Genomic DNA, 56455 nt, shown 5'->3' on the forward strand with positions numbered 1-56455 from the left:
TGTGCTGCCCGCGGTCCTCGCCGCCAGCCGGGCCGGGGTAGGTTCGGCCGTCGTGCCGGTCGGCAACGTCGCCGAGGCACGGCTGATCCCCGACATCGCGGTCCGCGCGTCCGACAGCCTCGGTCGGCTCATCGGCTACCTCCACGGCTCAGAGCGCCTGCCCGACCCCGTCACACCATCGGCGCCGCCCGAGCCGGCCGCCCTCGACCTCGCCGACGTCCTCGGCCAGGAGCGCGGCCGGCGGGTCATCGAGCTGGCCGCCGCCGGCCGCCACCACATCGCCATGTTCGGGCCGCCCGGCGCGGGCAAGACGATGCTCGCCCAGCGCCTGCCGGGCATTCTGCCGCCACTCGGCGACCAGGAGGCCATCGAGGCGACGGCCCTGCACTCGGTCGCCGGGACGCTGCCGCAGAGCAGCCCGCTCGTCCGTCGCCCACCACTGCAGGCTCCGCACCACACGGCCTCGGTCGCGGCTCTCGTCGGCGGTGGCTCGGGCCTTGCCAGGCCGGGCGCGATCAGTCTGGCCCACCACGGCGTGCTGTTCCTCGACGAGTGCGCCGAGTTCGCCCCCCGTGCGCTCGACGCGCTCCGGCAGCCGCTCGAGGAGGGTGTGGTGCGCCTGCGCCGCGCCTACGGCGAAACGGTCTTTCCGGCCCGCACCCAGCTCGTCATGGCCGCCAACCCGTGTCCGTGCGCCCGCGAGCAGCAGTCGTGCCGGTGTCCGTCGCTTGTGCGCCGGCGTTATCTGGCGCGGCTCTCCGGCCCGCTGATGGACCGGGTCGACCTCCAGGTGGACCTTGATCCGGTCCGTTCCGCGGCGCTGTTCGGCACCGAGGACGTCGAGCCGTCGAAGGCGGTGGCGGCCCGCGTGCTGCAGGCCCGCGCGGCGGCGGCCGAGCGATGGACACCGCACGCCCGATCCAACGGCGAGGCGCCGAGCGCGCTGTTGCGCCACCGCCGGTTCCGCCTTCCGGCGCAGATCCTCCAGCCGCTGCGGCAGGCCATGGACCAGGGCCGCCTGTCGGCGCGCGGGTTCGACCGTGTGATCCGGGTGGCCTGGACCGCGGCGGACATCGACGGCCGGTCCACACCGGACGCCGGTGACGTCCGGGAGGCGCTGCAGGTGCGATCGCGGAGGATGCGATGAGCGACGACCGGCTCGCCCGCATGGCGCTCGGGTTCCTCGTCGAGCCGGGCAGCCGTGAGCTCGGTCTTCTCGTCCGTGAGGTCGGCGCCCCGGAGGCACTGTCCTGCGTGGTCGCCGGGCACGCCGTCACCCCCGCGCTGGCCGGGGCGGTTCGTGCCCGGCTGGAGGCGGCCGGTGTGCGGCGCACCGCGGAGGCGGCCGCCGATCTCGTGGAGCTGATGACCACCCGTGCCGACCAGCTCGGCGCCCGGATCGTCACGGCCGCCGACGACGAGTGGCCGATCGCACTCGACGACCTGGTTCTCGCCAGCCGGGAGGGCAGCATCCTGCGCCGCGACACCGACCCGCCGATGTGCCTGTGGGTCCGCGGTGCGCCCCGGCTGACCGACGCCCTGGAGCGTGCGGTGTCAATGGTCGGCGCCCGGGCGGTGACCGGCTATGGCGAGTTCGTCGCCTCGGAGTTCGCCTTCGGTCTGGCCGAGAAGGGGTGGACGGTCGTGTCCGGGGGAGCGCTCGGCGTCGACGTGACCGCCCACCGCGGCGCACTGGCCGCGGGCGGGCTCACGGTGGCGGTGCTCGCCTGCGGGATCGACCGCTACTATCCGGCAGCCAACGCGGGCGTGCTGGAGCGGATCGCCGACGAGGGCCTGGTGCTGACCGAGTGGCCGCCGGGCACCCACCCGCACAAGACCCGGTTCCTGACCCGCAACCGGGTCATCGCCGCCGCCACGCGGGGCACGGTGGTGGTTGAGGCCGGCTCGCGCAGCGGGGCGCGCAGCACGCTGAGCTATGCGCGGCTCCTGCACCGCTCCCCGATGGTCGTGCCCGGTCCGATCACATCGGCCATGTCGGTCGGCTGCCACATCGAGCTACGGGTCCAGGGCACGGTGCCGGTCACCCGCGTTGAGGAGATCATCGAGGAGATCGGCCGGGTCGGGGAGCTCGCCGACCCGATTCAGGGTGCCGACCGGCCCGAGGACGCCCTTGACGCGCTACAGGCCCGCATCCTCGACGCGGTGCGGCCAAGGCTGCCCCGGTCGGCCGAGGAGATCGCGGCGGTCGCCGGGGTGAGCGGCCGCGACGCCCGGCGCAACCTGCCTCTTCTCGAAGAACTCGGCTTCGTGGTGTCCACCGGGAGCGGCTACCGGTTGGCCCGCCGCTCGCCGGTGTCCAGGTCCCCGGAGGAAGAGTGAGATGCGCCGCTCACAGCCGCCGCAGGCGGGTGACGGCCTCGTCCAGGACCTCGTCGCGTTTGCAGAAGGCGAAGCGGACCAGTCGGCGGCCGGCGTCCACGTTGTCGTAGAACACCTGCGTGGGCACGGCCACGACACCGCAGCGCTCCGGCAGGGCGAGGCAGAATTCGACGCCGTCGGTCCCGCCCAGCGGCGTGATGTCGGCCGTGACGAAGTAGGTGCCCTCCGGCCGCAGCACCGCGAAGCCGGCCTCGGTCAGGCCCTCGCACAGGCGGTCGCGTTTGCATTGCAGGTCATCGCGGACCTGCTCGTAGTACGACGGCGGCGAGTTCAGCGCCACCGCCACGGCCGGCTGGAGCGGACCCGCGTTGACATAGGTGAGGAACTGCTTGACGCGGGTCACCGCCGACACCAGCGGACGGGGACCGCAGACCCAGCCGACCTTCCAGCCTGTGCAGGAGAAGGTTTTGCCCGCCGACGAGATCTGCACGGTCCGGTCCCGCATCCCGGGGAGGCCGGCCAGCGGCACATGCGCGGCCGCGGCGTCGGTGAAGACGAGGTGCTCGTAGACCTCGTCGGTGACGGCGTAGGCGCCGAACTCCGCACACAGGGCCGCGACCTGCGCGAGGTCCTCGGCGGTGAAGACCTTGCCGGTCGGGTTGTGCGGCGAGTTGAGCAGCACAAGGCGGGTGCGCGGGCCGAACGCCGCCCGCAGTTCGGCCGGATCGAAGGCGTAGCGACCGTCGACGACCCGCAGCGTCACCGGCCGGCGGACCGCTCCGGCGAGGGCGATCGAGGCCGCGTAGGAGTCGTAGTAAGGCTCGAAGCAGACGACCTCGTCGCCGGGCTCGCACAGGGCCAGGATGGTGGCGGCGATCGCCTCGGTCGCGCCGGCGGTCACCAGGATCTCGCCGTCGGGGTCGTAGTCGAGACCCCAGAAGGCCTTCTGGTGGGCGGACACGGCAGTGCGGAGTTCTGGAACGCCGGGCCCCGGCGGATACTGGTTGCGCCCTCCGCGAATGGCCGCCGCCGCGGCGTCGAGCATCGCCGTCGGGCCGTCGGTGTCGGGAAAGCCCTGGCCGAGGTTGACCGAGCCGGTGCGCACGGCAAGGGCCGACATCTCCGCGAAGATGGTGGTGCCGAACGGGCGCATGCGGGCGACGAGCGGATCACTCGGTACGTCAGTCACCCACCGAGTATGCGGGTGAGCCGCGGAAAATCGGATCCCGGCGGCCGGCTGCCGGGCAGCGACGCATATTACAGGGACCTTTTGCCGGATGGCGGGGATCTTGCCGAGGGCCTACCGTGACGGACCGTGGATGGACGCCGGAATTTCCCGTCGGACCCGGATGCCGAACCCCGCTGGTATCCGGACGACCGTGGGTATGACGACCGTGCCCGGGACGAACTGCCCCGTGACGACCGGGGGCGTGACGACCGTGGCTACGGCGACGACCGCGGCTACGGCGACGACCGGGGATACACGCCGACCCGGTATGCCGACGAACGCGATAGCTACCGAGTGCCCGAGCCGCGCGGCCTACGGGGATACAGCAACGACCCGTTGAACTACGGAGACAGCCCGAGCGGCCAGTTCGCCGGGCCGGCGGGCCGCCCGGAGCAGTACGGGGCAGACGGCGGCTACGGGGCAGACGGCGGCTACGGGGCAGACAGCGGCGAACTGTCGGTTGAGTCGGTGAGCCGGTCGCGGCGGTCGGAGGCCATCGACCGTAGTTCCCTGCACCGGCCGACCTCCGGTGGGCCGGCCGCGGTGACGCAGCCCACGGCACCCGCACCGTCGTCCGGGGCTCCGGTGCCGGCGGCTCCCATGTCCGCCGCTCCCATGTCCGCCGCTCCCATGTCGGGTGCTCCCATGTCGGGTGCTCCCATGTCGGGTGCGCCGATGTCCGGAGCGCCGATGTCGGCGCCGACGCAGGCCGTGCCGTCGCCGGGCATGCCGTACGACCAGGCGGCGGCCGGTGGGCCGAGCGCGTTCGCGGCGCCGACGACGTTGACCGCGGCCATTCCGCCACCGGTCGCGGAGCCCGGTGGCGCCGTGTACCGGAGCAAGCGGCACGGGCTCGCCATCGTCCTCGTGCTGCTGACGATCCTGTTCGAGGTGCCGGTCCTGCGGCTGTTCCTGACCGCGATGACCGCCGACAAGATCGAGGCGGCGGGGACGCTGGCCGGCATCTTCATGATTCTCGGCCTGCCGATGTTCGCCCTGGGTCTGTACGGCCTGATCGGCGGGGCCGCCGCCGCGGCCCCGGGCGGGCGGGCGTGGTTGCGGACGCCGCTCGCGTACCTGCCGGTGGCGCTCCTGCTGTTCGTCGCCGCCGCCCTGTCGTCCTGACCTCGCTGCCTCTGGCGTCGCCCGCTTCGTGAGCCATGTCGCGGGCGGCGCTGTCTCAGCGCGGTGGCCGTGCTGTCCCCGCGGACCCTCAACGGCGCCGACCCGGGACCGTTCTCGCCGTCCTCAGCGGCGCCCTTGCGATGTCACTCGCTGTGGTGATGATTCATCCTGACAAATGCGGTGAAACCGGACCACTCTTCGGCTCTGCCGGGGGGATTCCAGCCTTCCCTCCGACTGCGCGTACACTTTCCATCGGCGACCGCGCCTGCGCGGTCGACCTCGCGTGCCCTCCCGCAGTCCGCCGCAAATCCTTCGCGCCGGGCGAGTAAGGGCGGCGGCCGCCCTGGTCCCGATCAGCAGCAGTCTGCGTTCGGGTGAGACGGCCGACGACCGGGCGCCAGGACGGCGGACCGACCGGCCCGCCGTGACAACCAGGATCGAAGGGATCCGCCAACATGGCTGTGACCATGCGTCAGTTGCTGGAAAGCGGCGTGCACTTCGGGCACCAGACCCGCCGCTGGAACCCGAAGATGAAGCGCTTCATCTTCACCGAGCGCAACGGCATCTACATCATCGACCTGCGCCAGACGCTCGACTACATCGAGAAGGCCTACGACTACATCCGTAACACCGTCGCCGAAGGCGGCTCGGTGCTGTTCGTGGGCACGAAGAAGCAGGCGCAGGAGGCGATCGCCGAGCAGGCGACCCGTGTCGGCCAGCCGTATGTCAACCACCGCTGGCTGGGCGGCATGCTGACCAACTTCCAGACCGTCTACAAGCGGCTTCAGCGCATGAAGGAGCTCGAGTCGCTCGACCTCACCGGCACCGCGCAGGGGTACACGAAGAAGGAGACCCTGCAGCTATCGCGTGAGCAGACCAAGCTGAGCCGCACGCTCGGTGGTCTCCGTGACATGCAGAAGCTGCCGTCGGCGATCTGGGTCGTCGACACCAAGAAGGAGCACATCGCGGTCGACGAGGCCCGCAAGCTGGGCATCCCGGTGATCGCCGTGCTCGACACCAACTGCGACCCGGACGAGGTCGACTTCCCGATCCCCGGCAACGACGACGCCATCCGTTCCGCCGCGCTGCTGACCCGCGTGGTCGCCGACGCGGTGGCCGACGGCCTCATCGCCCGGTCCGGACGCGCCACCCGCGCCGACCAGAAGCCCGAGCCGGGCGTCGTGGCCGGCGACGAGCCGCTCGCCGAGTGGGAGCGTGAGCTGCTCGAGGGTGCCAAGCCCGCCGACGCCGCTCCCGCCGCCGCCGACACCACCCAGGCGTAACCCCGAAGAGCGAGAGAGAATCATGGCCAACTTCACCGCCGCGGATGTCAAGCGACTCCGCGAACTGACCGGCTCCGGCATGATGGACTGCAAGAAGGCGCTCGAGGAGGCCGAGGGCGACTTCGACAAGGCCGTCGAGCTGCTGCGCATCAAGGGTGCCAAGGATGTCGGCAAGCGTGCCGGGCGCACCACCGCCAACGGCCTCGTGGCGCACTACGGCTCGGGTTTCGTCGAGGTCAACTGCGAAACCGACTTCGTCGCCAAGAACGAGGCGTTCATCGAGCTGGGCCAGAAGCTCGCCAAGCACGTCGACGAGACCAAGCCCGCCGACGTGGAGACGCTGCTCGGCTCCGAGCTCGGCGACAGCACCGTCGCCGACCTGATCCAGACCGAGTCGGCGCGCATCGGTGAGAAGCTCGTGGTCAACCGCATCGCGGTGCTGGGCGAGCCCGTCGCCGTCTACATGCACCGCAAGAGCCCCGACCTCCCGCCGCAGGTCGGCGTCGCGGTCGAGTTCACCGGCAAGACCGACGAGGCTGCCGTCGCCGACGCGCGTGGCGTCGCGATGCAGATCGCCGCGATGCGCCCGAAGTACCTCACCCGCGACGACGTGCCGGCGGAGGTCGTCGCGTCGGAGCGCCGCATCGCCGAGGAGACCGCCCGCGAGGAGGGCAAGCCCGAGGCTGCCCTTCCCAAGATCGTCGAGGGTCGGGTCAACGGCTTCTTCAAGGACTTCGTCCTGATCGAGCAGCCGTCCGTGAGCGACAACAAGAAGACCGTCAAGCAGGTGCTGGCCGAGGCCGGCATCGAGGTGACGCGCTTCGTGCGCTTCGAGGTCGGCCAAGCCTGATCCGACGGAGCCGAGAACGGTAGCGATCGCGCGGAGGGGGTCACGGTGTCCACATTTGGAGGCCGCGACCCCCTCGTCGTACATGTCAGTAGTCCGACCGCTCGAAAGGTGCCCTAGATGACGAACACCGCCATGGAAGCGACACGGCAGGCCCTGGCGCCGACCCCGATCGGGACGCGGCGCGTCGTCCTGAAGCTCTCCGGCGAGGTGTTCGGCGGCGGCGCCGTCGGTGTCGATCCCAACGTGGTCCGGCACATGGCCCGCCAGATCGCCGCCGTGGTCCGCCGCGGTGTGCAGGTCGCCGTCGTCGTCGGCGGCGGCAACTTCTTCCGGGGCGCCGAGCTGTCCCGCGCGGGCATGGACCGTGCCCGCGCGGACTACATGGGCATGCTCGGCACCGTCATGAACTGCCTGGCGCTGCAGGACTTCCTGGAGAAGGAAGGCATCGACACGCGGGTGCAGAGCGCGATCAGCATGGCTCAGGTCGCCGAGCCGTACATCCCCCGCCGGGCGATCCGCCACCTGGAGAAGGGCCGTGTGGTCATCTTCGGCGCGGGCGCCGGCATGCCGTACTTCTCGACCGACACCGTGGCGGCCCAGCGGGCGCTGGAGATCCACGCCCACACGGTGCTGATGAGCAAGAACGGGGTCGACGGCGTGTACACCGCCGATCCCCGCACCGACCCGACCGCGCGGAAGCTCGACAGCCTGACCTTCGCCGAGGCGCTGATGCAGGGCCTGCGGGTGGTGGACCAGACGGCCTTCAGCCTCTGCCAGGAAAATGCGCTGCCGATGTTGGTCTTCGGCGCGGAGGGGGAGGACAACGTCGCTCGCGCGTTGATTGGTGAGAAGATCGGCACGCTCATCACCGCCGAGCCCATCCCGGACCGAGGAGGACAGACCACGTGATCGAAGAGACACTCTTCGAGGCCGAAGAGAAGATGGAGCGCGCGATCGAGCACGCCAAGGAGGAGTTCGCGGTCATCCGGACAGGCCGCGCCACCCCGGCGATGTTCGGCAAGGTGATGGTCGACTACTACGGCACGCCCACCCCGCTGCCGCAGATGTCCTCGATCGCGATCCCCGAGCCGCGCATGGCGCTCATCAAGCCCTACGACGCCTCGCAGATCGGGGCGATGGAGAAGGCGATCCGCGACTCCGACCTCGGAGTGAACCCCAACAACGAGGGCACCCAGATCCGTATCCTGTTGCCGCAGATGACCGAGGAGCGGCGCCGGGAGATGATCAAGGTTGCCCGCCACAAGGCCGAGGACTCGCGGGTGGCCATCCGCAACGTCCGGCGCAAGGCCAAGGAAGAGCTCGACCGCCTCGTCAAGGACGGCGAGGTCGGCGAGGACGAGGGCCGTCGGGCCGAGAAAGAGCTCGACGACCTGACGCACAAGTTCGTGGTGCAGGTCGACGAGTTGCTCAAGCACAAGGAAGCCGAGCTGCTCGAGGTCTGATGGCCCACCTCGACCGAGCACACCGGGCCCCCGGAGACCCGTCGACCCGGGCGCGGCAGGACGTTGCCGCGCCCGAGGTGTCCGCCGGCCTGGTGGAAAGAGCCGAAAACCCGATTCTGGAAGTGGTACCCGCTGTGCCGGCATCCGACGCTCAGCCGTCCCCGGAGCCGGCGAAGCGGAAGAGCCGGGCCGGCCGCAACCTGCCCGCCGCCATCGGGGTGGGGATCGGGCTCGGCGGGGCGCTCCTGGTCTCGCTGTTCCTCTTCGACATGTGGCTCTTTCTCGGGCTGGTCGTCGTCGCCGTGACGGTCGGCGCGTGGGAGATGGTCCGCGCCGTCAGTGTGCAGAAGGCCCGGCCGCCGCTGGTGCCGCTGCTCATCGGCGGGCCCGTGATGGTCGGCCTGGCCTGGTTCGGCGGCGCCGACGTCCTGCCCCTCGGGCTGCTGGGCACGCTGTTCCTGGTTCTCGTCTGGCGGTTCGCCGGCGGGGTGCAGCACTACCAGCGCGACGTCACCGCCGGTGCGTTGATCGCCGTGTACGTGCCGTTCCTGGGCTCGTTCGCCGCGCTCCTGGCGTATCCGGCCGCCGACGGCAGCGTCCGCGTGCTGGTCACGGTCCTCGCGGTGGTGCTGTCGGACACCGGCGGCTACGTCACTGGCGTGTTCCTCGGCAAGCACAAGATGGCGCCGTCCGTCAGCCCGGCCAAGTCGTGGGAGGGCTTCGGCGGCTCGGTCGTGTGGACCGCCGCCGGGAGTGCGGTGGCCCTGCCGCTGCTACTTTCCGGCGCGGTCTGGTGGCACGGTGCGGTCTTCGGCGCGGCGGTCTCGATCGCCTCGGTGCTGGGCGACCTTGGCGAGTCGATGATCAAGCGTGATCTCGGGGTCAAGGACATGAGCAATCTGCTGCCCGGGCACGGAGGACTCATGGACCGGCTCGACTCGATCCTGCTCGCCCTGCCGACCGCATACGCCGTTCTGGCGTTTCTGGTGCCCCCGTCGTAGCTCAGCGTGACGCTCTCGCGAGCGGTCTTGTAGAGCACGCGACTCGGCATGGGACACTGGATCCGCCATGACACAACTTCCCGTACTGAACCTCTCATCCACCGCGACCGGCACCACCAGTGACGGCCGGCGAGCTTCGTTGCCCCCGCGCCACCTGGCCGACCTTGATCTCGCCGGGCGCCGCGCTGCGGTGGCCGAGCTCGGTGAGCAGGCATTTCGAGCCGGGCAGGTGTCGGCGCACTACTTCGGGCGCCTGATCCGCGACCCCGCGGAGATGACCGACCTGCCGGCGCGCAGCCGCGCCACGATCGCCGAGGCGCTCCTGCCGCCGCTGCTGCACCCCGTGCGCGAGTTGGCGACCGACAACGGCACCACTCGGAAGACGTTATGGCGCCTTCACGACGGCTCGCTCGTTGAGAGCGTGCTGATGGGATATCAAGATCGTGTGACGGTGTGCGTGTCGAGCCAGGCGGGGTGCGGCATGGCGTGCCCGTTCTGCGCGACCGGCCAGGCCGGGCTGACCCGCAACCTGTCGACCGCGGAGATCGTGGACCAGGTCGTGTGGTTCGCCGGCCAGGCCGCCCGCGGCGCGCTGCCCGGCTGCCCCGACCGGCTGTCCCACGTGGTGTTCATGGGCATGGGCGAGCCGTTGGCCAACTACAACCGGGTGATCGCGGCCGTCCGCCGGTTGACGGCGCCCGCCCCCGAGGGCCTGGGCCTGTCGCAGCGGCACATCACGGTGTCCACCGTCGGGCTGGTCCCGGCCATCCGCCGGTTGACGCAGGAGGGGCTGTCGGTGACGCTTGCGCTGTCGCTGCACGCACCCGATGATGATCTGCGCGACACGCTCGTGCCGGTCAACCAACGTTGGAAGGTCGCCGAAGTGCTGGATGCCGCGTTCGAGTATGCGGCTCGCACCGGTCGGCGGGTGTCCATTGAATACGCAATGATCCGGGATGTGAACGACCATCCGTGGCGGGCGGATGTGCTTGGCCGGCTCTTGTCCGGCCGTCTCGCGCATGTCAATCTCATCCCGCTCAATCCGACACCGGGCAGCAAGTGGGACGCTAGTCCCAAGCCGGTTGAGCGTGAGTTCGTCCGACGCCTCCGGGCTGCCGGTGTCGCGACTACGGTCCGTGATACTCGCGGTCGGGAGATTGACGGAGCCTGCGGGCAGCTTGCCGCCTCTTCGGGTGGCAAGGTGGGAGAGCGTCAAGACGGCTTGCTAGCGCGGCGAGCGAACGAGGAGACACAGTGAGTCAGGGTCAGCGGTTCCGGCGCCGTGCGATGCGTCGGGGATACAAGGTCGACGAGGTCGACTCCTTCCTCGACCGGGTGGAAGCAACGCTCTCCGGAGACCCTATGGGCGCGCCGGTGAGCGCTCAGGAGGTCCACGACGTGGTCTTCCGAGTCCGCTTCGGCGGCTACGACGAGTGGCAGGTCGACCTGCACCTCGACCGTGTCGAGCGCCAGTTGGCCGAGCTCGAGGAGCGCGGCGGCGGTGGGTTCGGCCGGACCGTCGACTCCCGCGCCAGCGGTGAGCTGCGCATGGCTCCGGAGCGCATGCCGGAGCGTATGGCACCTGAGCGGATGCCCGAGCGCATGGCGCCGCCGCCCGTCGACCGCATGGGACCGCCTCCGGTCGACCGCATGGGACCGCCGCCCATGGACCGCATGGCTCCCGATCGAATGGGTCCCGGTCCCGACCGGATGGGTCCGCCACCGATGGAGCGCATGGCACCTCCCGCCGTCCCGGCGCCTCCGATGCCGACCCGGCCGGCCCCGGCACCGCCCGGCCCGCCGTCGCGCGACCCGGCGTACGGTCGCTATGACGAGCCCACCTACGGCGGCGCGTTCGACGACGACCGTGGCTATGACCCTGCGCCCCGCCAGCCGCGCGGTGACATGACCGCCGAGATCCGGATGGACCGCGACCGGCCCGAGCCGGTCACCTACGGTGGCGGCCCCGGCCCGGACCGCGACCCGTATGGCCCTGGTCCCGGCCCCGACCCGTATGGTGCCCCGGGTGGTGACCCGTATGGTGCGCCGGTCCAGCACCAGTCGTCCGAGGTGGCCCGCATCGACCAGCTCCGCCGGACGTTCCAGCTCCGCCGGTTCGGCAGCGGCTACGACCGGGCCCAGGTCGACCGGCTCTTCGAGGGCGTCATGGCGTCCCTCTCGGGTCGTGGTGGTCCGCTGACCGACGGTGATCTCGACCCGTCGCATTTCAACCTGGTCCCCGGCGGCTACTTCGAGGCCGAGGTCGACGCGGCCCTCAAGGAGGTTCGCGACATCGTGACGCGCCGCCGCTAAGGGTGGCTCGCGGCGCGCCCGACACCAACCGGGCGCGCTGGCTGCTGCCCGCTCGCGTCGCGTTCGATGGAGGCGAGCGGGACGTTGCTCTTCGGCTTGTCCTCAGGCGCGCGCCTGGTCCCGCTTGGCGCCGCTTCGCCGTGCCGGCCCGGAGCAGGCGCGGACGGAGGCGACGGTCGTGCGGTCCGACGGTGGTTCGGCTGCGAGAATCCGGGTCAGCGCAGGCCGTTGCGGCGCAGGACCCAGTCGCCGACCAGCGCCAGCAGCAGCACGGCAGCGCTGGCGGCCAGCCAGATGTCCTCGACGCGGCCATGGTGGTTGCCGATCAGCATGCTCAGCAGCAGCAGCACCGTGACGGCCGCACCGAAGCGGGCCGCGCGCGGGTGTCCCGGCTTGTGCTGGTCGGGGGAGGTCACTGGCTCGTGCTCGGCCACGGTGCGTCCTTTCACTGCTGATGGTCTTGCACAAGTCTGGCATGCGGCACTGGAACCGACGGCTCCGGGTCGGTCGGGTAGCGTCGGGATCGGCGTCACACGTACCAGATCAAGGAGGAACGCGGTGCGTATCACCGGGACCGGCCATGCGAGCCTGCGGATCGACACGGCCGCCGGCAGCATCCTGTGCGACCCGTGGGTCAACCCGGCGTATTTCGCGTCGTGGTTCCCGTTCCCGGACAATTCCCAGCTCGACTGGGAGGCGCTCGGCGATTGCGACTACCTGTACGTGTCGCATCTGCACCGGGACCATTTCGACGCCGAGCACCTCAAGCGGTTCGTCTCGAAGAACGCGACGGTGCTCCTGCCGGAGTTCCCGACGAGCGAGATGCGGGACGAGCTGACCGGGCTCGGTTTCACGAAGTTCCTCGAGACGAAGTCGGACGAGGTCCATGAGCTCGACGGCGGCCTGAAGATCATGATTCAGGCGCTGACCTCACCGACGGACGGGCCGATCGGCGACTCGTCGCTGTGGGTCGAATACGACGGGATTCGTATCCTCAACCAGAACGACGCCCGCCCGACGGATCTGACGACGTTCAACGCGCTCGGGCACGTGCATGCCCATCTGCTGCAGTTCTCCGGCGCGATCTGGTATCCGATGGTGTACGAGCTGCCCGAGGCCGCCAAGCGCGCTTTCGGCAAGCAGAAGCGCGATCGGCAGTTCGACCGCACGTTCCGGTACATCAACGATCTGAAGGCCTCCCACGTGGTGCCGATCGCCGGGCCGCCGTGCTTCCTCGACGACGAGCTCTGGCAGTTCAACGACATCTTCGGCGACGAAGGAAACATCTTCCCCGACCAGTGGGTGTTCCAGCAGGAGTACGCGAAGGTCGGCGGCACCAATTCGATCGTCCTGCTGCCAGGCTCGGTGCTGTCGCTTTCCGCCGACGCTGCCGAAACGACGCACCCGGTCGACAGCCTCGAGGACTTCTTCGCGCGCAAGCGGGAGCACCTCGAGGAGATGCGCGAGCGGAAGCGGCCGGTCATCGAGGCCGCCAAGGCGTCCTGGCGGCACCCCGAGATCGACGTGCTGAAGGAGATGAAGCGGCGGATCGAGCCGCTGCTCGACGAGTCGGTGTACCTCGCGAAGGGCGTCGGCGGCCCGGTGCGTTTCGATCTGGTCGGCTACGACGGCGCGTCCGTCGAGTCGATCGTCGTCGACTTCCCCGAAAAGCAGGTGCGGCATTACGCCGACGAGAAGGTGCGCTACCGGTTCCGCACCGAGCGGGCACTCATCGAGCACCTGCTCTTCGTCGAAGAGATCGACTGGGTCAACTCGCTGTTTCTTTCCTGCCGGTTCTCCGCGGCGCGGATCGGGCAGTACAACGAATTCGTCTACTCGTTCTTCAAGTGCCTGTCGGAAGAGCGCCTACAGTACGCCGAGGGCTGGTTCGACCAGCAGAAGCCCGACGCCGAGGACATCAAGCTCGGCGACTGGATCGTGCAGCGGCGCTGCCCGCACCTCAAGGCGGACCTGACCCGGTTCGGCATCGTCGACGGCAACACGCTGACCTGCCAACTCCACGGCTGGAAGTTCGACCTGCCGAGCGGGCGCTGCCTCACGAGCGTCGGCCACGAGCTTCGGTCACGCAGAGCGGGCGCGCCAGCACCCGACGGTGACACTGGTGCGGTGGCGGCGGAAAGTGTCGTAGGGCAGGGCTAGCGTCCCCGGCAACAGTGGGATGGGGGGCACTGATGCTCGACAAAGTCCGCAAGTTGCTGGCCAAGGCCGAAGACCCGGCGTGCACCCGGGAGGAGGCGGAGGCGCTCACCGCCAAGGCGGCTGAGCTGATCGCCAAATACGGCATCGACCAGGCGGTCCTGGCCGCGGCCGCGGCCGCCGGCCGGCCACAGGCGGTGGGCAGCCGCCAGGTCGAGCTCCAGGCGCCCTACCTGCGGGAAAAGGCGCACCTGCTGCACGTCGTGGCCGGGTCGCTGCGCTGCCGGTCGGTCCGGCTGGAGCGGCGCGGCCCCGACGGCCTGCGCATCTCGATGCACCTGTTCGGCTTCGAGGCCGACGTCGCCGGGGTCGAGTTGCTGTTCGCCTCCCTGCTGGTGCAGGCGGCCCGGGGGCTGCTCGCCGAGCAGGCGCCGCCGGGGCAGCAGGTCGCGGCGTGGCGCCGGTCGTGGCTGGTCGGGTTCGCCTCGGCGGTGGCGCACCGCTTCGCCGAGGCCGACCGGCGCAGCCGGGAGCGCGAGGAGGAGCGGGCACCGGGGGTGGCGCTGGTCCTCGCCGATCGGCAGCAGGCGGTCGACCGGGCCGTCGAGGAGCAATATCCGCTGCTCACCCGGGGTCGGGCACGGCGGCTCACCGGCGGGGGCTTCGCGGCAGGCAAGGAGGCGGGGCGGCGGGCCGACCTGGGCGGTGCGCGGGTGGCTTCGGCCGAGCGGCACGCCGTCAGCGGGGGGCGTTCTCGACCTGCTCCCGGGTGATCGCCTGCGGATCGGTGTCCGGGTCCTTGTCGAGTTGCTCGTCGACCGGCACCCACTGGTCGGGCACGACGGGACCGGGCACGCCGACCCGGCGGGCCTCTAGCTGGGCGCCGAAGGCGATGCCGAGGAAGATCGCGACCCCGGTTAGGTTGGCCCACAAGAGCAGCGCCATGATGCCGGTCAGCGCGCCGTAGGTGGCGCCGAAGGAGTCGCTCGTGCTGACGTAGATCGCCAGCAGCGCGCTGATCAACCACCACAGCGCGGTCGAGGTCGCGGCGCCGAAGAGCAGCCAGGAGAAGGCGGGCTGGCGACGGCGCGGGGCCCAGCGGAAGATCGCCGCGACGGCGCAGACCACGAGCGCGACGGAGATGGGCCAGCGCAGCACCTCCCAGACGACGTCGACCACGTCACCCCAGGGGTAGTGCGACCGCACCGAGGCGCCGAGGGCGTCGCCGGCGACCAGCATCAGGAAGCCGACGAGCGCGGGCAGCCCGGCCACGAGCGCCAGCACGGCCGCCCGGACGTATTTCACGTGCGCCGGGCGGTCGCGCTCGACTCCGTAGATGCGATTGGCGCCCCGCTCGATCTGGGCCATCGCCATGGTGAGCGCGACCAGCCCGGTGAGCAGACCGACAGTCAGGGCGAACTCGCCGATGTCCTCGGTCCGCTCGCTGTCGGCGAGCAGGCCCTGCACGAGCTGGTCGCTGGCGCCCGGCGTGAGCGCGAGGACGGTGTCGGCGACGACCTGGCCGCCCTGCTCCACGCCGAGCTCGCTGACGAGGCCGCTGAGCGCGATGAGAAACGGCACGATGGCCAGACACAGTTGCAGGCCGAGGGCACGGGCGTGGCTGAATCCGTCGCCGTAACGGAAGCGCAGAAACGCGTCGTGCAGCAGCCGCCAGCCGCCGTAGCGCTTCAGCGCCTGCCACGCGTCGTCCGCGGACAGGTCGTCGTGCGACATCAGCCTGGTCTCCGGCACCTGTCGGGTACTGCTCATACATGCTCGAATTCCCGTCGCGGTCATCCGGAAAACCCGCCTATGCTCGGTCCAGCAGCGGGGTGGCGAGTGACGACCGCCGATAGCCCCGCCGGTCTTGCCTCCCGTCATCGAGGCCGAGAGGCCGCGGCGGCCTGCCGCGGTGAAGGTGTGGTGGCACCGCGACCGGCCCCATCGCCCACACCTCCGGGGAGCGGATTCCTCAGGAGGTGCACATGCAACGCATACTGTCCGACCAACTCCCGGCCCACACGGGTGAGACCGTCCGGCTCGCCGGCTGGGTCCATCGCCGACGGGTCCTGTCCAAGGTCGCCTTTCTCGTGCTGCGCGACCGCCGCGGGCTCGCCCAGGTGGTGTGCCCGTCGGCCGAGCTGCCGGCGGAGGAGACGGTGGTCGAGGTGACCGGGCGGGTCACCGCCAACGCGGTCGCTCCCGGCGGGGTCGAGCTGGTGTCGCCGTCGATCACGGTGCTGTCGCAGGCCGAACCGCCGCCGGTGGAGCTGTTCCGGCCCGCGCTGGGCGCCTCGCTGCCCGCGCTGCTCGACCACGCGCCGGTCACGCGCCGGCACCCGTCCCGGCGCGAGCTCTTCGCGGCGTCGTCGGCGGCGGTGCGGGCGTTCCGGTCGACGCTCGACGAGTTCGGGTTCACGGAGGTCTTCACGCCGAAGATCGTCGGTACCGCGACCGAGTCCGGCGCCAACGTGTTCGCCGTCGACTACTTCGGCCGGCCCGCGTATCTGGCCCAGTCCCCGCAGTTCTACAAGCAGACGATGGTCGGCGTGTTCGAGCGGGTCTACGAGGTGGGGCCGGTGTTCCGGGCCGAGCCGCACGACACGTCGCGGCACCTGGCGGCGTATACGTCCCTCGACGCCGAGCTCGGGTTCATCGCCGACCATCGCGACGTGATGGAAGTACTGACGGCGGTGCTCCGGTCGATGGTGCGGGCCACCGGGGTCGAGGGTGTGCGGCTGCCCGGGACGGTGCCGGTGCTGCACTTCGGCGAGGCGCTGGAGGTCGCCGGTGCCGCGCCGGACGAGCCGGACCTGGCACCGGAGCACGAGCGTGCGCTCGGACTGTGGGCGCTGCGGGAGCACGGGTCCGACTTCATCTACGTGGAGGGGTACCCGATGGTGAAGCGGCCCTTCTACACGTATCCGGGGCGGTCGTTCGACCTGGTCTTCCGCGGGATGGAGCTGGTCACCGGCGGGCAGCGCCTGCACCGGTACGAGGACTACCTCGCCGCGCTGACCGCCCGCGGCGAGCAGCCGGAGGCGTATGCGTCGTACCTCGCGGCGTTCCGCCACGGGATGCCGCCGCACGGCGGGTTCGCGATCGGGCTGGAGCGGTTCCTGGCGCGGTTGACCGGCGCGGCGAACGTCCGCGAGACGACGCTCTTCCCACGTGACCTGCACCGGCTCGCGCCGTAAATCGATTGCCCGGCATGCAGTGAAGATCTATAATTGATACATGCGTACTAACGGGGATGGCGTCTGGGATGCACCGCGATGACGGATGGGCGCGAGGTGGCCGGCGGGCCGCCGCGCGCCGCATCGGCTCAGCTCGCGCCGCTGTTGATCACCAACTGTGGCAGCGAATGACGCCTTGATGGAAGCGGTCGTTCGGGTGGGCTAGGACGACCACTTCCGGCTTTCTGTCTACAAAGGATGGTTGTGGTACCGGGCCGGGTCGAGGCCGAGCGGCTCGGCGTCGAACCTCGGGCCCGCGTCGCTCAACGCGACGTCGAGGTGACGGCGGGCCTCGGGCGTCGCGACGATCGGATACGCGCCGACCGGCCGTGCTCCCTGTGCGCGGTTCGTCGACGAACCCGTGCGGTTGCTCGGCCGGCCGCGGATGGAGGTCGGTCTCGTCCGGCACCGGAAACGGCAGGTGCTGCCACAGTTCGACGCGCGGACGTGCGCTGCGCGCCCGACTGGGATTCGTCTGTGGACGCTGCCGCATGCGGCGGCTCGATGCCGGTCGCGAGGTGTCGCAAAGTGGACCTTGGTGGGTTCGGTGGCCACGGCCACGGAATCCACCAAGATCAACGTTCTGTGGGATTTGGTTGATCTCGGGCTCGGCTAAGGCGACAATTCGGGCGTGGTGTGTTGCCGCCGAGGTGTGCCGGCCGGCGCGGGTTCCGGCTCGATCCGCCGCCGTGCCGCTCGACCTCATGATCATGGAAGAGATCTGGCTGCCCCGATAGCCACATCTTTCCCATGATCTGTGAAGTCGCCCGGCCTGGAACGCCGCCCGGGTCCAGCGGCGACCACGAGCGACGGAGACCCGCTCGCATGACCGTGCGTCACCATCCCGTAGCGCAAACACGGGGTCGACGGACGACCGTGCGGCTCAACCGCAAGGTCGATTCGTCCGCGACCACGACCCGCACGCTGACGCTGACGCTCTTTGTCGTGCTGGTCGCGGTCACGCTCGGGATCACCGTCTGGGCCAGCCGTTCGAGGTGGGTTCGCCGTTCGTCCCGTCCGGCCTCGTCCCACCCCTGTGCTCACCTCCGTCGGTCGGCCGTCGCCGGCCGGTGGTGGGAGTATCCGGTGGTCGTGTGGGAAAGGTGTGGAGGTTCGGCGCCTGCGGCCGGAGGGCTTCGGGGTGCCTGAGACAATGGGGGACGTGATCCCCCGCGACATCGTCCTGCTCGGCTCGACCGGGTCGATCGGTACGCAGGCCATCGACATCGTCCGTCGGAATCCTGACCGCTTCAGGGTGGTCGCGATCGGTGCCGGTGGCGGCAACGTCGCGTTGCTCGCCCGGCAGGCCCTGCAACTCGGGGTCGACGTCGTCGGAGTGGCCCGCGCCAGTGTCGCTCAGGATCTCCAGCTCGCGTTCTACGCCGAGGCCAAGGCCAAGGGGTGGGCCACCGGAGACTTCCGGCTGCCCAAGATCCTCGCCGGGCCCAATGCCATGACCGAGCTCGCCGAGTGGCCGTGTGACACGGTGCTCAACGGGGTGGTCGGATCGCTCGGGCTGGCGCCGACGCTCGCCGCGCTGCGCGCCGGGCGGGTCCTCGCGCTGGCCAACAAGGAGTCGCTGGTCGCCGGCGGGCCGCTGGTCCGCGCGGTCGCGAAGCCGGGGCAGATCGTCCCCGTCGACAGTGAACACTCGGCGCTCGCGCAGGGGCTGCGGGGCGGAGCGCGCGGGGAGGTGCGGCGGCTGGTGCTGACCGCGTCCGGCGGGGCGTTCCGCGGGCGCACGCGCGACGAGCTCAGGGGCGTCACGCCGCGGGAGGCGCTCGCACACCCCACCTGGGACATGGGGCCGGTCGTCACGATCAACAGCGCGACGCTGGTCAACAAGGGGCTCGAGGTCATCGAGACGCACGAGCTGTTCGACATCCCGTACCGGGACATCCAGGTCATGGTGCACCCGCAGTCGGTGATCCACTCGCTGGTCGAGTTCGTCGACGGGTCCACGCTCGCACAGTGCGGCCCGCCCGACATGCGGCTGCCGATCGCGCTCGCGCTGGGATGGCCCGATCGGGTGCCGGACGCGGCACCCGGCGTCGACTGGACCAAGGCCCACACGTGGGAGCTGCGGCCGCTGGACGAGGAGGCGTTCCCGGCGGTGGCGCTGGCGAAGGCGGCCGGCGCGGCGGGACGGTGCCGTCCGGCGATCTACAACGCGGCCAACGAAGAGTGTGTGGCCGCGTTCACAGGCGGTGATCTTCCATTCCTGGGGATCGTGGAGACGCTCGAGCGGGTGCTTACCGACGCCCCGGATTTCGCCGAACCAGGTACCGTCGATGACGTGCTCGCCGCCGAATCCTGGGCGCGGGTCTATGCGCGCGAGATCATCGCGAACCAGAGAGGGGCCTGATGGAGTTCGCGTTGGGGATCGTCCTTTTCGCTGTCGGCATTCTCGTCGCCGTGGCACTTCACGAGGCCGGTCACATGTGGTCGGCGCGCGCGTTCGGGATGAAGGTCACCCGCTTCTTCATCGGCTTCGGTCCGACGATCTTCGCGTTCAGCCGCAAAGGCGTCGAATACGGACTCAAGGCTCTGCCGTTCGGCGCCTTCGTGAAGATCACCGGCATGACGCAGCAAGAGGAGGACCTCGACCCGGAGACCGGCAAGCCCGCCGCCGAGCATCCGCGCGCGATGTGGCGCTATCCGGTGTGGAAGCGCACGATCGTGATGTCGGCCGGGTCGATCACCCACTTCGCGCTCGCGCTGGTCACGCTGTGGGTCCTGTTCTCGTTCGTCGGCGTTCCCGACACCTCCAAGATCAACGATCTTCCGGTCCGGGTCGGCGCCGTGTCCGAGTGCATCAGCCCCAAGTACGAGTTCGACCCGAAGACCGGCACACAGAAGGCCTGTGACCCGGCGACCGACCCGAAGAGCCCGGCGGCGCAGCTCGGACTCCAGCCCGGCGACATCATCGTCGCGGTCGACGGGCAGGCGATCGGCGGCAACCAGCAGTTGCGCGACGTGCTCAAGGGCGCCGTCGACAAGACCGTCGAGGTGCGGTACAAGCGCGGTGACCAGGTCCTCAGCGGACGCGCCACCATCCCGGCGGCCGAGCGGCCCAAGCCGGGCAAGCCGGCCAACGAGATCGGCCCGGCCGACCTGGAGCGCGGCGGCCTCCTCGGCATCAACGTGGACCTCCGCTACTCCGACCTGCCGACCCACACCTACGGACCCGTCGACGGCGTCGGCCAGACGTTCATCGTGACCGGCAACCTGGTCGAGCGCACGTTCGCCTCGTTCAAGGACATTCCGGAGAAGATCCCGAACCTGCTCAAGGCGATCCTCGGCGAGCAGCGCGACCCGGAGACGCCGGTCAGCGTCGTGGGCGCCAGCCGGATCGGCGGCGAGCTGTTCGAGCTGGGTGACTGGGCGTCGCTGCTGTCGCTGTTCGCCACCCTCAACCTGTTCTTCGGCATCTTCAACCTGTTCCCGCTGCTGCCGATGGACGGCGGCCACATCGCGATCGCCTGGTACGAGCGGGTCCGCTCGTGGATCGCCGCGAAGCGCGGCCGCCCTGACCCGGGCCGGGTGGACTACTACAAGCTGGCGCCGATCACACTTGCGGTGATAGGTGTCCTCGGCGTCTTCGTCCTGCTGACGGTGACCGCCGACTTCGTCAATCCGATCACGCTCAAGTAGGGGCGCACTTCATGACCGCTGTCAGCCTCGGCCTGCCCACCGCGCCGCCGCCGCCGTTGGCGCCGCGCCGGAAGTCCCGTCAGATCATGGTCGGCCCCGTGCCGGTCGGCGGCGGCGCGCCGGTCTCGGTGCAGTCGATGACGACCACCCTCACCGCCGACGTCAACGCCACGTTGCAGCAGATCGCCGCGCTCACGGCGTCCGGCTGCCAGATCGTGCGGGTCGCGGTGCCGAGCCAGGACGACGTCGAGGCGCTGCCGGCGATCGCGAAGAAGTCGCAGATCCCGGTGATCGCCGACATCCACTTCCAGCCCAAGTACGTCTTCGCGGCCATCGACGCCGGCTGCGCCGCGGTGCGGGTCAACCCGGGCAACATCCGGCAGTTCGACGACAAGGTCAAGGAGATCGCCGCCGCGGCTTCGGCCGCCGGTGTGCCGATCCGCATCGGCGTCAACGCCGGCTCGCTCGACAAGCGGCTGCTGGAGAAGCACGGCAAGGCGACCGCCGAGGCGCTGGTGGAGTCGGCGCTGTGGGAGTGCTCGCTGTTCGAGGAGCACGGCTTCCGGGACATCAAGATTTCCGTGAAGCACAACGATCCGGTCGTGATGATCCGGGCGTACCGCCAGTTGGCCGAGCGGTGCGACTACCCGCTGCACCTCGGCGTCACCGAGGCGGGCCCGGCGTTCCAGGGCACGATCAAGTCGGCGGTCGCCTTCGGCGCGCTGCTCGCCGAGGGCATCGGTGACACGATCCGGGTGTCGCTGTCCGCCCCGCCGGTCGAGGAGATCAAGGTCGGCCAGGCGATCCTCGAGTCCCTCGGCCTGCGGGAGCGGGGCCTGGAGATCGTCTCCTGCCCGTCGTGCGGCCGGGCCCAGGTCGACGTCTACACGCTGGCCGACCAGGTCACCGCGGCGCTCGAAGGCTTCCCGGCGCCGCTGCGGGTCGCGGTCATGGGCTGTGTCGTCAACGGCCCGGGTGAGGCCCGTGAGGCCGACCTCGGTGTCGCCTCAGGCAACGGCAAGGGCCAGATCTTCGTCAAGGGCGAGGTCATCAAGACCGTGCCAGAATCGCAGATCGTCGAGACGCTCGTCGAGGAGGCGCTGCGCCTCGCCGGGGAGATGGGCGTCGACCTGCCGGAGGAGCTCCGCGGCCTCGGCCCGTCGGTGACCGTTCACTGACGGGAGGGTATGTACAGCCCCATCCCGGTTGATCTGGCAGGCTGGTACGCATGCTCACGGTGGCAGCGCGGCTCCTCGGTGACGCGGAGCGCGGTTCGGTCGAGCGACTGCTCGACCAGGACCCGTACGGCGGGGCGCAGGTGGCCGAGCGCATCTCGACGGCCGGGCTCGCCTGGTGGCGCCAGGACGCCCGGATCTTCGGCTACGGGTCGCGCCGCCACCTGGAGTCGCTCTGCTGGCTCGGCGCCAACCTGATCCCGGTCCACGCCACGCCGGCGGCGGTGGCCGCGTTCGCCGAGATGATCGGCAACGAGCCGCGGGGTTGCTCGTCGATCGTCGGCTCCGCCGACGCCGTCCTCGGACTCTGGGACGTGCTCGCCCCGAGTTGGGGGCCGTCCCGTGACGTGCGGCCCGACCAGCCGCTCATGGCGACCTCCAACCCGGCGTCGGTCCCGGCCGACCCGGCGGTGCGGCTCGTCCGGCCCGACGAGGTCGACGTGCTCTTCCCGGCGGCGGTCGCGATGTACACCGAAGAGGTCGGAGTCTCGCCGACCGCCGACGGTGGCGAGCGGTCGTATCGGGAACGGGTCGGCGAGCTGGTGCGCGCCCGCCGGGCGTACGTGCGGATCATCGACGGCCGGGTCGTCTTCAAGGCCGAGCTCGCCGTCGTCACCCGCCACACCGCCCAGATCCAGGGCGTCTGGACCGCACCCGAGTGGCGCGGGCGGGGCATTGCCCGGGGTGGCATCGCCGCGGTCGTCCGGGACGCGTTGCGCCGAGTCGCGCCATCGGTCAGCCTGTATGTCAACGACTACAACACACCCGCCCGGCGGGTGTACGAACGGTGCGGATTTCAGCAGGTGGGCACATTCGCCACGGTCCTGTTCTAGGGTTGCGATTTCCCGACAAATCGCCCGGCCATGGCGGATGATCACGGGGGAACCCCGATCGAGCCGACGGAGGGGATGCTCCCCATGGGCCAGATAGTCCGGCAGATTTCGCCCAATACGACCCGGTACTACTGGTATCCGGGGGACAAGAAGGAGTGGCTGCGCGCCCTCCTCGCGGTCGGGGTGGGCGCCGGCGTGTTCGGCTTGGCCTACCTCGTCACCCGCAGCATCCTCGCCGCGACCGTCCTCGGCCCGGCCGCGACGACCGGGGTCCTCGGCTTCAACCTGGGCCGGCGCGACCTGCGGGCCCTCGACGCCGCCGCGCAGGCCAAGGGTCGCCGTGCAGCGGCCGAGGTCTCCGGGCGAGCCGCCTGGCGAGGACTCGTCGGTGGTGGTGTCGCCGCCTTCGCCGGCCTGGTGATCGTGCACCTGCCGGCCCGCGGTGTCGTCGCCGACTGGCTGCTGCCCGTCGTCCCGGCCGTCGTCGCCGCGCTGGCCCGGCAGGCCGGCCTGCTCAGCGGCCATCTTGCCCGCGAGTCGGCACCGGCGTCGGCCTACGCCACCATGGCCTCGCGCAGGCCGCACAACACCGACGCCGTAGGCGAGCCCGGCACGGCCGTGTAGAACACCACCCGCTGCCCCTGCTCGTCGGCGTGCAGCGCCCGGCACTCGAGCGTCAGCTCGCCGAAGTGCGGGTGGTGCGACGTCTTTCGTCGTCCGGCGCACGCAGACCTGGGGCTCGTTCCACCGCCGCACGAGCTCCGGGCTGTGCTCGGGATCAGATCCTGAACGCCCGGATCCGGACGGGCCCGTGGTGACTCACAGGTAGCCGCGAGCGTGTGCGAGCCACGCGGACGCCGCGGGGCTGGTCGGGCCGGCGAGCCGCCAGGCCAGCCCCAGCCGCCCGCGCAGCGCGGGTCGGGTGATCCGCAGCGGGTGCAGGTCGGCGCGCCTGCGGGCGATCGACGCCGGCAGGATCGCGACGCCCAGCCGCCGCGCCGCGAGGTCGCCGAGCACCGACGGCACGCCGGCCTCGAACGAGACCTTCGGTGCGAACCCGGCCGCCGCACACGCCTCGTCGAGGATCGCGCGGATGCCGCTGCCGCGCGGCAGGCAGACGAGCGTGCGGTCGCGCAGCGCACCGAGCGGGATCTCCGTGCGGCCGGCCAGCTCGTGACCGGGCCACACGGCGGCGTCGATCGCCTCGTCGGTCACCACGTGGGCGGCGAGCCCTTCGGGCAGCGTTCCGTAGGCGATGACGGCCACGTCGTGGCGCCCTTCCCGCAGCCCCTCGACGAGGCGGTCGGTGGAGTCCTCGGCGAGCGTGACCTCCACGCCCGGGTGCCGCGCGTGGAAGTCGGCGAGGATTCGCGCCAGGTCGACGTTGTGCGAGGTCACGGTGCCGATCGCGACCCGGCCGCGGGTGAGCCCGGTGAGCTCACCGACCGCCTGCCGCATCCCGTCGACGGCCTGGAGCGCGGCCCGCGCATAGGGGAGCACGGCCTCCCCGGCGGCGGTCAGCCGCACCGTCCTCGCGGACCGGTCGAACAGCGCCTGGCCGAGCTCCCGCTCCAGCCGCCGCACCTGCGCGCTCACCCCCGGCTGGGCGACGTGGAGCCGGCTCGCCGCCTTGGTGAACCCACCTTCTTCGGCGACGGTCACGAAGTGCACGAGCTGATGAAGCTCCATAAGCGACGATTCTAGATCACAGAATGAGCTGCTCTTGGAGTTCTGGATCGGGTCGCGTCAGGGTTGGGGTATGACCACCAAGGCGATGACCCCGGAAGACATCTCACGGCTGTTCGTGGAGCGCGCCAACGCCGGCGACGCGGCCGGCCTGGCCGAGCTCTACGAGCCCGATGCGGTGCTGGCCTACCCGCCGGGGTCGGTGACCGTCGGCCGCGACGCGATCCGGTCCGTGTGCGAGCGGATGCTCCAGCACGTGTCCCGCTTCGAGGTCGAGGAGCCGCTGCCCACGATCCGTCACGGCGATCTCGCGCTCACCTCGACCCGTCCGTCGGACAACACCGGCGGCCGTGTCCAGGTCGTGCGGCGCCAGCCCGACGGCACCTGGCTCCGCGTGATCGACAGACCGGAACCCCCGTTGAGTTGATCATGCAGTTGTGGTGCCTGACAAACCCGGACATCGTGGGAGTGTTATGGCACCACAACTGCATGATCAACGGGGGCCTGGGGTGTCCACAACGGGGGTGTTGTCCACAGGAGGGGTCGCGGCGGTGTTGTGAGGGCGCGGTCGGTGCGGGAGGGTGTGCGGCCGTGAACGAAGCACTGCGCACCTACCGTCAGATCCTGGCCGGGGGAGTCTCCCGGCAACGCCTCCGGGACCGGGTCGCTTCCGGTGTTGTCGCCGCGGTGACGCGGGGTGTCTACGGCCCACCCGTTGGTGACGAGATCGACCGCATCCAGGCGATCCTCATGCGATTGCCGGAAGAGGTCGTGCTCAGTCATCAGTCGGCCGCGGTGCTGTACCGGTTCGCCGTCCCCGAGGACCCGTCGGTGCACGTCCTGGTCCCGGCCGGCATGCCGAAGCCCCGGCTCGAAGGTGTCGTCGCCCATCAGGCCGTCGTTCCGGTCGCCACGGTGGAGACGGTCTTCGGCCTGCGGTGCGCGCCGCCGGCCCGCGTGGCGATCGACCTGGCCCGGTCCGGGCGGCGCTTGGACGGCATCGCCTTGCTGGACTCGGCGCTGCACTCGGGCCTGACGGACGTGGAGGGGCTTGCCGAGGAGTTGCCGCGCCACGGCGGGCTGCGCGGTGTGCGGCTGGCCCGTGAACTCGTGCCGCTGGCCGACGGTGGCGCGGAGTGTGCTCAGGAGAGCCATCTCCGCCTGGTGTTGATCGACGGAAGGCTGCCGGTGCCCCAGACGCAGGTCTGGGCGTGCACGGCGCAGGGGCGCCGGGTGTTCCGTATCGATCTCGCCTATGCGGATCGCAAGGTCGGCATCGAGTACGACGGCGCGTCGCACCTGGACCGGAACGCGCTGCGTGGCGATCGGCGGCGGATGAACTGGCTTACCGCTCAGGGCTGGACCATGCGGTACTTCACGGCTGCCGACGTCTATCGGAACCCTGTCGGCGTGGTGGCGACGGTCCATGACGCCCTCCATGGCCGTTGATCATGCACTTGTGGTGCCTGACAAACCCGGACAAAGACGGAGTGTCGAGGCACCACAAGTGCATGATCAACGCCGAAGGAGGGGGTTAGGAGCGGACGCGGAGCATTTTCGGGTCGTAGAGGGGGGCTTGCCTTACGAATCCTGGGGTCCAGCGGTCGAAGACGCTGACCTCGACCGGGGCGCCGACGGGGACCTCCGACGGGAGGTACGCGTACGCGATCGAGGCGCCGACCCGGTAGCCGAAACCGCCCGACGTCACCCTGCCGCAGGGTGTGCCGTCGACCCGGACCGGTTCGCTGCCCAGGCAGACCGTGCCGGGGTCGTCCAGGACCAGGCAGCGCAGGACCCGCGGTGGCTCGCCGGCCGACCGCAGGGTCTCCAACGCCTCGCGGCCCAGGAACGGCTTTTCCATGTGGACGAAGGAGCCCAGGCCGGCGGCGAACGGGTCGGTGTCCGTGGTGAGGTCGGAGCCCCAGACCCGGTAGCCCTTCTCCAGCCGCATCGAGTCGATCGCCCGGTACCCGCCCGGCCGCAGGCCGAACGGGCGGCCGGCCTCGGTCAGCGTGTCCCACAGGGTCAGCATGTATTCCGTCGGCGCGTACAGCTCCCAGCCCAGCTCGCCGACGAACGTGACCCGCTGCGCCAGCACCGGGACGGCGCCGACCGTCAGGCGCGCGGCGCGCAGGAAGCGGAAGTCCTCATTGGACAGTGAGGTGTCGGTGAGCGGCTGGAGGATGTCCCGGGCGGCCGGACCCCACAGGCACAGGCAGCCGTGGGCGCCGGTCACGTCGTCGACGAGGACATCCGCCGACCACTCGGCGGCGTGTTTGCGGATCCAGTCGGCGTCGCGAACCCCGCTCGCCGTGCTCGTGACGATCCGGAAGTGCTGCTCGCCGAGGCGGGTGACGGTCAGGTCGGCCTCGATGCCGCCGCGGGCGTTGAGCAACTGCGTGTACGTCGTCGCGCCGACCGGCCGGTCGACGTCGTTCGCGCACAGCCGGCCGAGCAGGCCGGCGGCTCCGGGGCCGCGGACGTCCAGCTTCGCGAACGACGACTGGTCGAACAGGCCCGCCGCCTCCGTGGTCGCGGCGACCTCCCCGGCGATCGCCGGGGACCAGAAGCGGCCGGCCCAGCCCTTGGGCCGCTGCGCCTGCGGGGTCAGCCCGGCGTTGGCGCCGAACCATTCGACCCGCTCCCAGCCGCCCTTCTCGCCCAAGGCCGCGTCGAGCTCGGCGAGCCGGGGCCAGACCGCCGAGCGGCGCAGCGGGCGGCCGGCGGTCCACTCCTGCCCGGGGTAGACGACGTCGTAGTACCGGGCGTAGCCGGCCAGTGCCTTGGTGCTCGCCCAGCGACGGCTCGCCGCGTGCGCGCCGAAGCGCCGGACGTCCATCGTGGACACGTCGTACTCCGGGCTGCCGTCGACGATCCACTCGGCCATCACCTTGCCGACCCCGCCGGCAGCGGCGAGGCCGTGCACGCAGAACCCGGCCGCGACCCAGAACCCGGCGACCGCGGTCTCGCCGAGCAGGAACTCGCCGTCGGGAGTGAACGCCTCCGGGCCGTGCACGACCCGGGCGATGTCCAGGTCCCGCAGGGCGGGCACGCGGTGCCGGGCGTTGGCCCACGACTCGGCGAACCTCGCCATGTCCGGCTCGAAGAGCGTCCGCCGCTCGTCGAGCGGTGCGCCGGACTCGGGCCACCACAGCTCGGGGTCGCGGGCGTATCCACCGACGAGCAGCCCGGTCTCGTCGCCGCCGCGGAGGTACACGATGCGGTCGGGGTCCCGGACCGTCGGTACCTCCATCGTGGGCATCCCGAGGGAGGACGAGACGACGTACTGGTGCTTGATCGGGACGATCGGCAGCTCGACCCCGGCGAGCCGCCCGACCGCACCCGCCGCGGCGCCGGCGGCGTTCACCACGACCTCGGCGGTCACCCGGCCCTGCGTGGTGTCGACGCCGCGGACCCGGCCCTGCTCGACGACGACCCCGGTGACGCGGGTGCCGGTGACGATGCGGACGCCGAGGGAGACCGCACCCTCGGCGAGCGCGGTGGCGAGCCGGGCGGGCTCGAGCCAGCCGTCGCCGGGCAGCCAGCCGGCCATCCGTACGTCGGCGACGTTGAGCAGCGGCAGCCGGTCGACCGTCTCGGCCGGGCCGAGCAGTTCCATCGGCAGCCCGTACGTGGTCGCGGAGCTCGCCTGCCGGCGCAGCTCCTCGACCCGCGCCGGGGTCGTGGCCAGCCGCAGCCCGCCGACACCGCGCCACCCCGGGTCGAGACCGGTCCGCGAGCGCAGCTCGGCGTAGAGGCCGGACGAGTACATGATCATGCGGGTCTGGCTGATCGTCGAGCGGAGCTGCCCGACGAAGCCGGCCGAGTGCCACGTCGTGCCCTCGGTGAGCTCGTGCTGCTCGACGAGCACCACGTCGGTCCAGCCCAGCCGGGCAAGGTGGTAGGCGATGCCGCAGCCGGCGACGCCGCCGCCGATGACGACCGCGCGTGCCGTCGTGGGAAGCATCGCATGATTGTGACGCCGGAAACGTCGCCGCAAAAGGTCTGAAGCCGTGCCACTTCATTCCGGCGAACCGGTCTTGACGGGCGGGGGACAGCGGCGTTAACTGTGCCCACCATGATGCGGATCACATCGACACGGGCCTCATAAGGCACGGATTCGGCGGTGATCGCGGCGAGGGGGCCGGGGCCATGACTGCGGTGCCGTCGATCGGGGACCTGCTGGAGCGGGTGCCGTCGTGGGTGGGCCGCGCCGTCGAATGGCAGCGCCTCGACGGCGGTCTGTCGCACCACATCTTCCGGGTCGAGGCCGACGGCCAGCCGTATGTGCTGCGGGTCCTGGAGCCGGCCGTGTCCGCGGCGGGCCTGGGCATCCCGCCGGAGCAGGAGATCGCCAACTCGATCGCGGCGGCCGGGAGCGTCGGCGCGCAGGTCTACGCGGTCCTCGAGGACGTGCCCGCGCTCGTGCTGGAGTTCCTGCCCGGACGGACGCTCAGCGCCGCCGAGGTGCGCCGTCCCGAGGTCGTCCCGGCCCTGGCCGAGGCGTGCCGGCGGCTGCACGCCGGGCCCGCGTTCGGCAACACGTTCGACATCTTCGCCAAGCGGGCCGAACTGCTCGACGTCTGCGCACGGCACGACCTGCCGCTGCCGGACGGGTACCTCGACCGTTCGTCCACAGTGGATGCCCTTCGGGCCGCGCTCGGCGTCGCGCCGCTGCCCGCCGTGCCGTGCCACAACGACCTGCTCCCCGAGAACTTCATCGCCACCGGCGACGGCGTACGCGTCATCGACTACCAGTTGTCCGGCAACAACGATCCCGCGTTCGAGCTCGGCGACATCGCCGCGGAGGCCGACTACGACCCGGATCTGGTCGAGCGGCTCGCCGACGCGTACTTCGGCGCGGACCGCACGCCCGCACTGCTCGCCCGGGTGCGGTTGTTCCAGATCGCGTCCAACGTCACCTGGGCGCTTTGGTTCACCGTCCACCACGGCCTGCTGCGCGACGCCACGGTGAACTTCGACTATCAAGCGGAGGCGGCCGACAAGTGGGGCCAGGCGTGGCGTGCCCTGGACGATCCCGGCCTCGGTGACCTCCTCGACACGGTGACCGGAAGGAAAACCACCACCCCCGAACATTGAGGAGGTGCCCATGTCGGCATCGCCGACCCAGGCCGACCCGCCGATCGACGACGACGAGAAGCGGCTCGCCGAACTGGGCTACAGGCAGGAGCTCCGGCGCAAGTGGAGCGGGTTCTCCAACTTCGCCATCTCGTTCTCCATCATCTCGATTCTCGCCGGCTGCTTCACCACGTTCGGCCAGGCCTGGATGAACGGCGGGCCCGTCGCCATCTCGTGGGGCTGGCCCCTCATCTCGATCTTCATCCTGATCATCGGCTTCTGCATGTCCGAGCTCGTCTCGGCCTACCCGACGGCCGGCGGCATCTACTGGTGGGCCGCGAGGATGGGCAAGCCGGTCCACGGCTGGTTCACCGGCTGGCTCAACCTCGTCGGCCTGGTCGCGGTCACCGCCTCGGTCGACTACGGTTGCGCGACCTTCCTCAGCCTGGTGCTCGACGCCTACAGCTCCTGGGACAGCACCAACCTGAAGCTGACCTTCCTGCTGTTCGTCATCATCCTCGCGGCGCACGTGGCCATCAACATCTTCGGCCACCGCATCATCGACGTGCTCCAGAACGTGTCGGTGTGGTGGCACGTCGTCGGTGCGGCGGCGGTCGTACTGATCCTGGTGTTCGTGCCGGAGAAGCACCAGAGCCTCGAGTTCGTCTTCACCCAGCGTTTCAACAACTCCGGGTACTCCGACGCCACCTACTGGTTCCTCGTGCTGCCCTTCGGGTTCCTGCTCACGCAGTACACCATCACGGGTTTCGACGCCTGTGCCCACGTCTCGGAGGAGACCAAGGGCGCGTCGATGGCCGCGGCCAAGGGCCTGTGGCAGTCCATCTTCTACTCGGCGATCGGCGGCTGGATCCTGCTGCTGGCGTTCCTCTTCGCCGCGACCGACGTCGAGGCGATCACCAAGGCCAACGGGTTCTCGGGCGCCATCTTCCAGACCGCGCTGAGCGCCGGCTTCTTCAAGGCGGTCGTCCTCATCTCCACGATCGGGCAGTTCTTCTGCGGCATGAGCTGCGTGACGAGCATGTCCCGGATGACGTACGCCTTCAGCCGCGACCGCGCGGTGCCGGGCTGGCGGTCGTGGTCCAAGGTGGACCGCAACGGCACGCCGGTCAACGCCATCGTCGGCGCCGCGATCGCCGGCCTGGTCCTGACCCTGCCGGCCCTCTACACCAGCCCGACCGGCGCGCCGACCGCGTTCTACGCCGTCGTCTCCGTGGCGGTCATCGGCCTCTACCTCGCGTTCCTCATCCCCATCTACCTGCGGCTGCGGATGGGCGACCGGTTCGTGCCGGGGCCCTGGACGCTGGGCGCCAAGTACAAGGTGCTCGGCTGGATCGCCGTCATCGAGATCGCCGTGGTCTCGATCTACTTCATCATGCCCTTCACGCCGACCGCGATCCCCGGCAACGAGGGCTTCACCTGGACGGCCGTGAACTACGCGCCGATCGCCATCCTCGTGGTCATCGGCGGTGCCGCCCTCTGGTGGGCGGTCTCGGCACGGCACTGGTTCAAGGGCCCGATCCGGACGATCGACGAGACCCCGGCGGAGGGCATGGCCAAGGCCGCCGAGTAGGGAATGATAGATGGTCCGGGCCGGGATCCGGCCCGGACCATCACTGGGGAGGACGGATGCCGGCGGCTGCGGAGCCCCTCTCGGGCGTGCCGATGTGGCGGCCGGTGCGGGGCGGGAACGCGTTCGAGATCACCGTCGCCCGGCTCGCCCAGGCGATCCGGCTCGGGCTGGTGCCTGTGGGCGAGCGCCTGCCGCCGGAGCGGGAGCTGGCCGAGCGGCTCCAGGTGAGCCGCGTGACGCTGCGGGAGGCGATCGCCGCGCTGCGGGAGGCCGGGTTCCTGGAGTCGCGGCGGGGCCGGTCGGGCGGCACGTTCGTGGTGCGGTCGGCCGGGGACGCCACGCCCTCCCAGGACCGGGACGCCGCCGAGCTGGCCCGCGAGATGGGCGACGGGCTCCACGACGCCCTCGACTTCCGGCGGGTCCTGGAGCCCGGTGCGGCGGCGCTCGCCGCGACGCGCGCACTGTCGGCGGCCGACCGGGCGCACCTGGTCGCCTGTCTCGCCGCGGCGCGCACCCGCGACCCGCTGGACCGCCGGGTCAACGATTCCCGGCTGCACCTCGCGATCGCGTCGGCGAGCGGCTCGACGTCGGTCGCCGCGTCGATCGCCGACGTGCAGATGCGCCTGGACCGGCTGCTGGCCGCGATCCCGGTCCTGCGGCGCAACCTCGACCACTCCGACGCGCAGCACGAGCGGGTCGTGGAGGCGATCCTGGCCGGTGACCCGGCGGTGGCCCGAGCGGAGATGGAAGAGCACTGCGACGCCACCGCCGCGTTGTTGCGCGGCCTGCTGGGTTGAGTTTATGGTTTGCAAATAGACCTTTAGGGGTGGCCGATGTTGACCGTTGAGCAACTACGCGTCGCCGTCGACGAGGGAGAGATCGACACCGTCGTCGTGGCGATCACCGACATGCAGGGACGGCTGCAGGGCAAACGGTTCCACGCGCGCCACTTCCTCGACGAGGTCGTCGCGCACGGCACCGAGGGCTGCAACTACCTGCTCGCCGTCGACGTCGAGATGAACACCGTCGACGGCTACGAGATGTCCTCCTGGTCGCGGGGTTACGGCGACTTCGCGATGATCCCCGACTTCACGACGCTGCGGCGCATCCCGTGGCAGCCGGGCACCGCGCTGGTCCTGGCCGACCTGCGCTGGCTCGACGGCGAGGCGCCGGTCGCCGCCTCGCCCCGGCAGATCCTCCAGGCGCAGCTCGCCCGGCTGGCCGAGACCGGGCACACGGCCTACACCGGCACCGAGCTCGAGTTCGTCGTCTACCGCAACACCTACGAGGACGCCTACCGGCGCGGGTATCGCGACCTGACGCCCGCCAACCTCTTCAACGCCGACTACTCGCTGCTCCAGACGGCGCGCGTCGAGCCGCTGCTGCGGCGGATCCGCAACGACATGGCGGGTGCCGGCCTGGTGCCGGAGAGCGCGAAGGGCGAGTGCAACCTCGGCCAGCACGAGATCGCGTTCCGATACGACGAGGCGCTGCGCAACGCCGACGGCCACACGCTCTACAAGAACGGGGCGAAGGAGATCGCCGCCCTGGAGGGCATGTCCATCACGTTCATGGCCAAGCCCAACGCGCGCGAGGGCAGCTCCTGTCACATCCACTTCTCGCTGCGCGGCTCGGAGGGCCCGGTCGCCGCCGAGGTCTTCCGGCACGCGATGGCCGGCCTGCTCGGCACGATGCGCGAGTTCACGCTCCTCTACGCCCCGAACATCAACTCCTACAAGCGGTACCAGGCCGGCTCCTTCGCACCGACCGCGGTGCGCTGGGGCGACGACAACCGCACCTGCGCGCTTCGGGTCGTCGGCCACGGCACGTCGCGCCGGGTGGAAAACCGGGTGCCCGGGGCGGACGTCAACCCGTATCTCGCGATCGCCGCGATGACCGCCGGCGCCCTGCACGGCATCCGCAACGAGTTGCCGCTGGAGGACATCTACACCGGCAACGCCTACGAGGACGCCACCGCGCCCCGCGTCCCGTCGACACTGCGTGACGCCCTGGCTCTGTGGGAGTCCAGCGCCGTGGCCAAGGAGGCTTTCGGCGACGAGGTGGTGGCGCACTACGCCAACAACGCGAGGGTGGAGCTGGCGGCCTTCGAGTCGGCGGTGACGGACTGGGAACTGCTGCGCGGCTTCGAGCGCCTCTGACGCCACCAGCCGCGTTGATCTTGCAGTTGTGGTGGCGACAAAAGGGTAGTAATGCTGCCGATCCGGGCACCACAGGTGCAAGATCGACGGGAAAAGGGGGGAGGGAATGTGCGGGATGTTATTTCGCCGGTGACCGAGGGGGTCGTCGCCAGCGTGGCGGTGGCTTCGGTCGAGGACACCGACGCGGCCGTCGACCGGGCGCACCGGGCGTTTCAGGACTGGCGGGCCGTGTCACCCGGTGACCGGGCGCGGCTGCTGCGCCGCTTCGCCGCCGTCGTCGACGACCACAACGAAGAGCTCGCCCAGCTCGAGGTCCGCAACTCCGGACACACCATCGGCAACGCCCGCTGGGAGGCCGGCAACGTCCGCGACGTCCTCGACTACTACGCGGGTGCCCCGGAGCGGCTCAGCGGCCGCCAGATCCCCGTCGCGGGCGGCCTCGACGTCACCTGCTACGAGCCGCTCGGCGTCGTCGGCGTCATCGTCCCCTGGAACTTCCCGATGCCGATCGCCGGCTGGGGCTTCGCGCCCGCGCTCGCGGCCGGCAACACCGTCGTGCTCAAGCCCGCCGAGCTCACCCCGCTGACCGCGATCCGCCTCGGCGAGCTGGCCCTGGAGGCCGGCCTGCCGGAAGGGGTCCTGACGGTCGTGCCCGGCAAGGGATCCGTCGTGGGCGAGCGCTTCGTCACCCATCCGCTGGTCCGCAAGGTGTGCTTCACCGGGTCGACCGAGGTCGGCAAGCGCATCATGGCCGGCTGCGCCGATCAGGTGAAGCGGGTGACGCTGGAGCTGGGCGGCAAGAGCGCCAACATCGTGTTCGCCGACGCCGACCTCGCCCGGGCCGCCGCCGCCGCGCCCGGCGCGGTTTTCGACAACGCCGGCCAGGACTGCTGCGCCCGCTCCCGCCTGCTGGTCCAGGCGAGCGCCTACGACGAGTTCATGGGCCTGCTGGAGCAGTCGGTGAAGGCGTTCCGCTGCGAGGACCCGGCGCTGGAGAGCGCCCAGATGGGGCCGCTCATCTCCGCCGGGCGGCGCGCCTCGGTCGCATCCTATGTGGACGACGACGCCGTGCTGTTCCGCGGCACCGCGCCCGAGGGCGCCGGGTACTGGATGCCGCCGACCGTCCTGGGCGCGCGGTCCACGCAGGACCGGCACTGGCGGGAGGAGATCTTCGGGCCGGTGCTGTCCGTGCTGCGCTTCGACGACGAGGCCGACGCGATCCGGATGGCCAACGACACCGAATACGGGCTGTCGGGCTCGATCTGGACCCGCGACCTGGGCCGCGGCATCCGCGTCGCCCGGGGTGTCGAGGCGGGCAACCTCAGCGTCAACTCCAACTCCTCGGTGCGTTACTGGACCCCGTTCGGCGGGGTCAAGCAGAGCGGCCTGGGTCGCGAGCTCGGCCCGGACGCCGTCGCCGCGTTCTGCGAGGTCAAGAACATCTACTTCAGCACGGAGGCATAGGTGCGGGCACGTCTGCAGGACCGCGTCGCGGTCATCACCGGCGCCGGCAGCGGCATCGGGCTCGCCACCGCCCGCCGGTTCGCGTCGGAGGGCGCGAAGGTCGTCGCGGTGGACCTGAACGCCGACGCCGGCAGGGCCGCCGCGGAGGAGGTCGGCGGCGAGTTCGTCGCCGCCGACGTGGCCGACGCGGAGGCCGTGAAGGCGCTGTTCGACGGCGTCGTGGAGCGCCACGGCCGGCTCGACGTCGCGTTCAACAACGCCGGCATCTCCCCGCCCGACGACGACTCCATCCTGGAGACCGGCATCGAGGCGTGGGAGCGGGTGCTCAAGGTCAACACCACGAGCGTGTACCACTGCTGCAAGTACGCCATCCCGCACATGCTGGCGCAGGGCAAGGGCTCGATCATCAACACGGCCAGCTTCGTGGCCCTGATGGGCGCGGCGACGTCGCAGATCGCCTACACCGCCAGCAAGGGCGCCGTGCTGTCGATGACCCGCGAGCTCGGCGTCCAGTTCGCCCGCCAGGGCGTCCGGGTCAACGCGCTGTGCCCCGGCCCGATCGCCACCCCGCTGCTGCTGGAGCTGTTCGCGAAGGACCCGGAGCGCGCGGCCCGCCGGCTGGTGCACGTGCCGATGGGGCGCTTCGGCACGCCGGAGGAGATCGCCGGCGCCGTGGCGTTTCTCGCCAGTGACGACGCCTCGTTCATCACCGCCTCGACCTTCCTCGTCGACGGCGGCATCACCGGCGCCTACGTGACCCCGCTGTGAGGCCGCTGATCGGGATCACGGCCTATGCCGAGCCGGCGCGATGGGGCGTCTGGGACACCCGGGCGGTGTTGATTCCCGAGTCGTACGCGCGGATGGTGCGCGAAGCCGGCGCCCGCCCGGTCGTCCTGCCGCCCGACGCCGGTGACGACGCCGTCGAGCTGGTCCGGCGGCTCGACGGGCTGCTCCTGGCCGGCGGCGCCGACATCGCGCCGGAGCGCTACGGCGCCGAGGCGCATCCGGCGACGGCGACCCGCCCCGACCGGGACGCCGGCGAGCTGGCCGTCCTGACCGCCGCGCTCGACGCCGACCTGCCGGTGCTCGGCGTCTGCCGCGGCATGGAACTGCTGGCGGTCGCCTACGGCGGGACGCTGCACCAGCACCTGCCGGACCTGTTGGGCAACGCCCGGCACCAGCCGTCCCCGGGCGTCTACGGCGCCCACCCGGCCCGCTTCGCGCCCGGCTCCAGGGCGGCGGCCGTGTTCGGCCCGGCGGCGCAGGTGAACTCGTACCACCACCAGGCGGTCGACAAGCCCGGCACGCTGACGGTCACCGGCTGGGCCGACGACGACGTGGTCGAGGCCGTCGAGGATCCCGCGCGCCGGTTCGTGCTCGGCGTCCAGTGGCATCCCGAGGAGGCGGATGATGTGCGCCCCTTCGCGGCGCTCGTCACCGCGGTCTGAGTAGGTTTGGGGGATGCGGATCGGGTTCGGGCTGCCGGTGTCGGGCACGTGGGCCGCGCCGGACCGGCTGGCGCAGGTCGCCGGCGAGGCGGAGCGGATGGGGTATGACTCGCTCTGGACGTTCCAGCGCCTGTTCGTCGGGGCGGACCAGAAGGTCGACCCGGTGTACCAGAGCGTGCTCGACCCGCTCATCGCACTCGGGTATGCGGCAGCGCGTACCGAATCCATCCGCCTCGGCGTCGCGGTGATGAACCTGCCGTTCGTCTCCCCGGCGGTCCTCGCCAAGCAGGCGTCCACGCTCGACGTGCTCAGCGGCGGCCGGTTCGACCTGGGACTCGGGGTCGGCTGGGCGGAGGCCGAGTTCCAGGCGGCGGGCGCGTCGACGGAGCGCCGCGGCGCGCGCACGAAGGAGTACGTCGCCGTGCTGCGCACGCTGTGGGGCGACGAGGTGAGTCGGTTCGACGGCGAGTTCTACACGGTGCCGCCCGGCCGGATGCTGCCGAAGCCGATCCAGCGCCCCGGCCCGCCGATCCTGCTCGGCGGCTCGGTGCCGGCCGCGTTGCGCCGGGCCGGCCGCATCGCCGACGGCTGGGTCAGCCGCAGCGCACACGACCTCTCACAGATCCACAAGGACATCGCCCTGGTCCGTGCCGCTGCCGAGGAGGCCGGCCGCGAGCCAAACCGCCTGCGGTTCGTGTGCCGGAGCGTGCTGCGCCTGACCGACACCGAGATCGCGGGGGAACGGCGGCGTCTTTCGGGGACGTACGAGCAGGTGCGCGAGGATGTCGCCTGGCTCGGCACCCAGGGCGTCACCGAGGTCTTCTACGACCTCAACTGGGACCCGCGGGTCGCCGGTCCCGGCGTCGACCCGTCGGCGGCAGTCGATCGTGCGCTCACGGTCCTCCACAACCTCGCCCCGGTGGGACTAAGTTGAAGGCATGGCACGACCGGTCATCGGGCTCACGACCTATGCCGAGGAGACCCGATTCGGACTCAACGACACCTTCTCCGCGGTGCTGCCGCTGTCGTACGTCCACGCGGTGCACTCCTCCGGAGGCCGCGCGGTCCTGGTGACCCCGGACGATCCCGACGTCGACGTGCTCGACGGCCTCGACGGGATCGTGTTCACCGGCGGCTCCGACGTGAACCCGGACCTGTACGGTGAACCGCCGCACCCGACCACCAAGGTGAAGCCCGAGCGCGACGCCGCCGAGCTGCTGCTGATGCGCGCGGCCCTCGACGCCGACCTGCCCCTCTTCGGCATCTGCCGCGGCATGCAGCTCATGTGCGTGGCCTACGGCGGGCGGCTCCACCAGCACCTCCCCGACGTGCTGGGCCACCACAACCACCGGCCGGTGAGCGGCCCGAAATTCGGCGAACATCCGGTCCGTCTCGCGCCCGGGTCGAAAGCGGCAGCGGTGCTCGGTGCGGCTGTCGAGGTCAACTCCTTCCACCACCAGGGCATCGCCGACCCGGGCAAGCTGACGCCTACCGGCTGGTGCCCGGAGGACGACCTCATCGAGGTGGTCGAGGATCCGGCCAAGACATTCACGATCGGCGTGCAGTGGCACCCGGAGGACACGACCGACTTCCGCCTGTTCGTGGCCTTCGTCGAGGCCGCGCGCACCTTTCGGCAAAATGTAGCCATACGGCCATGACTCAGGATGTGGCCGTGCGGCGAGGACGTCGCCACGGTCGCCGACAACCCGCTTGCCGGGCTCCGCTACGAGATGCACGAAGGGGCGCTGCGGATGGCGCCGACGGCGGCCGGGTGGCACGACGCCATGGCGATCGAGGCGCGGCGGCCACGCGGCCCCGGCGCCCGTCGCGGTTCGAGCGGGAGGCACCGGAGGTACCACTTCCGGCTCTTGATCTTTGTCAGGATGCGGCCTCGTCCGAGGTGCGGTGCTCGATGCGCAGGTCAGGCGTGGTTTCGCGGTACTTCTCGCGATCGTCGGAGTCGCGCAGGAGGGCCTCGGCCTGCGCCTGCGGGTCGTCGCTGCCCGCCGCCAGCTCCTCTGGCAGGAGGAGGGCGGCCCGGTCCTGCACTCGGTCGTCGTCGATCATGCCGACCGGGTTACCCAGACCCTGCCCCGTTGATGCGCGTTAGGCTTTTCGGCATGACCGTCCGTGCACTACTCGCTCCCGGCACGCAGACCCCCTGGCGCCAGGTCCCCGGCAGCATCGCGCGCCCCGAATACGTCGGCAAGCGCGCGCCCAAGAAGCATCGCGGATCCGACGTGCAGTCGCCGGAGATCATCGAGAGGATGCGCGTCGCCAGCCGCCTCGCCGCCCAGGCGACCGAGTTGGCCGGCGAGCACGCCAAGCCGGGCGTCACCACGGACGAGATCGACCGCGTCGTGCACGAGTTCCTGTGCGACCACGGGGCCTACCCGTCGACGCTGGGCTACAAGGGCTTCCCGAAGTCGTGCTGCACCTCGCTCAACGAGGTCATCTGCCACGGCATCCCGGACTCGACCGTGATCCAGGACGGCGACATCCTCAACGTCGACGTGACCGCCTTCATCGGCGGGGTCCACGGCGACACCAACCAGACGTTCTGCGTCGGTGACGTGTCCGAGGACGCTCGTCTGCTCGTCGAGCGCACCCGTGAGGCGATGATGCGCGGCATCAGGGCGGTGGCGCCCGGGCGCCCGCTCAACGCGATCGGCCGGGTCATCGAGGCGTATGCGAAGCGGTTCCAGTACGGTGTCGTGCGCGACTTCACCGGCCATGGCATCAACGAGGTGTTCCACACCGGGCTCTACGTGCCGCACTACGACAACCCGCGACTCACGACGATCATGGAGCCGGGCATGACGTTCACCATCGAGCCGATGATCACACTCGGCACGCACGAGTATGACCTCTGGAAAGACGGCTGGACCGTGGTCACCAAGGACCGCAAGTGGACGGCCCAGTTCGAGCACACCATCGTCGTGACCGAGGACGGCTACGAGATCCTGACCCTGCCATGAGCCGTCCGGCGGCAGACGGGGCCGGGTTGTTCGTGGCCCGCTTCACCCGGCGGTCGTGGTGGTGGTCGGGCTCCGGCAGCTACTGCTCGGCGCGGCGGCCGGGGCGACATAGCTGATCGATCGACTTTTCGTGGCCTGACCCGTCTCGGGAAACCGGGTGGTCCCCGAGACGGCAGGGCTCACGAGACGGGTTTCTAACGACGCGGCTGCATCGTCGGACCGGCCCACGCGGTGCGGCGCATGTCGGGCTCCTCTCGTTTCGGACGCTCGTGGCGTGATGCATCGATCATCGCGGAGCGGCCCGGCCCATGGGGGGCTGTGCCGTAGCTGTGGCACGGTTTCGGGAGAGCCGGGATTTCCCCCGGGTCAGAGCTTCCCCGGGAACGGTACGGACATCGGCGTGACCCCGGCGGCCCGGCGAAACACGACAGCCCGGGCGGCGCAGTCCACGAGGGCGTCCAGCGACAGTTTCCGCACCTCACCGGTGGTGACCGGCAACGCGAGCCGCCATTGCGCGCCGGTGCGCTCCTCGATCAGCACCGCCAGCTTCAGCGCCGACGCCCGATCGGTGACCGGGAACGGCAGCGAGTAGGCCGGCGCGGCGGGCGGCGGCGTGACCCCGGCGCCGGCGAGCCGGACGATCAGTGCGTCGCGACGCGTCCGGTGCGCGGCCTCGGCGGTGCGGGCCAGGCTGACGGCGCCGTCGAGCTTCGGGCCGACCGTCCCGTAGCCGTAGATGGCGGCGTGCTCGGCCTGGAGCGCGGCGACGAGCCGCTCGTCGGACGGGGTCATGTCAGGGCCTCGATGTGGCCGGCGCGGCAGGCGGCGATCGACCCGAGCAGTGCCGCACGGTACGACGGGGCGGACAGGCACGCGTTCTCGGCGTCCGCGCGGGCCCGCTTCTCCAGGTTGACCAGTTCGGTGAGCGCCGCACCCTGCTCGGCCGGCGGCGCGTCCGCACTCGGCGCCGCGCTGCCCTGCGGGAACGGCCCGGACTCGTTGAGCCCGACCTCCCGGGCGAGCGCGATGACGTGCTGGTCGTGGTCGTCCTTCAGCGGCCCGAGCCGGTCCCGCAGGCCCGGAAAGGCGGACAGCGCCTCGCCGTAGCGGTCCCGCAGGGCGACCGTGCCCCGGAGCAGGGGCAGCAGGGCGTCGGGGGCCGGGTGCCACTCCGCGGTCTGTCGCGCGGCGGTGTCGCATCCCGCGGCAAGGGCCGTCATGAGCGCGGCGCCGCCGGCGAGGACGGTTCTGCGTGGGATGGACACGCGCATTAGTCAACACCATCCCGGCCTCTTCCGGTGCACCAGACTCACAGACCCTACGCACCGACCGGACCGGGTTTGGAGCGCCGCCGGGACGCCCCGCGGCACATCGCGTTACGCTCATGGCTGAGCCGCCCGCGCGTATCGACGCTGGCGGCGTGACGGCGTTTGCCCGGGAACCGGGCCCTATAGGGAAGGTGTCGACCGTGGCTCAGCATCGTCAGCGCCTGCTAGCGGTGGTCGAGCCCGTGGTCACCGCCACCGGCTACGACCTCGAGGACCTGTCGGTCAGCCGGGTGGGCCGCCGGCACCTGCTGCGGATCGCCGTCGACAGCGACAACGGGGTGGACCTCGACGCGGTCGCCGACCTGTCGCGCGCGGTCTCCGCCGCCCTCGACAAGGCGGAGGCGGACGGTGCTGAGCTGATCGCGGGGGAGTACGAGCTGGAGGTCGGTTCGCCGGGTGTCGCCCGGCCGCTGACCGAGCCGCGGCACTGGCGGCGCAACCGGACCCGGCTGGTGAGAGTCCGGGTGGATGGCCAAGAGGTGACCGGACGGGTGGTCGCCGCGGACGACGACGGCGTCACGCTGGACGTCAACGGCACCGCACAGACCGTTGCCTATGGTGCCCTCGGGCCCGGGCGGGTCCAGGTGGAGCTCAAGCGCCTCGCTGAGCTGCCGGACCTGCCCGACGTCGACGAGGATGAGGATGAGGAAGAGGAGGACGGGGAGTGAACATCGACCTTGCGGCCCTCCGCGCGCTGGAGCGCGAACGGGAGATCCCGTTCGAGACCATCCTCGCGGCGATCGAGACGGCCCTGCTGACGGCCTACCGGCACACCGAGGGTGCCAACGCGCACGCCCGGGTCGAGATCGACCGGCGCACGGGCGCGGCTTCGGTGCTGGCCCAGGACCTCGACGACGACGGCACGATCGTCCGGGAGTACGACGACACCCCGCACGACTTCGGGCGGATCGCCGCGATGACCGCCAAGCAGGTCATCCTGCAGCGGCTGCGTGAGGCGACCGACGAGGCGCACTTCGGGGAGTATGTCGGCCGGGACGGTGACCTGGTGACGGGTGTCATCCAGGCACACGAGGCACGGACCGAGAAGGGCATCGTCACCATCGACCTCGGCAAGATCGAGGGCATACTGCCGGCCGCCGAGCAGGTCCCGGGCGAGCGCTACGAGCACGGCCAGCGGATCAAGGCCATCGTCGTCCACGTGGCAAAAGGCTTCCGCGGACCCCAGGTCACCCTGTCCCGGTCCCATCCCAACCTGGTGAAGCGCCTGTTCGCACTGGAGGTGCCGGAGATCGCCGACGGCACGGTCGAGATCGCGGCCATCGCTCGGGAGGCCGGACACCGGACCAAGATCGCGGTCCGTTCGACGGTGCCGGGTGTGAACGCCAAGGGTGCCTGCATCGGGCCGATGGGCCAGCGGGTCCGGGCGGTCATGAGCGAGTTGCACGGTGAGAAGATCGACATTATCGACTGGTCCGAGGACCCGGCGCAGTTCGTCGGAAATGCCCTTTCTCCCGCAAAAGCGCTCAACGTCGAGGTCGTCGACGCGGCGAACCGAGCGGCCCGGGTGACCGTCCCCGACTTCCAGCTTTCCCTGGCCATCGGCCGTGAGGGCCAGAACGCGCGGCTCGCGGCGCGGCTCACCGGATGGCGGATCGACATTCGACCGGACAATGCGCCGGATGGCAACGTCGATCACGTCACCGGACCGGGCGCGGCGCGAGCCGAAAGTGCAGGGTAGACTTCTTGGCGGTACGTCGCACGCCCCCGGCTGGCATGCCCGCGATTCCGGCTGCGCCGGTTCGCACCTGTGTGGGTTGTCGGAAGCGTGCGTCATCCTCCGAGTTGCTGCGTGTTGTCGCGATCGAGTCCGGCCTTGACCAGTTCAGGGCTGTTCCCGATCCGGCCCGCAGACGGCCGGGTCGGGGAGCGCACCTGCATCCTGATCCGGCTTGCCTCGCGCTAGCGGAGCGTCGGCGCGCCTTCGGGCGGGCTCTGCGCGTGACCGGGGTCCTCGACACCGGTTCGCTTGCCGAAGCCGTCGCCGCGGCGGCGCCGTCCTCGATGGCGGCCTCCGGCGGGGTGACGGTGACGGAGCCGGAGCAATCGCGGTGATCGGAACCGCCGATGGTGGGAGCGCGACGCTCTCACCCGGACACGCAAGGTAGGACGACGGACATGAGCACACGATGAAGTCCCTGAGATGACCAGGCTTCAAGTGCACGAGTGAGGTCGGTGCGGACTTTGCCGCCCGGCCTCGAGATGAGGAGTGTAGTGGCAGGCAAGGCCCGCGTACACGAGCTGGCGAAAGAGCTCGGGGTCGAAAGCAAGACCGTGCTCGCGAAGCTGCAGGAGCTTGGCGAGTACGTGAAGTCCGCATCCAGCACGGTCGAGGCGCCTGTGGCGCGCCGGCTGCGTGCGAGCTTCGAGTCCGGAGGTGCCGGCTCGGCACCGTCCATCCCTCCTGCGCCGGCATCGTCGGCCCCATCGGCCGCGCCCGTTCCGACGGCACCGCGTCCGACGCCGGTCAGCCCGGCAGCCAAGCCGTTCGCGCCGCCGAAGCGGCCGCAGCCCCAGGCGGGCGGCGGTCAGGGCGGTGGACGAGGCCCCGTTCCCGGACCGCCGCGCCCGACCCCGCCGGCGGTCAAGCCCACAAGCGCACACGACATCGAGGTGGCCGCAGCCGAGCAGCGCGCCGCCGCGCTGAAGGCTGAGCAGGAAGCGGCGATGAAGGCCGCCCAGCAGGCCCGTCAGCGTGAGAACACCCGGCGTGACACGCCGCCGTCCGGCGGTGGCGCCCCGGCGCCGGGACCCCGTCCGGGTCCGGTGCCGGCGCCGCCCGGTGCCGCGCCGGCCCCGGGCGCACCGCGTCCCGGCCAAGGCCCACGCCCCGGTGGCAATCGCCCGCCGGGCCGGTCGCCGGGCAACAACCCGTTCGGTGTCTCCGGTGGCGCGACCCCGCGTCCCGCGACACCGGGCAACATCCCGCGGCCCAACCCGTCCTCGATGCCGCCGCGGCCCAACCCCGCCTCGATGGGCGGCCCCCGGCCGAACCCGTCGCAGATGCCGAGCCAGCGCCCGGGTCGCCCCGGTGGCGCCGGTGGTGACCGTCCCGGTCGTCCCGGCGGCGGTGGCGGCTTCCGCGGCGGTCCCGGTGGCGGTGCCGGTCGTCCCGGCGGTCCCGGTGGCGGCGGCGGTGGCGGTGGCTTCCGCGGCGGTCCCGGTGGTGGCGGCGGCGGAGGTTTCCGCGGCGGTCCCGGTGGTGGCGGCGGCGGAGGTTTCCGCGGCGGTCCCGGCGGTGGCGGCGGCGGCGCTCCCGCGGGTGCGGGAGGTGCCGGTCGTCCCGGTGGTGGCGGCGGTGGTCGTGGCCGTGGCGGCGGTGCCGCGGGCGCCTTCGGGCGTCCGGGCGGTCGCCCGACCCGTGGCCGCAAGTCGAAGAAGCAGCGCAGACAAGAGTTCGACAACCTCTCCGCGCCCACCATGGGCTCGGGCGCCCCACGGGGTCAGGGTCAGACGATCCGCCTCCCGCAGGGTGCGTCGCTGTCGGACTTCGCCGACCGGATCAACGCCAACCCGGGCTCGCTCGTCCAGGAGATGTTCAACCTGGGCGAGATGGTGACGGCCACCCAGTCGTGCACCAACGAGACGCTGCAGTTGCTCGGTGAGCACCTCGGCTTCGACGTGCAGATCGTCAGCCCCGAGGACGAGGACCGCGAGCTGCTGGCCCGCTTCGACATCGACCTCGACGCCGACGTCGACGAGGAGCGCCTCGTCACGCGGCCGCCGGTCGTGACCGTCATGGGTCACGTCGACCACGGCAAGACGAAGCTGCTGGACGCGATCCGGCAGACGAACGTCGCCGCGGGCGAGGCGGGTGGTATCACCCAGCACATCGGTGCCTACCAGGTGCACGTCGAGCACGAGGGCGAAGACCGCGCGATCACGTTCATCGACACCCCGGGTCACGAGGCGTTCACCGCCATGCGTGCCCGTGGTGCCCAGGCCACGGACATCGTGGTCCTGGTGGTCGCGGCCGACGACGGTGTCATGCCCCAGACGATCGAGGCGTTGAACCACGCCCGGGCGGCCGACGTGCCGATCGTGGTCGCGGTCAACAAGATCGACAAGCCTGAGGCCAACCCGGGCAAGGTGCGCCAGGAGCTGACGCAGTATGGGCTGGTCGCCGAGGATTACGGCGGCGAGACCATGTTCGTCGACATCTCCGCGAAGAGCCGCATCAACATCGAAGGGCTCCTCGAGGCGGTGCTGCTGACCGCGGACGCCGCCCTCGACCTGCGGGCGCCCATCGACGGGCCGGCGCAGGGCATCGCGATCGAGTCGCACCTCGACCGCGGTCGTGGTCCGGTCGCGACGGTGCTCGTCGAGAAGGGCACGCTCAACGTCGGTGACTCGATCGTCGCCGGCCGGGCGTATGGTCGCGTCCGCGCGATGCTCGACGAGAACGGCAAGCCCGTGCCGCACGCCGGTCCGGCCCGCCCGGTCCTGGTGCTCGGTCTGACCTCGGTGCCCGGCGCCGGCGACACGTTCCTCGCCGCCGACGACGACCGCACCGCACGGCAGATCGCCGAGCAGCGGCAGGCCCGTCGCCGCGCGGCCGAGATGGCCTCGCGCACCGGCCGGGTCACCCTCGAGACGCTCTTCGAGCAGCTCAAGGAGGGCGAGAAGACCACGCTCAACCTCATCCTCAAGGGCGACGGTTCGGGCTCGGTCGAGGCGCTCGAGGACGCTCTGGTCAAGATCGTGGTTTCGGACGAGGTCCAGCTACGCATCATCCACCGGGGTGTCGGTGCCGTCACCCAGGACGACGTCAACCTGGCCAGCGCGTCGGACGCGATCATCATCGGGTTCAACGTGCGGGCCGAGGGGCGCACCCGGGAGCAGGCCGACCGCGAGGGCGTGGAGATCCGGTACTACACCGTCATCTACCAGGCCATCGAGGAGATCGAGACCGCGCTCAAGGGCATGCTCAAGCCGATCTACGAGGAGGTCGAGCTCGGCTCGGCGGAGATCCGCGAGGTCTTCCGCTCGTCGCGCTTCGGCAACATCGCCGGCTGCATCGTCCGTACCGGCCTCATCCGGCGCAACAGCAAGGCGCGCCTCATCCGCGACGGCGCCGTCGTGTCGGACAGCCTGTCGATCGCCGGTCTGCGGCGGTTCAAGGACGACGCGACCGAGGTCCGCGAAGGGTTCGAGTGCGGTATCACGCTCGGCACCTACAACGACATCCAGGTCGGCGACGTCATCGAGACGTGGGAGCTGCGCGAGAAGGCGCGTAGCTGATCACCTCGAGGTGCTCGAAGGGGCCGTGGGTCATCCCGCGGCCCCTTCGCATGTGCCGTCTTCGGCACGCCGGGACGGTCGACTCGGCGATGTGACGGGCGTGCCGTCGGCCGGGTCATGAGTCTTTCGTGGCGGTCGATCGAGCAAGGCCGCGAAGTTAAGCCCAACGGCCTCTTGTCACCCGGACCAGGCTGACAATTCGGGCGCTGGGCTCGGAGGCGTCGCCGCCGAGGTGTGCCGGCCGGCCCGCGTTCCGGCGCAATCCCGCCGCCAGGCCGGGCGACTCCATGATCATGGGAAAGATCTGGCTATCGGGGCAGCCGCATCTTTCCCATGATGGGGTCGCCCGGCACGGAACGCGCCGCCCGGGTCCAGCAGCGATCATGAGCGGCAGACACCAGCCGCACGACTGTGCGGCATCATCCAGTAGCGCAATACCGGGGTGGACAGACGACCGAACGGCTCAACTTCGCGGCCTTGGTCGATCGAGGTGCGCGGCGGGACATGCTGTCCCGGTCGTGGTGGCGGCGCCGGCCACCAGCGGCACCGTGGTCCGGTGCCCGCGGCGGGCACCGCTGCCGGAGAGGCCTCCGCTGCTGGTCTCCTGAGGCCGCTCGCGGCCCCTTGCGTGGAATACCGGGAGACGGTTCAGCCGTCCGCCGGATAAGATGCTGCGCCGTGTATACCGGAACCGCGGTCTTCGACCTTCTTCTTCCCGATGATTCGCGCTCCCTGAAGGCCAAGCGGTCGTATGTGCGGCCCCTGGTGGCCCATCTGCGCAAGTTCGAGGTGTCCGTCGCCGAGGTGGGGGCCCTTGACCTGCACGGACGGACCGAGATCGGGGTCGCCGTCGTCGCGGCCGAGGCCGGGCACGTGCGGGAGGTGCTGGACAGTTGCGAGCGGGCGGTCGCGGGCCGGCCCGAGGTGGAGTTGCTCTCCGTGCGCCGTCGGCTGCACGGTGACGACGACGAGTAATCCTGCGTTCCGAACGCGGCCCTGTGGGCGGGTCGCGGGTACTGTCAGAGCGTTGGTCAGATCTCCAGATCCGGGGCGGTCGGCGACCGACCGGCGGATCGTTTGGCTGCGGAGGTGTTCGAGATGACGGATCCGGCGAAGGTGCGGCGGCACGCGGAGCGTGTGCGGGAACTTGTCGCATCGGTGGTGCGGACGCAGATCAAGGACCCCCGGCTGGGCATGATCACGATCACCGACGCGCGGATCACGGCTGATCTGCGCGAAGCGACGGTGTTCTACACGGTGCTCGGTGACGCGGCGGCACAGGCCGGCACCGCGGCCGCTCTGGAGAGCGCCAAGGGCCTGCTGCGCTCGACCGTGGGAAAGGCGCTCGGGCTGCGGCACTCACCCAGCCTGACGTTCGTGCACGACGACGTGTCCGACCACGCCAAGCACATCGACGAGTTGCTGGCCAGCGCCCGCAGCGCCGACGCCGAGGTGCAGCGGCTCGCCGCGGGCGCCCGATACGCGGGTGACCCCCAGCCGTACAAGCTGGAGGACGACCAGGACGACCTGGAGTCCGACGGCGCCGACGACGAGGTGGTCGTCGGCCAGGACCGGCGGTGACCGGGCTCGCGCCCGGCACCGTGCCGGGCGCGGGCACCGGCCTGCCGGCCGGCGCGACGAAACCCGGCGTTGTGAAACCAGGCGTCGTGAAACCCGAGGTTGTGAAACCCGAGGTTGTAAAACCTGACGTGGTGAAATCCGACGCTGGGGAAGCACGCGTCGCGAAATCCGGCACGGGGAACGCCGCCATGGGCGACGGTGACCGGGCGGGGCCGGGCGACGGGCCGTCCGACACGGGCCCCGGGGCACTCGGTGTGGTGCGGGTGGGTGTCGGAGCCGTGTCGGTCGAGGCCGCTCCCGCGCGGGAACGGCCCGCGCGGGAGGAGTGGGACGCCGCAGTGCGGGCGCTGCGGAGCCTCCCGGCCGGTGCCAGTGTGCTGCTGGCCTGCCACGTCAACCCCGACGGCGACGCGCTCGGCAGCATGCTCGGGGTCGGGCTCGGGCTGCGGTACATCACCGGCGAGCTCGGCATCTCGCGGCTGGAGGCGACGTTCCCCGGCCCGCTGGAGCTGCCGCCGCCGTTCGACCGGCTGCCCGGGGTCGAGCTGCTGGTGCCGGCCGGAGCTGCCGACCCGGCGCCCGACGCGATGATCGTCTTCGACGCGGCGAGCATCGAGCGGCTCGGGGAGCTCGCCGGGCGGCTGCGCACGACGCCGGTCGGGATCGTGGTCGACCACCATGCGTCCAACCCCGGCTTCGGCGGCATCAACCTGGTCGATCCCGGCGCCGCCGCCACGTCGGTGCTGGCCGAGGGGTTGTTGCGCCGGCTGGCCGTGCCACTCGATGCGCAGATCGCCGAATGCCTCTACGTCGCCCTGGCCACCGACACCGGGTCGTTCAAGTTCGCCTCGACCACGCCCGCCGTCCACGAGTTCGCGGCGCGGCTCATCGCGACCGGGATCCCCGTGGGGGACGTGTCGCGGCGGCTGTTCGACACGCGACCGGTGGGCGCCGTGCGGCTGTTCGGCGTCGCGCTGGCGCGCACGGCATTCGAGCGGGACGGCGCCGGTGGGCTCGGGCTCGCCTGGACGTACCTGACACTCGACGACCTCGCCGAGCACGGTCAACCACCCGCAGCGGTCGAGGCGCTGATCGACGCCGTGCGGTGCGTGGAAGAGGCCGACGTCGCGTGTGTCGTCAAGCCGGTGCGGCCGGACGAGTGGTCGGTCTCCCTGCGCAGCAAGGGCGGCGTGGACGTGAGTCGCGTGGCCGTGGAGCTCGGCGGGGGAGGGCACCGGTTCGCGGCGGGGTTCAGCGCCCGCGGCAGCGTCGCCGGCATCATCGCGTCGATCCGCGACCGCCTGCGGGCATCAGGGTGAACTCCGGGCCAATATCCGGGCGATTACCGCTGGCCGGGCGGCAGTTGGTGCGGCGACAATCGATGGATGGACCGACCCGAGCTGGTAGCGGAGGTCGACCGGGCCTGGGCCCGCCCGGTTGTGCTCACACCCGTGTTCGCCCTGATCTCGCTGGTGGGTGGGGCGTTGCCGTCCTTCTCGCTCCGCGCCAACCTGCTCGTGCTGGGTGTCGGCGGCGCGCTGTTCTGGCTCGGCATGTCGGCGGCCGTGCCGAGGCGCCCGACGCCGGTCCGGCTTCCCCGCTCGGCGGCCTGGTGGCTGGTGCCGCTGCTGCTCTTCGCGGTCGTCGAAGGCATCACATTCCTGATCGGTTCCCGGGCCTATCCCACGCTCTCCAGACTCGCTGACCCCCTGCTGGAGCACTATCTCGCCCGCGCCGCCGCCTACTTCGGCTGGCTGTGGGCCTTCTGGGCGATGATTCGCCGATGACCGCGGGGCAGGTGCTCATCGCCGCGACGTTCGCGGTCGCGCTGGGGCTGTTCGGTGCGGTGGAGTTCCTCGCCCGCCGTGAGGGGTCGAAGGTGCCGACGCTCGGCGAGGTGTGCGGGGTCGTCATGCGATACCGGGTCGGCCCGCTACCGGTGGGCCGGATCGCGATGTTCGGCTTCTGGTGGTGGCTCGGCTGGCACTTCCTGGCGCGTTGAACAGCCCGCCGGGGTTGTCCGCGCGGAGGGCGTGGCCGGGTGCCACTTCCGCGTTGACCTCGGGGTTTGGCCTCCCAAATATCGGGATGGCGTCGCACATCGTGGACCTGAACGATAACTTAGTCGCTATGCGCAACGTACGAATTCTTCGCTGCCCGCCCCGGGGCGACCGCTTCTGACAGCGGATCCCGGTGGTGGGGTGAACGGCCCATGCAGCAGCCGCCGGAAGCGAGGATCACGTGCGCACCACATCACATGTCAGGCCGACACCACCCGCGTCGGTCTCCTCCGCGTGCGTTCGCGCGGGTGCCGGTGATCCCGGCGCATCCGTCGACACACAACTCGTCAACTCTGTGCCGCGAGGCTCCGGGCCCCGCCCGCAGCGCACCAAGGAGACCGCGATCATGCCTGAGCAGCCCAAACCGCAGCCGAAGCCCCAGGAGCCGACCGCCGACACCCGCGAGCGTGCCCGTGCGGCCGTGCAGATGTCGATGGATCGCCGGGGCTGACACCCGCGCGCGACACAATCTTCGGGAAGCCCGGACGCCCGTCGTGACGTCAGGGCTTCCCGAAGATTGTGCCGACCGGGATTGGTAAGTAGCCGAACCGGGCTACCATCCTTACTCTGGGGCGGTGACCCCGACCGCGGCCAACCCCGCCACGATGAGGAGGGTCGTCGCCCTCGCCGTCCCCGCGCTCGTGGTGCTCGCCGCCGAGCCGCTCTACGTGCTGGTGGACACGGCGGTGGTCGGCCATCTCGGCCGCACGCAGCTCGCCGCCCTCGCCATCGGCGGCTCGGTGATGTCGCTCGCCGTCTGGCTCGGCACCGTCCTCGCCTACGGCACCACCGGCCGCGCCGCCCGCAGGTTCGGCGCCGGTCAGCGCGCCGCCGCCGTCGAGGAGGGCGTGCAGGCCACCTGGCTGGCGCTCGCCGGCGGGACGACCATCCTGCTCGTGCTCGAGCTGATCGCGGGCCCGCTGGCCAGGGCGCTCGCCGGTGGTGCGGGCGCGGTCGCCGACAACGCCGAGACCTGGCTGCGTGTCGCGGCCCTCGGCGCGCCCGGGCTGATGCTCGGCACGGCCGGCAACGGCTGGATGCGCGGCGTCCAGGACACCCGCCGCCCGCTCTACTTCGTGCTCGGCGCCAACGCCCTGTCCGCGGTCCTCTGCCCGATCCTCGTGTACCCGGCCGGGCTCGGCCTCGTCGGCTCGGCGGTCGCCAACGTCACCGCGCAGACGCTCGTCGGCCTGCTGTTCGTGCGCGCCCTGGTCACCGAGAAGGTGCCGCTGGCGCCCCGGCCCGCCGTCATCGGCCGTCAGCTCGTGCTCGGCCGTGATCTGCTGCTGCGCGGCGCCGCGTTCCAGGCCTGCTTCCTGTCCGCGTCGGCGGTCGCCGCCCGTTTCGGCGAGGCCGCGCTCGCTGCGCACCAGATCGCCGTTCAGATGTTCTTCTTCACCGCCCTGGCGCTCGACGCCGTCGCCATCGCGGCGCAGTCCCTGGTCGGCGCGGCGCTCGGCGGCGAACGGGTCGCCGAGGCCAAGCACCTGGCCCGCCGGATCAGCCTCGCCGGACTGGTCTCGGGGATCGGGTTCGCGGTGGTCGTGGCCGCGGCCCTCCTCGTCGTCCGCCCGTGGTTCGGTGCCGATGAGGAGGTGTACGGCCAGGCGCGGCTCGCCTGGTGGTTCTTCGTCGCCATGATGCCCGCGGCCGGCGTGGTCTTCGCGCTCGACGGGGTGTTCCTCGGCGCGGGCGACGTCCGGTACCTTCGCAATCTCACGCTGATCTCCGCCCTGGGCGGCTTCCTGCCCGGCATCTGGCTGGCCTATCTGCTGGATTTCGGCCTCCGCGGGGTCTGGGCCGCGTTGACGTTGTTCATCGCGCTCCGGCTGGCCGGTCTGCTGTTCCGGCTGTCCGGCGACGCCTGGGCGGTGGCGGGTGCGGATCGCGGATGACCGGTCGGCCAGGGCGCGCCCGTCCGGTCCGGCGCGGTCACTAGGCTTTCGGCTGTGGTGGACAAGGCAGTGGCGAAGAAGGCGCCGGCACGGAGCGGGCTCGTGGTCGTGGACAAGCCGGGCGGGATGACCTCGCACGACGTGGTGTCCCGGATGCGCCGGCTGGCACGGACGCGACGGGTCGGGCACGGCGGCACGCTCGACCCGATGGCCACCGGCGTGCTGATCATCGGTGTGGAGAAGGCGACCCGCCTGCTCACGTATGTCATCGGCAGCACGAAGGAGTACCGCGCGACGATCCGCCTCGGCCAGGCCACCGTCACCGACGACGCCGAGGGTGACGTTGTGTCCACAATGGATGCCAGCGGGCTCACCGACGGCGACCTGCACGCCGGGCTGGCGCCGCTGCGGGGCGAGATCCTCCAGGTGCCGAGCGCGGTGTCGGCGATCAAGGTCGACGGTGTGCGGTCGTACCACCGGGTGCGCGCCGGTGCGGAGGTCGCGCTCGAGGCGCGCCCGGTCACCGTGTCCCGCCTCGACGTGCTGGGCATCCGCCGCGAGGGCGAGGTGGTCGACGTCGACGTCGACGTGGCCTGCTCGTCGGGCACCTACATCCGGGCGCTGGCCCGCGACCTCGGTGCCGCGCTCGGCGTCGGCGGCCACCTGACCGCACTGCGGCGCACCGCGGTCGGCGCGTTCACCCTCGCCGAGGCGGCGACGCTCGACGAGTTGGCCGAGCGGGACGACCCGGTGACGCTGCCGCTGCCGGCGGCCGCCGACCGCTGCTTCGCCCGGCGGGACGCGACCCCGGACGAGGCGAAGACACTGTCGCACGGCGGTCCGCTCGCCCCGGCCGGCATCGAGGGACCGTATGCGGTGTTCGCTCCCGACGGCACGGTGCTCGCCATCGTGAGCGAGCGCGGTGGCAAGGCGCGGCCGGAGATCGTGCTGGTGCCGTAGCTACCGGGTGTGCGGGCGCGGGCCGGTGCCGGCACGGGTCGCGCGGGCGTGGAGGCCGGCCAGCCGCTCCACGGTGAAGTCGGCACCCGGCACCGTCCGCAGGTCCGCGACGTGGCTGCCGGCCGCCTTGCCCGCCGGTACACCTGCCGGAGCATCCTCGACGGTCAGCATGGCCGCCGCCGTGAGGGTGGCCCTCCGGGTGTGGCTCGGCGCACTCGATCTCCGAGATCGTCACCAGCCCGTTCAGCGCGCCGCGGGTCGCCACGACGCCCGCGACGTCGGCGTCGACCGGTGCCCGTCCATGTCGAACGACACCGGGGAGACGTCCGCCATGTCGGCATCCTGCCCCGGCGCTAGGCTCGGTGGCATGCAGCGGTGGCGGGGAACACAAGCGGCGCCCGGGGGATGGGGACGGGCGGTCGCCACGATCGGTGTCTTCGACGGCGTCCACCGGGGACATCAGCAGATCATCGGGCACGCGGTGAAGCGGGCCGGGGAGTTGGGTGTGCGGTCGGTCGTGCTGACGTTCGACCCGCATCCGGCGGAGGTGGTCCGCCCGGGTTCGCACCCGGCGGTCCTCACGGAGCCCTCGCGCAAGGCCGAGCTGATCGAGGCGCTCGGCGTCGACGTGCTGTGCGTGATCCCCTTCACGGTGGAGTATTCGCGACTGTCGCCCGAGGCGTTCGTCCACGACGCGCTGGTGGAGCACCTCCACACGGCGCTGATCGTGGTGGGGGAGAACTTCCGGTTCGGCCACAAGGCGGCCGGGGACGTCGAGCTGCTGCGCCGGCTCGGGCGGACCTTCGGGTTCGGGGTCGAGGGAGCGCAGCTCGTCGCGGACGAGGGCACGGTGTTCTCCTCGACGTACATCCGCTCCTGCGTCGACGCGGGTGACGTCGTGGCGGCGGCCCGCGCGCTCGGTCGGCCGCATCGGCTGGAGGGCGTGGTGATCCGTGGCGATCAGCGCGGTCGCGAGCTGGGCTTCCCGACCGCCAACCTCCTCACCCCGCCCAACGCCGCGGTGCCCGCCGACGGCATCTACGCGGCGTGGCTGATCCGTGACCGGGACGGGGTGGCGCTGCCGACGGCCGTGTCGATCGGCACCAATCCGACCTTCGCCGGCAAGGAGCGCCGGGTCGAGGCGTTCGTGCTGGACTTCGAGGGCGACCTGTACGGCGAACGGGTGAGTCTCGACTTCGTGGATCGGCTGCGTGAGCAGCGCACATACACCGGGGTGGAGCCCTTGATCGCGCAGATCGACGAGGACGTCGCGCAGACCAGACAGGTGCTCGGCAGATAGGTCTGTTAGCCTTGGATTGACGCCGGGTGACCGGCGGGGGTCAGGCTGCCTGCACGACGCCGCGGGTGCCGCGACCTTGCACCGTTTCCGCAGACCCAGCATTAAGGGAGAACATGGCGCTCGATTCTGCGCAGAAGACCGAGATCATCACGAAGTACGCGACGGTCGAGGGTGACACCGGTTCGCCCGAGGTCCAGGTCGCGATGCTGACGAAGCGGATCGCGGATCTGACCGAACACCTCAAGCAGCACAAGCACGACCACCACAGCCGGCGCGGCCTGCTGCTGCTGGTCGGCCGTCGCCGCCGCCTGCTCAACTACCTGCAGCGCAGCGACATCAACCGCTACCGATCGCTGATCGAGCGGCTCGGATTGCGCCGATAGCTACCCATCGGACGGGGGAGTGGCGACATTCGCCGCTCCCCCGTCCGGTAATGACACACTGAAATGGAGAGCCCGCCGAGCGAGTCGGCGCACCGGTCTCCGGTAGTGGCTTCCGGGATAGCGACCCGTGAGCTTCGATCGAAGACCGGCCGCAGACAGCTCCGCCAGGGCGAACCACGACCTGAAGGAGTATTGGAACACCATGACCGAGCAGAGCACTCTCGGTACTCACACCAGCACTGCGATCATCGACAACGGCTCGTTCGGCACCCGGGAGATCACGTTCTCCACGGGTCGTCTGGCGCGTCAGGCGGCGGGCTCGGCCCTCGCCCGGCTCGGTGAGACCGTCGTGCTGTCGGCCACCACGGCCGGCAAGCAGCCGAAGGAACAGTTCGACTTCTTCCCGCTGACGGTCGACGTCGAAGAGCGCATGTACGCGGCCGGTCGCATCCCCGGCTCGTTCTTCCGCCGCGAGGGCCGGCCCAGTGAGGACGCGGTCCTCACCTGCCGTCTCATCGACCGGCCGCTCCGGCCGAGCTTCGTCAAGGGCCTGCGCAACGAGGTGCAGGTCGTCGAGACGGTGCTCGCGCTGGACCCGGCCCACCCGTACGACGTCGTCGCGATCAACGCCGCGTCGCTGTCGACCAAGCTGTCCGGCCTGCCGTTCTCCGGCCCGATCGGCGCCACCCGCATGGCCCACGTCGACGGGCAATGGGTGGCGTTCCCGACGGTCGAGGAGCTCGGCCGCGCCACCTTCGACATGGTCGTCGCCGGCCGGGCCCTGCCCGACGGCGATGTCGCGATCATGATGGTGGAGGCCGAGGCCACGGAGCACACCGTGGGCCTCGTCGCCGCCGGCGCCACGGCGCCGACCGAGGAGGTCGTCGCCAGCGGCCTGGAGGCGTCCAAGCCCGCCATCCGCGAGCTGTGCCGGGCCCAGTCCGAGCTGGCGGCCGTCGCCGCCAAGCCGGTGCAGGAGTTCCCGGTCTTCCTCGACTACCAACCGGACGCCTACGAGGCCGTCGCCGCCGCGGTGAAGGACGAGGTCTCCGAGGCCCTGCGGATCGCCTCGAAGGCGGAGCGCGAGGAGGCCCTCGACCGGATCAAGGAGGCCGCCTTCCAGCGGCTCGCCGCCGACTTCGAGGGGCGCGAGAAGGAGATCGGCGCCGCCCTGCGGTCGCTGACCAAGAACGAGGTCCGGGCGCGGGTCCTGCGCGACCAGGTCCGCATCGACGGCCGCGGCCCGCGCGACATCCGGCCGCTGACCGCCGAGGTGCAGGTGCTGCCACGCGTCCACGGTTCGGCGCTGTTCGAGCGGGGCGAGACGCAGATCCTCGGCGTCACCACCCTGAACATGCTGCGCATGGAGCAGACGCTCGACACGCTGGCGCCGGAGAAGTCCAAGCGCTACATGCACAACTACAACTTCCCGCCGTATTCGACCGGTGAGACCGGCCGGGTGGGCGCGCCGAAGCGGCGCGAGATCGGCCACGGCGCGCTTGCCGAGCGGGCCCTGATCCCGGTGCTGCCGGCACGTGAGGAGTTCCCCTACGCGATCCGTCAGGTGTCCGAGGCCCTCGGCTCCAACGGCTCGACCAGCATGGGCTCGGTCTGCGCCTCGACCATGGCGCTGCTGTCCGCCGGTGTGCCGCTCAAGGCGCCGGTCGCCGGCATCGCGATGGGCCTGATCTCGGACGAGGTCGACGGCAAGACGCAGTTCGTGACGCTGACCGACATCCTGGGCGCGGAGGACGCGTTCGGCGACATGGACTTCAAGGTCGCCGGCACGCGTGACTTCGTGACCGCGCTGCAGTTGGACACCAAGCTCGACGGCATCCCGTCGGACGTGCTGGCCGGCGCCCTGCAGCAGGCCCACGACGCGCGCCACGTCATCCTCGACGTGATGGCCGAGGCGATCGAGTCGCCGGCCGGCATGAGCCAGTACGCACCGCGTGTCACCACGGTCCGCATCCCGGTCGACAAGATCGGCATGGTCATCGGCCCCAAGGGCCAGACCATCAACGCGATCCAGGACGAGACCGGCGCCGAGATCAGCATCGAGGACGACGGCACGATCTACGTCGGCGCGACCGACGGCCCGTCGGCCGATGCCGCCGTGGAGCGGATCAACGCGATCGCCAACCCGACGATGCCGAAGGTCGGCGACAAGTTCCTCGGCACGGTGGTGAAGACGGCCGCGTTCGGCGCGTTCATCTCGCTGCTGCCGGGCCGCGACGGCCTGCTGCACATCTCCAAGGTGGGCAACGGCAAGCGCGTCGAGAAGGTCGAGGACTTCCTCAACGTCGGCGACAAGGTCGAGGTCCAGATCGCGGACATCGACAACCGCGGCAAGATCTACCTGGACAAGGTGCTCGCCGAGGGTGAGGCGCCGGCCACGCCCGCGCCGTCCGAGGGTGGCGAGCGCCCGCCGGCCCGCGACCGGGGCGACCGCGGTCCCCGCGGCCGTGACCGGGGCGACCGGGGCCCGCGTCAGTCCTCCTCGGCGCCCTCCTCGTCGGAGGAAGGGTCGTCGCCGGAAGAGGGCGGCGAGGGCGGCGAGGGCGGC

General features: G+C 71.1%; 54 protein-coding genes (2 of these 54 only partly in view). 44 read left to right on the top strand and 10 right to left on the bottom strand.

All coding sequences use genetic code 11. From position 1 onward, the window contains the following. Positions 1-1147, top strand: partial view of a YifB family Mg chelatase-like AAA ATPase gene (locus Drose_RS08185; protein ID WP_260727571.1) — the 3' portion only. The gene continues 362 nt to the left of window position 1, outside the view; the window shows 1147 of its 1509 coding nt (coding positions 363-1509); its start codon lies off the left edge, out of view; its stop codon occupies positions 1145-1147. Beyond that, positions 1144-2340: a DNA-processing protein DprA gene (gene dprA, locus Drose_RS08190; protein ID WP_260727572.1), complete on the top strand. Its 1197-nt coding sequence runs from the start codon at positions 1144-1146 to the stop codon at positions 2338-2340. Before Drose_RS08185 ends, dprA begins: the two co-directional genes overlap by 4 nt. Before the next feature lie 10 nt (positions 2341-2350). Here dprA and Drose_RS08195 read toward each other — a convergent pair whose 3' ends face one another. Then, positions 2351-3493, bottom strand: coding sequence for a pyridoxal phosphate-dependent aminotransferase (locus Drose_RS08195; RefSeq protein ID WP_260729647.1), 1143 nt, complete (start codon positions 3491-3493; stop codon positions 2351-2353). Positions 3494-3655: 162 nt separating this feature from the next. On the opposite strand from Drose_RS08195, the gene Drose_RS08200 reads away from it, so the two are divergent. The 8 genes from Drose_RS08200 (at position 3656) to Drose_RS08235 (ending at position 11603) form a co-directional block, all read left to right on the top strand. Further along, on the top strand, positions 3656-4693 hold the full coding sequence (locus Drose_RS08200; RefSeq protein WP_260727573.1) for a hypothetical protein: 1038 nt from the start codon (positions 3656-3658) through the stop codon (positions 4691-4693). Positions 4694-5148: 455 nt separating this feature from the next. Then, positions 5149-5976: a 30S ribosomal protein S2 gene (gene rpsB, locus Drose_RS08205; RefSeq protein ID WP_260727574.1), complete on the top strand. Its 828-nt coding sequence runs from the start codon at positions 5149-5151 to the stop codon at positions 5974-5976. Positions 5977-5998: 22 nt separating this feature from the next. Beyond that, complete coding sequence (gene tsf / locus Drose_RS08210) at positions 5999-6826, top strand: translation elongation factor Ts (RefSeq protein WP_260727575.1); 828 nt, start codon at positions 5999-6001, stop codon at positions 6824-6826. A gap of 132 nt (positions 6827-6958) precedes the next feature. Next, on the top strand, positions 6959-7735 hold the full coding sequence (pyrH, locus tag Drose_RS08215; RefSeq protein WP_260729648.1) for a UMP kinase: 777 nt from the start codon (positions 6959-6961) through the stop codon (positions 7733-7735). Further along, on the top strand, positions 7732-8289 hold the full coding sequence (gene frr / locus Drose_RS08220; protein ID WP_260727576.1) for a ribosome recycling factor: 558 nt from the start codon (positions 7732-7734) through the stop codon (positions 8287-8289). The genes pyrH and frr overlap by 4 nt, the downstream gene beginning before the upstream one ends. 134 nt (positions 8290-8423) lie before the next feature. Next, positions 8424-9290, top strand: coding sequence for a phosphatidate cytidylyltransferase (locus Drose_RS08225; protein ID WP_390891339.1), 867 nt, complete (start codon positions 8424-8426; stop codon positions 9288-9290). Positions 9291-9357: 67 nt separating this feature from the next. Then, a complete protein-coding gene (gene rlmN, locus Drose_RS08230) occupies positions 9358-10548 on the top strand; it encodes a 23S rRNA (adenine(2503)-C(2))-methyltransferase RlmN (protein WP_260727577.1) in 1191 nt (396 codons plus the stop codon). A 29-nt stretch (positions 10549-10577) separates the two neighbouring features. Beyond that, positions 10578-11603: a DivIVA domain-containing protein gene (locus tag Drose_RS08235; RefSeq protein WP_260729649.1), complete on the top strand. Its 1026-nt coding sequence runs from the start codon at positions 10578-10580 to the stop codon at positions 11601-11603. Positions 11604-11818: 215 nt separating this feature from the next. Here the strand turns inward: Drose_RS08235 and Drose_RS08240 are convergent, their stop codons facing one another. Next, positions 11819-12037: a DUF2631 domain-containing protein gene (locus Drose_RS08240; protein ID WP_260727578.1), complete on the bottom strand. Its 219-nt coding sequence runs from the start codon at positions 12035-12037 to the stop codon at positions 11819-11821. Between the two features lie 130 nt (positions 12038-12167). Here Drose_RS08240 and Drose_RS08245 point away from each other — a divergent pair, with 130 nt between their 5' ends. Next, positions 12168-13763 (top strand): Rieske 2Fe-2S domain-containing protein, encoded by a 1596-nt coding sequence (locus Drose_RS08245; protein ID WP_260729650.1) that lies wholly within the window; start codon positions 12168-12170, stop codon positions 13761-13763. A 32-nt stretch (positions 13764-13795) separates the two neighbouring features. Further along, a complete protein-coding gene (locus Drose_RS08250; protein ID WP_260727579.1) occupies positions 13796-14533 on the top strand; it encodes a DUF2786 domain-containing protein in 738 nt (245 codons plus the stop codon). Here Drose_RS08250 and Drose_RS08255 read toward each other — a convergent pair. Then, positions 14499-15530: a YihY/virulence factor BrkB family protein gene (locus Drose_RS08255; RefSeq protein ID WP_260727580.1), complete on the bottom strand. Its 1032-nt coding sequence runs from the start codon at positions 15528-15530 to the stop codon at positions 14499-14501. The two genes, Drose_RS08250 and Drose_RS08255, sit on opposite strands and share 35 nt — an antisense overlap. Before the next feature lie 215 nt (positions 15531-15745). On the opposite strand from Drose_RS08255, the gene aspS reads away from it, so the two are divergent. The 6 genes from aspS to Drose_RS08285 all read left to right on the top strand — a co-directional run bounded on the left by aspS (position 15746) and on the right by Drose_RS08285 (position 23342). Next, on the top strand, positions 15746-16957 hold the full coding sequence (aspS, locus tag Drose_RS08260; protein WP_260727581.1) for an aspartate--tRNA(Asn) ligase: 1212 nt from the start codon (positions 15746-15748) through the stop codon (positions 16955-16957). Positions 16958-18149: 1192 nt separating this feature from the next. Further along, the gene (gene dxr, locus Drose_RS08265) at positions 18150-19361 is read left to right on the top strand and encodes a 1-deoxy-D-xylulose-5-phosphate reductoisomerase (protein WP_390891340.1); all 1212 of its coding nucleotides are present in this window, start codon (positions 18150-18152) and stop codon (positions 19359-19361) included. Then, a complete protein-coding gene (locus Drose_RS08270; protein WP_260727583.1) occupies positions 19361-20650 on the top strand; it encodes a M50 family metallopeptidase in 1290 nt (429 codons plus the stop codon). Before dxr ends, Drose_RS08270 begins: the two co-directional genes overlap by 1 nt. Positions 20651-20661: 11 nt before the next feature. After that, positions 20662-21828 carry a flavodoxin-dependent (E)-4-hydroxy-3-methylbut-2-enyl-diphosphate synthase gene (ispG, locus tag Drose_RS08275; RefSeq protein WP_260727584.1) on the top strand — a complete coding sequence of 389 codons (1167 nt, stop codon included), beginning with the start codon at positions 20662-20664 and terminating at the stop codon, positions 21826-21828. Positions 21829-21878: 50 nt separating this feature from the next. Continuing rightward, entirely contained in the window at positions 21879-22718 is an 840-nt protein-coding gene (locus tag Drose_RS08280; protein ID WP_260727585.1) for a GNAT family N-acetyltransferase, read from the top strand. An 84-nt stretch (positions 22719-22802) separates the two neighbouring features. Beyond that, positions 22803-23342: a hypothetical protein gene (locus tag Drose_RS08285; protein ID WP_260727586.1), complete on the top strand. Its 540-nt coding sequence runs from the start codon at positions 22803-22805 to the stop codon at positions 23340-23342. Here the strand turns inward: Drose_RS08285 and Drose_RS39005 are convergent. Further along, the gene (locus tag Drose_RS39005; RefSeq protein WP_390891418.1) at positions 23273-23500 is read right to left on the bottom strand and encodes an MmyB family transcriptional regulator; all 228 of its coding nucleotides are present in this window, start codon (positions 23498-23500) and stop codon (positions 23273-23275) included. The genes Drose_RS08285 and Drose_RS39005 overlap by 70 nt on opposite strands. A gap of 37 nt (positions 23501-23537) precedes the next feature. Next, the gene (locus tag Drose_RS08290) at positions 23538-24407 is read right to left on the bottom strand and encodes a LysR family transcriptional regulator (protein WP_260727587.1); all 870 of its coding nucleotides are present in this window, start codon (positions 24405-24407) and stop codon (positions 23538-23540) included. Between the two features lie 85 nt (positions 24408-24492). On the opposite strand from Drose_RS08290, the gene Drose_RS08295 reads away from it, so the two are divergent. Further along, complete coding sequence (locus tag Drose_RS08295) at positions 24493-24831, top strand: YybH family protein (protein ID WP_260729651.1); 339 nt, start codon at positions 24493-24495, stop codon at positions 24829-24831. A 164-nt stretch (positions 24832-24995) separates the two neighbouring features. Beyond that, positions 24996-25853, top strand: a complete 858-nt coding sequence (locus Drose_RS08300) for a DUF559 domain-containing protein (protein ID WP_260727588.1) — start codon at positions 24996-24998, stop codon at positions 25851-25853. Between the two features lie 85 nt (positions 25854-25938). On the opposite strand, the gene Drose_RS08305 is transcribed toward Drose_RS08300, so the two are convergent. After that, positions 25939-28371 carry a GcvT family protein gene (locus Drose_RS08305; protein ID WP_260727589.1) on the bottom strand — a complete coding sequence of 811 codons (2433 nt, stop codon included), beginning with the start codon at positions 28369-28371 and terminating at the stop codon, positions 25939-25941. A 185-nt stretch (positions 28372-28556) separates the two neighbouring features. Between Drose_RS08305 and Drose_RS08310 the strand changes: the two genes are divergently transcribed. From Drose_RS08310 to Drose_RS08350, 9 genes are all read left to right on the top strand, one after another. Beyond that, a complete protein-coding gene (locus Drose_RS08310; RefSeq protein WP_260727590.1) occupies positions 28557-29504 on the top strand; it encodes a choline kinase family protein in 948 nt (315 codons plus the stop codon). Positions 29505-29514: 10 nt separating this feature from the next. Next, entirely contained in the window at positions 29515-31074 is a 1560-nt protein-coding gene (locus Drose_RS08315) for an amino acid permease (RefSeq protein ID WP_260727591.1), read from the top strand. A gap of 56 nt (positions 31075-31130) precedes the next feature. Continuing rightward, on the top strand, positions 31131-31871 hold the full coding sequence (locus tag Drose_RS08320) for a FadR/GntR family transcriptional regulator (RefSeq protein WP_260727592.1): 741 nt from the start codon (positions 31131-31133) through the stop codon (positions 31869-31871). A gap of 36 nt (positions 31872-31907) precedes the next feature. Beyond that, complete coding sequence (locus Drose_RS08325; RefSeq protein ID WP_260727593.1) at positions 31908-33233, top strand: glutamine synthetase family protein; 1326 nt, start codon at positions 31908-31910, stop codon at positions 33231-33233. A gap of 108 nt (positions 33234-33341) precedes the next feature. Then, on the top strand, positions 33342-34697 hold the full coding sequence (locus Drose_RS08330) for an aldehyde dehydrogenase family protein (protein WP_343870628.1): 1356 nt from the start codon (positions 33342-33344) through the stop codon (positions 34695-34697). After that, positions 34698-35465, top strand: a complete 768-nt coding sequence (locus Drose_RS08335; protein WP_260727595.1) for a 3-oxoacyl-ACP reductase — start codon at positions 34698-34700, stop codon at positions 35463-35465. After that, positions 35462-36145, top strand: a complete 684-nt coding sequence (locus tag Drose_RS08340) for a gamma-glutamyl-gamma-aminobutyrate hydrolase family protein (RefSeq protein ID WP_260727596.1) — start codon at positions 35462-35464, stop codon at positions 36143-36145. Before Drose_RS08335 ends, Drose_RS08340 begins: the two co-directional genes overlap by 4 nt. Before the next feature lie 13 nt (positions 36146-36158). Then, positions 36159-37079 carry an LLM class flavin-dependent oxidoreductase gene (locus Drose_RS08345; protein WP_260727597.1) on the top strand — a complete coding sequence of 307 codons (921 nt, stop codon included), beginning with the start codon at positions 36159-36161 and terminating at the stop codon, positions 37077-37079. Positions 37080-37083: 4 nt separating this feature from the next. Continuing rightward, on the top strand, positions 37084-37803 hold the full coding sequence (locus tag Drose_RS08350; protein WP_260727598.1) for a gamma-glutamyl-gamma-aminobutyrate hydrolase family protein: 720 nt from the start codon (positions 37084-37086) through the stop codon (positions 37801-37803). Between the two features lie 220 nt (positions 37804-38023). Here Drose_RS08350 and Drose_RS08355 read toward each other — a convergent pair whose 3' ends face one another. Continuing rightward, positions 38024-38212 carry a hypothetical protein gene (locus tag Drose_RS08355; RefSeq protein WP_260727599.1) on the bottom strand — a complete coding sequence of 63 codons (189 nt, stop codon included), beginning with the start codon at positions 38210-38212 and terminating at the stop codon, positions 38024-38026. A gap of 53 nt (positions 38213-38265) precedes the next feature. On the opposite strand from Drose_RS08355, the gene map reads away from it, so the two are divergent. Continuing rightward, positions 38266-39123: a type I methionyl aminopeptidase gene (gene map / locus Drose_RS08360; RefSeq protein ID WP_260727600.1), complete on the top strand. Its 858-nt coding sequence runs from the start codon at positions 38266-38268 to the stop codon at positions 39121-39123. Between the two features lie 366 nt (positions 39124-39489). Here the strand turns inward: map and Drose_RS08365 are convergent, their stop codons facing one another. Further along, positions 39490-39915, bottom strand: a complete 426-nt coding sequence (locus tag Drose_RS08365; protein ID WP_260727601.1) for a ferritin-like domain-containing protein — start codon at positions 39913-39915, stop codon at positions 39490-39492. Beyond that, on the bottom strand, positions 39912-40394 hold the full coding sequence (locus tag Drose_RS08370) for a hypothetical protein (RefSeq protein ID WP_260727602.1): 483 nt from the start codon (positions 40392-40394) through the stop codon (positions 39912-39914). Before Drose_RS08370 ends, Drose_RS08365 begins: the two co-directional genes overlap by 4 nt. 113 nt (positions 40395-40507) lie before the next feature. On the opposite strand from Drose_RS08370, the gene rimP reads away from it, so the two are divergent. From rimP to truB, 11 genes are all read left to right on the top strand, one after another. Continuing rightward, positions 40508-41119: a ribosome maturation factor RimP gene (gene rimP / locus Drose_RS08375; RefSeq protein ID WP_390891341.1), complete on the top strand. Its 612-nt coding sequence runs from the start codon at positions 40508-40510 to the stop codon at positions 41117-41119. Continuing rightward, complete coding sequence (gene nusA / locus Drose_RS08380; RefSeq protein WP_260727604.1) at positions 41116-42150, top strand: transcription termination factor NusA; 1035 nt, start codon at positions 41116-41118, stop codon at positions 42148-42150. Before rimP ends, nusA begins: the two co-directional genes overlap by 4 nt. Positions 42151-42185: 35 nt before the next feature. After that, positions 42186-42524: a YlxR family protein gene (locus Drose_RS08385; protein WP_260729652.1), complete on the top strand. Its 339-nt coding sequence runs from the start codon at positions 42186-42188 to the stop codon at positions 42522-42524. A gap of 159 nt (positions 42525-42683) precedes the next feature. Then, positions 42684-45710: a translation initiation factor IF-2 gene (infB, locus tag Drose_RS08390; protein WP_260727605.1), complete on the top strand. Its 3027-nt coding sequence runs from the start codon at positions 42684-42686 to the stop codon at positions 45708-45710. Between the two features lie 678 nt (positions 45711-46388). After that, positions 46389-46685 (top strand): DUF503 domain-containing protein, encoded by a 297-nt coding sequence (locus Drose_RS08395; protein ID WP_260727606.1) that lies wholly within the window; start codon positions 46389-46391, stop codon positions 46683-46685. A gap of 123 nt (positions 46686-46808) precedes the next feature. Continuing rightward, positions 46809-47291: a 30S ribosome-binding factor RbfA gene (gene rbfA / locus Drose_RS08400; protein WP_260727607.1), complete on the top strand. Its 483-nt coding sequence runs from the start codon at positions 46809-46811 to the stop codon at positions 47289-47291. Positions 47292-47569: 278 nt separating this feature from the next. Next, positions 47570-48610: a DHH family phosphoesterase gene (locus tag Drose_RS08405; RefSeq protein WP_390891419.1), complete on the top strand. Its 1041-nt coding sequence runs from the start codon at positions 47570-47572 to the stop codon at positions 48608-48610. A 66-nt stretch (positions 48611-48676) separates the two neighbouring features. Continuing rightward, positions 48677-49078: a hypothetical protein gene (locus tag Drose_RS08410; RefSeq protein WP_260727609.1), complete on the top strand. Its 402-nt coding sequence runs from the start codon at positions 48677-48679 to the stop codon at positions 49076-49078. Further along, a complete protein-coding gene (locus Drose_RS08415) occupies positions 49075-49293 on the top strand; it encodes a DUF6186 family protein (RefSeq protein WP_260727610.1) in 219 nt (72 codons plus the stop codon). The genes Drose_RS08410 and Drose_RS08415 overlap by 4 nt, the downstream gene beginning before the upstream one ends. Before the next feature lie 663 nt (positions 49294-49956). Continuing rightward, positions 49957-51246 (top strand): MATE family efflux transporter, encoded by a 1290-nt coding sequence (locus tag Drose_RS08420; RefSeq protein WP_260729653.1) that lies wholly within the window; start codon positions 49957-49959, stop codon positions 51244-51246. Between the two features lie 126 nt (positions 51247-51372). Further along, the gene (gene truB, locus Drose_RS08425; protein ID WP_260729654.1) at positions 51373-52206 is read left to right on the top strand and encodes a tRNA pseudouridine(55) synthase TruB; all 834 of its coding nucleotides are present in this window, start codon (positions 51373-51375) and stop codon (positions 52204-52206) included. Here the strand turns inward: truB and Drose_RS08430 are convergent, their stop codons facing one another. After that, on the bottom strand, positions 52207-52377 hold the full coding sequence (locus Drose_RS08430) for a hypothetical protein (protein WP_260727611.1): 171 nt from the start codon (positions 52375-52377) through the stop codon (positions 52207-52209). 196 nt (positions 52378-52573) lie between these two features. On the opposite strand from Drose_RS08430, the gene Drose_RS08435 reads away from it, so the two are divergent. The 3 genes from Drose_RS08435 to Drose_RS08445 all read left to right on the top strand — a co-directional run. After that, positions 52574-53506 (top strand): bifunctional riboflavin kinase/FAD synthetase, encoded by a 933-nt coding sequence (locus tag Drose_RS08435; protein ID WP_260727612.1) that lies wholly within the window; start codon positions 52574-52576, stop codon positions 53504-53506. Positions 53507-53619: 113 nt separating this feature from the next. Continuing rightward, positions 53620-53889, top strand: coding sequence for a 30S ribosomal protein S15 (gene rpsO / locus Drose_RS08440; RefSeq protein ID WP_260727613.1), 270 nt, complete (start codon positions 53620-53622; stop codon positions 53887-53889). A 202-nt stretch (positions 53890-54091) separates the two neighbouring features. Then, positions 54092-56455, top strand: the 5' portion of a protein-coding gene (locus Drose_RS08445; protein ID WP_260727614.1) for a polyribonucleotide nucleotidyltransferase. 33 nt of this gene lie beyond the right edge of the window; only the first 2364 of its 2397 coding nucleotides appear in the window; it begins with the start codon at positions 54092-54094; its stop codon lies off the right edge, out of view.

The organism is Dactylosporangium roseum (assembly GCF_025264685.1).
In the GTDB taxonomy this organism is placed as follows: domain Bacteria; phylum Actinomycetota; class Actinomycetes; order Mycobacteriales; family Micromonosporaceae; genus Dactylosporangium; species Dactylosporangium roseum.

Excerpts from the sequence above, each read along its gene's own strand:
- dxr (WP_390891340.1), top strand. The coding sequence starts at position 18,150 with ATGGGGGACGTGATCCCCCGCGACATCGTCCTGCTCGGCTCGACCGGG.
- Drose_RS08350 (WP_260727598.1), top strand. The coding sequence starts at position 37,084 with ATGGCACGACCGGTCATCGGGCTCACGACCTATGCCGAGGAGACCCGA.
- ispG (WP_260727584.1), top strand. The coding sequence starts at position 20,662 with ATGACCGCTGTCAGCCTCGGCCTGCCCACCGCGCCGCCGCCGCCGTTG.
- Drose_RS08250 (WP_260727579.1), top strand. The coding sequence starts at position 13,796 with ATGCTCGACAAAGTCCGCAAGTTGCTGGCCAAGGCCGAAGACCCGGCG.
- Drose_RS08235 (WP_260729649.1), top strand. The coding sequence starts at position 10,578 with ATGCGTCGGGGATACAAGGTCGACGAGGTCGACTCCTTCCTCGACCGG.
- Drose_RS08370 (WP_260727602.1), bottom strand. The coding sequence starts at position 40,394 with ATGCGCGTGTCCATCCCACGCAGAACCGTCCTCGCCGGCGGCGCCGCG.
- Drose_RS08315 (WP_260727591.1), top strand. The coding sequence starts at position 29,515 with ATGTCGGCATCGCCGACCCAGGCCGACCCGCCGATCGACGACGACGAG.
- Drose_RS08415 (WP_260727610.1), top strand. The coding sequence starts at position 49,075 with ATGACCGCGGGGCAGGTGCTCATCGCCGCGACGTTCGCGGTCGCGCTG.
- Drose_RS08355 (WP_260727599.1), bottom strand. The coding sequence starts at position 38,212 with ATGATCGACGACGACCGAGTGCAGGACCGGGCCGCCCTCCTCCTGCCA.
- Drose_RS08430 (WP_260727611.1), bottom strand. The coding sequence starts at position 52,377 with ATGCTGACCGTCGAGGATGCTCCGGCAGGTGTACCGGCGGGCAAGGCG.
- tsf (WP_260727575.1), top strand. The coding sequence starts at position 5,999 with ATGGCCAACTTCACCGCCGCGGATGTCAAGCGACTCCGCGAACTGACC.
- Drose_RS08290 (WP_260727587.1), bottom strand. The coding sequence starts at position 24,407 with ATGGAGCTTCATCAGCTCGTGCACTTCGTGACCGTCGCCGAAGAAGGT.
- Drose_RS08195 (WP_260729647.1), bottom strand. The coding sequence starts at position 3,493 with ATGCGCCCGTTCGGCACCACCATCTTCGCGGAGATGTCGGCCCTTGCC.
- rbfA (WP_260727607.1), top strand. The coding sequence starts at position 46,809 with ATGACGGATCCGGCGAAGGTGCGGCGGCACGCGGAGCGTGTGCGGGAA.
- Drose_RS08410 (WP_260727609.1), top strand. The coding sequence starts at position 48,677 with ATGGACCGACCCGAGCTGGTAGCGGAGGTCGACCGGGCCTGGGCCCGC.
- Drose_RS08270 (WP_260727583.1), top strand. The coding sequence starts at position 19,361 with ATGGAGTTCGCGTTGGGGATCGTCCTTTTCGCTGTCGGCATTCTCGTC.
- map (WP_260727600.1), top strand. The coding sequence starts at position 38,266 with ATGACCGTCCGTGCACTACTCGCTCCCGGCACGCAGACCCCCTGGCGC.
- Drose_RS08255 (WP_260727580.1), bottom strand. The coding sequence starts at position 15,530 with ATGAGCAGTACCCGACAGGTGCCGGAGACCAGGCTGATGTCGCACGAC.
- Drose_RS08295 (WP_260729651.1), top strand. The coding sequence starts at position 24,493 with ATGACCCCGGAAGACATCTCACGGCTGTTCGTGGAGCGCGCCAACGCC.
- Drose_RS08320 (WP_260727592.1), top strand. The coding sequence starts at position 31,131 with ATGCCGGCGGCTGCGGAGCCCCTCTCGGGCGTGCCGATGTGGCGGCCG.
- Drose_RS08345 (WP_260727597.1), top strand. The coding sequence starts at position 36,159 with ATGCGGATCGGGTTCGGGCTGCCGGTGTCGGGCACGTGGGCCGCGCCG.
- Drose_RS08420 (WP_260729653.1), top strand. The coding sequence starts at position 49,957 with ATGAGGAGGGTCGTCGCCCTCGCCGTCCCCGCGCTCGTGGTGCTCGCC.
- Drose_RS08280 (WP_260727585.1), top strand. The coding sequence starts at position 21,879 with ATGCTCACGGTGGCAGCGCGGCTCCTCGGTGACGCGGAGCGCGGTTCG.
- Drose_RS08285 (WP_260727586.1), top strand. The coding sequence starts at position 22,803 with ATGGGCCAGATAGTCCGGCAGATTTCGCCCAATACGACCCGGTACTAC.
- pyrH (WP_260729648.1), top strand. The coding sequence starts at position 6,959 with ATGGAAGCGACACGGCAGGCCCTGGCGCCGACCCCGATCGGGACGCGG.
- Drose_RS08385 (WP_260729652.1), top strand. The coding sequence starts at position 42,186 with ATGCCCGCGATTCCGGCTGCGCCGGTTCGCACCTGTGTGGGTTGTCGG.
- rimP (WP_390891341.1), top strand. The coding sequence starts at position 40,508 with ATGGCTGAGCCGCCCGCGCGTATCGACGCTGGCGGCGTGACGGCGTTT.
- rpsB (WP_260727574.1), top strand. The coding sequence starts at position 5,149 with ATGGCTGTGACCATGCGTCAGTTGCTGGAAAGCGGCGTGCACTTCGGG.
- aspS (WP_260727581.1), top strand. The coding sequence starts at position 15,746 with ATGCAACGCATACTGTCCGACCAACTCCCGGCCCACACGGGTGAGACC.
- Drose_RS08365 (WP_260727601.1), bottom strand. The coding sequence starts at position 39,915 with ATGACCCCGTCCGACGAGCGGCTCGTCGCCGCGCTCCAGGCCGAGCAC.
- Drose_RS08435 (WP_260727612.1), top strand. The coding sequence starts at position 52,574 with ATGCAGCGGTGGCGGGGAACACAAGCGGCGCCCGGGGGATGGGGACGG.
- Drose_RS08325 (WP_260727593.1), top strand. The coding sequence starts at position 31,908 with ATGTTGACCGTTGAGCAACTACGCGTCGCCGTCGACGAGGGAGAGATC.
- Drose_RS08305 (WP_260727589.1), bottom strand. The coding sequence starts at position 28,371 with ATGCTTCCCACGACGGCACGCGCGGTCGTCATCGGCGGCGGCGTCGCC.
- rlmN (WP_260727577.1), top strand. The coding sequence starts at position 9,358 with ATGACACAACTTCCCGTACTGAACCTCTCATCCACCGCGACCGGCACC.
- dprA (WP_260727572.1), top strand. The coding sequence starts at position 1,144 with ATGAGCGACGACCGGCTCGCCCGCATGGCGCTCGGGTTCCTCGTCGAG.
- Drose_RS08310 (WP_260727590.1), top strand. The coding sequence starts at position 28,557 with ATGACTGCGGTGCCGTCGATCGGGGACCTGCTGGAGCGGGTGCCGTCG.
- truB (WP_260729654.1), top strand. The coding sequence starts at position 51,373 with ATGACCTCGCACGACGTGGTGTCCCGGATGCGCCGGCTGGCACGGACG.
- rpsO (WP_260727613.1), top strand. The coding sequence starts at position 53,620 with ATGGCGCTCGATTCTGCGCAGAAGACCGAGATCATCACGAAGTACGCG.